53 protein-coding genes (2 of these 53 running past the window's edge) are annotated in these 57,671 nt (G+C 32.7%); 35 read left to right on the forward strand and 18 right to left on the reverse strand.

Going from position 1 to position 57,671, the window contains the following annotated elements; genetic code table 11:
• On the reverse strand, positions 1 to 295 hold the 5' portion of the coding sequence (locus E0Z07_RS13035; protein ID WP_006265219.1) for a GNAT family N-acetyltransferase. Its footprint begins 200 nt before the window's first position; 295 of the gene's 495 nt are visible here — the first part of the coding sequence; its start codon is at positions 293 to 295; its stop codon lies beyond the left edge, outside the window.
• Positions 296 to 475: 180 nt separating this feature from the next.
• Between E0Z07_RS13035 and aroC the strand changes: the two genes are divergently transcribed.
• Complete coding sequence (gene aroC / locus E0Z07_RS13040) at positions 476 to 1,543, forward strand: chorismate synthase (protein WP_006258970.1); 1,068 nt, start codon at positions 476 to 478, stop codon at positions 1,541 to 1,543.
• Between the two features lie 3 nt (positions 1,544 to 1,546).
• Here aroC and E0Z07_RS13045 read toward each other — a convergent pair whose 3' ends face one another.
• Genes E0Z07_RS13045 through hutI form a run of 4 tightly spaced genes read right to left on the reverse strand, consistent with a single transcriptional unit; the run spans position 1,547 to position 5,899 of the window.
• Positions 1,547 to 2,896, reverse strand: coding sequence for a HAMP domain-containing sensor histidine kinase (locus tag E0Z07_RS13045; protein ID WP_006265221.1), 1,350 nt, complete (start codon positions 2,894 to 2,896; stop codon positions 1,547 to 1,549).
• Position 2,897: 1 nt separating this feature from the next.
• A complete protein-coding gene (locus E0Z07_RS13050) occupies positions 2,898 to 3,572 on the reverse strand; it encodes a response regulator transcription factor (protein ID WP_006265222.1) in 675 nt (224 codons plus the stop codon).
• 2 nt (positions 3,573 to 3,574) lie between these two features.
• Positions 3,575 to 4,618: a formimidoylglutamase gene (locus tag E0Z07_RS13055; RefSeq protein ID WP_006263511.1), complete on the reverse strand. Its 1,044-nt coding sequence runs from the start codon at positions 4,616 to 4,618 to the stop codon at positions 3,575 to 3,577.
• Positions 4,619 to 4,657: 39 nt separating this feature from the next.
• Positions 4,658 to 5,899 carry an imidazolonepropionase gene (hutI, locus tag E0Z07_RS13060; protein ID WP_006263512.1) on the reverse strand — a complete coding sequence of 414 codons (1,242 nt, stop codon included), beginning with the start codon at positions 5,897 to 5,899 and terminating at the stop codon, positions 4,658 to 4,660.
• Between the two features lie 79 nt (positions 5,900 to 5,978).
• Here hutI and corA point away from each other — a divergent pair, with 79 nt between their 5' ends.
• Together corA and E0Z07_RS13070 are read left to right on the forward strand one after the other, a co-directional pair.
• Positions 5,979 to 7,064 (forward strand): magnesium/cobalt transporter CorA, encoded by a 1,086-nt coding sequence (corA, locus tag E0Z07_RS13065; protein WP_006263513.1) that lies wholly within the window; start codon positions 5,979 to 5,981, stop codon positions 7,062 to 7,064.
• Positions 7,065 to 8,346: 1,282 nt separating this feature from the next.
• Entirely contained in the window at positions 8,347 to 9,381 is a 1,035-nt protein-coding gene (locus E0Z07_RS13070) for an LLM class flavin-dependent oxidoreductase (RefSeq protein ID WP_006263514.1), read from the forward strand.
• A 64-nt stretch (positions 9,382 to 9,445) separates the two neighbouring features.
• Here the strand turns inward: E0Z07_RS13070 and pdxR are convergent, their stop codons facing one another.
• From pdxR to E0Z07_RS13085, 3 genes are all read right to left on the reverse strand, one after another.
• The gene (pdxR, locus tag E0Z07_RS13075) at positions 9,446 to 10,858 is read right to left on the reverse strand and encodes a MocR-like pyridoxine biosynthesis transcription factor PdxR (protein WP_006263515.1); all 1,413 of its coding nucleotides are present in this window, start codon (positions 10,856 to 10,858) and stop codon (positions 9,446 to 9,448) included.
• A 159-nt stretch (positions 10,859 to 11,017) separates the two neighbouring features.
• The gene (locus E0Z07_RS13080; RefSeq protein ID WP_225581547.1) at positions 11,018 to 11,443 is read right to left on the reverse strand and encodes a hypothetical protein; all 426 of its coding nucleotides are present in this window, start codon (positions 11,441 to 11,443) and stop codon (positions 11,018 to 11,020) included.
• A 154-nt stretch (positions 11,444 to 11,597) separates the two neighbouring features.
• Complete coding sequence (locus E0Z07_RS13085) at positions 11,598 to 11,843, reverse strand: hypothetical protein (protein ID WP_006258960.1); 246 nt, start codon at positions 11,841 to 11,843, stop codon at positions 11,598 to 11,600.
• Between the two features lie 409 nt (positions 11,844 to 12,252).
• Here E0Z07_RS13085 and E0Z07_RS13090 point away from each other — a divergent pair, with 409 nt between their 5' ends.
• Both E0Z07_RS13090 and E0Z07_RS13095 read left to right on the forward strand, forming a co-directional pair.
• Positions 12,253 to 12,990, forward strand: a complete 738-nt coding sequence (locus E0Z07_RS13090) for an OmpA family protein (protein WP_006265225.1) — start codon at positions 12,253 to 12,255, stop codon at positions 12,988 to 12,990.
• Positions 12,991 to 13,150: 160 nt separating this feature from the next.
• Complete coding sequence (locus E0Z07_RS13095; RefSeq protein ID WP_006261140.1) at positions 13,151 to 13,834, forward strand: phosphoribosylaminoimidazolesuccinocarboxamide synthase; 684 nt, start codon at positions 13,151 to 13,153, stop codon at positions 13,832 to 13,834.
• A 53-nt stretch (positions 13,835 to 13,887) separates the two neighbouring features.
• On the opposite strand, the gene E0Z07_RS13100 is transcribed toward E0Z07_RS13095, so the two are convergent.
• From E0Z07_RS13100 to E0Z07_RS13125, 6 genes are all read right to left on the reverse strand, one after another.
• Positions 13,888 to 14,127 carry a Sec-independent protein translocase subunit TatA/TatB gene (locus E0Z07_RS13100; protein ID WP_006261141.1) on the reverse strand — a complete coding sequence of 80 codons (240 nt, stop codon included), beginning with the start codon at positions 14,125 to 14,127 and terminating at the stop codon, positions 13,888 to 13,890.
• A 94-nt stretch (positions 14,128 to 14,221) separates the two neighbouring features.
• The gene (locus tag E0Z07_RS13105) at positions 14,222 to 15,301 is read right to left on the reverse strand and encodes an alanine racemase (protein ID WP_006263518.1); all 1,080 of its coding nucleotides are present in this window, start codon (positions 15,299 to 15,301) and stop codon (positions 14,222 to 14,224) included.
• Between the two features lie 4 nt (positions 15,302 to 15,305).
• The gene (locus E0Z07_RS13110; RefSeq protein WP_006263519.1) at positions 15,306 to 15,749 is read right to left on the reverse strand and encodes a GNAT family N-acetyltransferase; all 444 of its coding nucleotides are present in this window, start codon (positions 15,747 to 15,749) and stop codon (positions 15,306 to 15,308) included.
• An 803-nt stretch (positions 15,750 to 16,552) separates the two neighbouring features.
• Positions 16,553 to 17,671 (reverse strand): GNAT family N-acetyltransferase, encoded by a 1,119-nt coding sequence (locus E0Z07_RS13115; RefSeq protein WP_006258953.1) that lies wholly within the window; start codon positions 17,669 to 17,671, stop codon positions 16,553 to 16,555.
• Positions 17,672 to 17,758: 87 nt separating this feature from the next.
• Positions 17,759 to 18,427, reverse strand: coding sequence for a spermidine synthase (locus E0Z07_RS13120; RefSeq protein WP_006265226.1), 669 nt, complete (start codon positions 18,425 to 18,427; stop codon positions 17,759 to 17,761).
• Positions 18,428 to 18,514: 87 nt separating this feature from the next.
• Positions 18,515 to 19,027 (reverse strand): helix-turn-helix domain-containing protein, encoded by a 513-nt coding sequence (locus tag E0Z07_RS13125; protein ID WP_006265227.1) that lies wholly within the window; start codon positions 19,025 to 19,027, stop codon positions 18,515 to 18,517.
• A 304-nt stretch (positions 19,028 to 19,331) separates the two neighbouring features.
• Here E0Z07_RS13125 and E0Z07_RS13130 point away from each other — a divergent pair, with 304 nt between their 5' ends.
• From E0Z07_RS13130 to E0Z07_RS13180, 11 genes are all read left to right on the forward strand, one after another.
• Positions 19,332 to 20,483 carry a M14 family metallopeptidase gene (locus E0Z07_RS13130; protein WP_071307647.1) on the forward strand — a complete coding sequence of 384 codons (1,152 nt, stop codon included), beginning with the start codon at positions 19,332 to 19,334 and terminating at the stop codon, positions 20,481 to 20,483.
• Positions 20,484 to 20,571: 88 nt separating this feature from the next.
• Complete coding sequence (locus E0Z07_RS13135; protein WP_006258948.1) at positions 20,572 to 21,051, forward strand: Lrp/AsnC family transcriptional regulator; 480 nt, start codon at positions 20,572 to 20,574, stop codon at positions 21,049 to 21,051.
• 149 nt (positions 21,052 to 21,200) lie between these two features.
• On the forward strand, positions 21,201 to 22,205 hold the full coding sequence (locus E0Z07_RS13140) for a metal-dependent hydrolase (RefSeq protein ID WP_006258947.1): 1,005 nt from the start codon (positions 21,201 to 21,203) through the stop codon (positions 22,203 to 22,205).
• A 32-nt stretch (positions 22,206 to 22,237) separates the two neighbouring features.
• A complete protein-coding gene (locus E0Z07_RS13145; protein WP_006265228.1) occupies positions 22,238 to 23,194 on the forward strand; it encodes a hypothetical protein in 957 nt (318 codons plus the stop codon).
• Positions 23,195 to 23,313: 119 nt separating this feature from the next.
• On the forward strand, positions 23,314 to 24,603 hold the full coding sequence (gene kynU, locus E0Z07_RS13150) for a kynureninase (protein ID WP_006265229.1): 1,290 nt from the start codon (positions 23,314 to 23,316) through the stop codon (positions 24,601 to 24,603).
• 84 nt (positions 24,604 to 24,687) lie between these two features.
• Positions 24,688 to 25,254, forward strand: coding sequence for an LURP-one-related/scramblase family protein (locus E0Z07_RS13155; RefSeq protein WP_058699571.1), 567 nt, complete (start codon positions 24,688 to 24,690; stop codon positions 25,252 to 25,254).
• Between the two features lie 87 nt (positions 25,255 to 25,341).
• Complete coding sequence (locus E0Z07_RS13160) at positions 25,342 to 25,929, forward strand: hypothetical protein (protein WP_006265233.1); 588 nt, start codon at positions 25,342 to 25,344, stop codon at positions 25,927 to 25,929.
• 71 nt (positions 25,930 to 26,000) lie between these two features.
• A complete protein-coding gene (locus E0Z07_RS13165) occupies positions 26,001 to 26,648 on the forward strand; it encodes a DUF4240 domain-containing protein (protein WP_131540818.1) in 648 nt (215 codons plus the stop codon).
• A 216-nt stretch (positions 26,649 to 26,864) separates the two neighbouring features.
• Positions 26,865 to 27,563 carry a hypothetical protein gene (locus E0Z07_RS13170; protein WP_006265234.1) on the forward strand — a complete coding sequence of 233 codons (699 nt, stop codon included), beginning with the start codon at positions 26,865 to 26,867 and terminating at the stop codon, positions 27,561 to 27,563.
• Positions 27,511 to 28,122 (forward strand): SMI1/KNR4 family protein, encoded by a 612-nt coding sequence (locus E0Z07_RS13175; protein WP_006265235.1) that lies wholly within the window; start codon positions 27,511 to 27,513, stop codon positions 28,120 to 28,122. Before E0Z07_RS13170 ends, E0Z07_RS13175 begins: the two co-directional genes overlap by 53 nt.
• Positions 28,123 to 28,137: 15 nt before the next feature.
• Positions 28,138 to 28,671, forward strand: coding sequence for a DUF4303 domain-containing protein (locus E0Z07_RS13180; protein ID WP_006265236.1), 534 nt, complete (start codon positions 28,138 to 28,140; stop codon positions 28,669 to 28,671).
• 39 nt (positions 28,672 to 28,710) lie between these two features.
• Here E0Z07_RS13180 and E0Z07_RS13185 read toward each other — a convergent pair whose 3' ends face one another.
• Positions 28,711 to 29,940 (reverse strand): MFS transporter, encoded by a 1,230-nt coding sequence (locus E0Z07_RS13185; protein ID WP_006265237.1) that lies wholly within the window; start codon positions 29,938 to 29,940, stop codon positions 28,711 to 28,713.
• 349 nt (positions 29,941 to 30,289) lie between these two features.
• Between E0Z07_RS13185 and E0Z07_RS13190 the strand changes: the two genes are divergently transcribed.
• On the forward strand, positions 30,290 to 31,045 hold the full coding sequence (locus tag E0Z07_RS13190) for a hypothetical protein (protein WP_006265238.1): 756 nt from the start codon (positions 30,290 to 30,292) through the stop codon (positions 31,043 to 31,045).
• A gap of 78 nt (positions 31,046 to 31,123) precedes the next feature.
• On the opposite strand, the gene E0Z07_RS13195 is transcribed toward E0Z07_RS13190, so the two are convergent.
• Entirely contained in the window at positions 31,124 to 31,870 is a 747-nt protein-coding gene (locus E0Z07_RS13195) for a glutamine amidotransferase-related protein (protein WP_006263530.1), read from the reverse strand.
• A 325-nt stretch (positions 31,871 to 32,195) separates the two neighbouring features.
• Between E0Z07_RS13195 and E0Z07_RS13200 the strand changes: the two genes are divergently transcribed.
• Together E0Z07_RS13200 and E0Z07_RS13205 are read left to right on the forward strand one after the other, a co-directional pair.
• Positions 32,196 to 34,163: an OmpA family protein gene (locus E0Z07_RS13200; protein WP_039329475.1), complete on the forward strand. Its 1,968-nt coding sequence runs from the start codon at positions 32,196 to 32,198 to the stop codon at positions 34,161 to 34,163.
• A gap of 345 nt (positions 34,164 to 34,508) precedes the next feature.
• The gene (locus E0Z07_RS13205) at positions 34,509 to 34,982 is read left to right on the forward strand and encodes a hypothetical protein (protein WP_006258933.1); all 474 of its coding nucleotides are present in this window, start codon (positions 34,509 to 34,511) and stop codon (positions 34,980 to 34,982) included.
• A 708-nt stretch (positions 34,983 to 35,690) separates the two neighbouring features.
• Here E0Z07_RS13205 and E0Z07_RS13210 read toward each other — a convergent pair.
• Positions 35,691 to 36,677, reverse strand: a complete 987-nt coding sequence (locus E0Z07_RS13210; RefSeq protein ID WP_131540819.1) for a diaminopimelate dehydrogenase — start codon at positions 36,675 to 36,677, stop codon at positions 35,691 to 35,693.
• A 770-nt stretch (positions 36,678 to 37,447) separates the two neighbouring features.
• Between E0Z07_RS13210 and E0Z07_RS13215 the strand changes: the two genes are divergently transcribed.
• The 13 genes from E0Z07_RS13215 to sucD all read left to right on the forward strand — a co-directional run bounded on the left by E0Z07_RS13215 (position 37,448) and on the right by sucD (position 52,936).
• Complete coding sequence (locus tag E0Z07_RS13215; protein WP_131540820.1) at positions 37,448 to 38,371, forward strand: DUF6985 domain-containing protein; 924 nt, start codon at positions 37,448 to 37,450, stop codon at positions 38,369 to 38,371.
• Positions 38,372 to 38,569: 198 nt separating this feature from the next.
• A complete protein-coding gene (locus E0Z07_RS13220) occupies positions 38,570 to 40,114 on the forward strand; it encodes a hypothetical protein (RefSeq protein WP_131540821.1) in 1,545 nt (514 codons plus the stop codon).
• Between the two features lie 69 nt (positions 40,115 to 40,183).
• Positions 40,184 to 41,974: a cytochrome c peroxidase gene (locus E0Z07_RS13225; RefSeq protein ID WP_131540822.1), complete on the forward strand. Its 1,791-nt coding sequence runs from the start codon at positions 40,184 to 40,186 to the stop codon at positions 41,972 to 41,974.
• Positions 41,975 to 42,114: 140 nt separating this feature from the next.
• Positions 42,115 to 43,215: a DUF695 domain-containing protein gene (locus E0Z07_RS13230; protein WP_131540823.1), complete on the forward strand. Its 1,101-nt coding sequence runs from the start codon at positions 42,115 to 42,117 to the stop codon at positions 43,213 to 43,215.
• A gap of 222 nt (positions 43,216 to 43,437) precedes the next feature.
• On the forward strand, positions 43,438 to 44,205 hold the full coding sequence (gene yaaA, locus E0Z07_RS13235; RefSeq protein WP_006263534.1) for a peroxide stress protein YaaA: 768 nt from the start codon (positions 43,438 to 43,440) through the stop codon (positions 44,203 to 44,205).
• A 27-nt stretch (positions 44,206 to 44,232) separates the two neighbouring features.
• Positions 44,233 to 45,735, forward strand: coding sequence for a histidine ammonia-lyase (gene hutH / locus E0Z07_RS13240; protein ID WP_131540824.1), 1,503 nt, complete (start codon positions 44,233 to 44,235; stop codon positions 45,733 to 45,735).
• A gap of 112 nt (positions 45,736 to 45,847) precedes the next feature.
• Positions 45,848 to 47,086, forward strand: coding sequence for an HD domain-containing protein (locus E0Z07_RS13245; RefSeq protein ID WP_006258924.1), 1,239 nt, complete (start codon positions 45,848 to 45,850; stop codon positions 47,084 to 47,086).
• A 30-nt stretch (positions 47,087 to 47,116) separates the two neighbouring features.
• Positions 47,117 to 48,136 carry a UDP-3-O-(3-hydroxymyristoyl)glucosamine N-acyltransferase gene (lpxD, locus tag E0Z07_RS13250; protein WP_006258923.1) on the forward strand — a complete coding sequence of 340 codons (1,020 nt, stop codon included), beginning with the start codon at positions 47,117 to 47,119 and terminating at the stop codon, positions 48,134 to 48,136.
• 32 nt (positions 48,137 to 48,168) lie between these two features.
• Complete coding sequence (locus E0Z07_RS13255; protein WP_006258922.1) at positions 48,169 to 49,563, forward strand: bifunctional UDP-3-O-[3-hydroxymyristoyl] N-acetylglucosamine deacetylase/3-hydroxyacyl-ACP dehydratase; 1,395 nt, start codon at positions 48,169 to 48,171, stop codon at positions 49,561 to 49,563.
• A 4-nt stretch (positions 49,564 to 49,567) separates the two neighbouring features.
• Positions 49,568 to 50,353 (forward strand): acyl-ACP--UDP-N-acetylglucosamine O-acyltransferase, encoded by a 786-nt coding sequence (gene lpxA / locus E0Z07_RS13260; protein WP_006258921.1) that lies wholly within the window; start codon positions 49,568 to 49,570, stop codon positions 50,351 to 50,353.
• A 22-nt stretch (positions 50,354 to 50,375) separates the two neighbouring features.
• On the forward strand, positions 50,376 to 50,942 hold the full coding sequence (efp, locus tag E0Z07_RS13265; protein ID WP_006258920.1) for an elongation factor P: 567 nt from the start codon (positions 50,376 to 50,378) through the stop codon (positions 50,940 to 50,942).
• A 21-nt stretch (positions 50,943 to 50,963) separates the two neighbouring features.
• Entirely contained in the window at positions 50,964 to 51,899 is a 936-nt protein-coding gene (locus tag E0Z07_RS13270; protein WP_016649465.1) for a UDP-3-O-(3-hydroxymyristoyl)glucosamine N-acyltransferase, read from the forward strand.
• 164 nt (positions 51,900 to 52,063) lie between these two features.
• Positions 52,064 to 52,936: a succinate--CoA ligase subunit alpha gene (sucD, locus tag E0Z07_RS13275; protein WP_025124332.1), complete on the forward strand. Its 873-nt coding sequence runs from the start codon at positions 52,064 to 52,066 to the stop codon at positions 52,934 to 52,936.
• A 455-nt stretch (positions 52,937 to 53,391) separates the two neighbouring features.
• On the opposite strand, the gene E0Z07_RS13280 is transcribed toward sucD, so the two are convergent.
• On the reverse strand, positions 53,392 to 54,477 hold the full coding sequence (locus tag E0Z07_RS13280) for a lipase family protein (protein ID WP_006258917.1): 1,086 nt from the start codon (positions 54,475 to 54,477) through the stop codon (positions 53,392 to 53,394).
• Positions 54,478 to 54,601: 124 nt separating this feature from the next.
• Between E0Z07_RS13280 and E0Z07_RS13285 the strand changes: the two genes are divergently transcribed.
• The 3 genes from E0Z07_RS13285 to E0Z07_RS13295 form a co-directional block, all read left to right on the forward strand.
• Positions 54,602 to 55,243, forward strand: coding sequence for an HdeD family acid-resistance protein (locus tag E0Z07_RS13285; protein ID WP_225581548.1), 642 nt, complete (start codon positions 54,602 to 54,604; stop codon positions 55,241 to 55,243).
• 73 nt (positions 55,244 to 55,316) lie between these two features.
• A complete protein-coding gene (locus E0Z07_RS13290; RefSeq protein ID WP_006263536.1) occupies positions 55,317 to 55,889 on the forward strand; it encodes a hypothetical protein in 573 nt (190 codons plus the stop codon).
• Between the two features lie 202 nt (positions 55,890 to 56,091).
• Positions 56,092 to 57,671 carry the 5' portion of a glutamine synthetase III family protein gene (locus E0Z07_RS13295; protein ID WP_006258914.1) on the forward strand. It continues 607 nt past the right edge of the window, so 1,580 of the gene's 2,187 nt are visible here — the first part of the coding sequence; its start codon is at positions 56,092 to 56,094; its stop codon lies beyond the right edge, outside the window.

The following is a 57,671-nucleotide window of genomic DNA, read 5'->3' on the forward strand; positions in this document are numbered from 1 at the left end:
TCTTTTGTCCATATCCTTTTCCTCTATTGTTTCGATCACCTACTACTATACGAGCTAGTTTAGTAGCATTATCCTCCATTAAAATAATTTCACCTACTCCAATTGTAGTCTCATTATCACTATCAATTGCTTTAAAGAATAAAGAATTCTCGACTTTTAAGAATTGTTCGACTTGATCCTCTGTTAGAGGGTAAGTAAATGCAGTTCCTCCAAATTGAAGTAGTTCTTCTTCCGTAAAATTCCAATCTATAATTATTTGGGCATCCGTTTTGGTAAATGGTTTTAGTATAATCATTTGTTTTATTTTGAATTACAAATATATCGATATCTGCTTAAAAAAGGAAGTGGTTAGGGAATATAGAAGGACTTTGGGAGTAAATAAGGTAAGGTCTAGAAAGTAACTTTGTCAAAAAATATCTAGAATAACAAGGTGCAAAACTTAGAAAAGTGGTAAACTTGTATAAAATACATTAATATGGCAGGTAATACTTATGGCAATAGATTTAGAGTAACTACTTTCGGTGAATCTCATGGAGTAGCGATCGGTGGTATTATAGACGGTTGTCCAGCAGGGATAGAGTTAGATTTAGAACAAATTCAGTTGGAATTAGACAGACGTAAACCAGGTCAATCTAAGATAGTTACACAGCGAAAAGAAGCGGATGAAGTAAAGTTTCTTTCAGGAATATTTGAAGGGAAGACAACAGGTACTCCTATTGGTTTTGTAATTGAAAATACAAATTCAAAATCAAAGGATTATGATCATATCAAAGATATTTATCGTCCAAGCCATGCAGATTATGTATATGATGAAAAATATGGACATCGTGACCACAGAGGAGGTGGGCGTAGTTCTGCTCGTGAGACTGCCAGTAGAGTAGTAGCGGGAGCAATAGCAAAACAAGTATTAAAAGAAATAAAAATAACAGCTTATGTATCTTCAGTAGGAGATATTGCTGTTGAGAAAAAATACAGTGAATTAGATTTTAACGAGATAGAGAACAATCCTGTTCGTTGTGCTGATCCTATTAAAGCAGTAGAAATGGAGACTTTAATTAAGGAAGTAAAAAAAGATGGGGATTCTATAGGAGGAACTATTATATGCGTAGTACAGAACGTGCCTGTAGGATTAGGAGAACCTGTATTTGATCGACTTGATGCTGATTTGGCTAAAGCTATGCTTGGGATCAATGCTGTTAAAGGAGTAGAGTTTGGTCGTGGTTTTGAAGGGACAAAGATGAGAGGTAGTCAGCATAATGATTCTATCCTTCCTGATGGCTCTACAACAACCAATAATGCAGGAGGAATAGTAGGCGGTATAAGTAATGGAATGGATATTTACTTTAAAGTTGCTTTTAAACCAACTGCTACCTTAATGAAAGACCAGCAGTCTATCAATACCGCACATGAGGTGGTGACTGTACAAGGGAAAGGTAGACACGATGCTTGTGTATTACCACGTGCAGTGCCTATTGTGGAAGCTATGACCGCAATCACGCTTCTAGATTTTTATATCGAACAGTTTGGTTTCAAAAGAAAATAAACTTTAAAATGTTAAAGTAATAATTGTCCCTTGTTCTAACTGAGAAATAATGTCGAATTTAATGTGATGTTGTTCAAAGATGATAGTAGCAAGGGACAGTCCTATACCACTTCCTTTAATATCTCCGACATTTTTACCTCTGTAGAATGTTTGTTTTATAAAAGTAAGTTCTTCTTCTGAGATACCTTTTCCATGGTCTTTTACCTCTAGTTGTAGCCTATTGTTATGTAGAGACAGCTCTACTGAAACAGGTTTGCTATTAGAGTATTTTACAGCATTTTCGACAATATTGTATAATGCTAGATGGATTAGAGTTTCGTTACCTTTATACTCTAGTTTAGTGAAATCATCTACATTGATATTTATCTCTAAGGTAGTCTGTAGTTCTGTTAGCTTATCCTGTAATGCTTCATATATATTCCAGATTATCTCATCTATTCTGAATAGACTAGCGTCTTTATCCGTATTCTTTAGACCTGATAATAAAAGAAGATTACTTAAGATATTCTCTATCTTGTACACATTTTTTAAAGCCTCCTTGACTACTTGATTATATTCTTCAGGAGAACGTTCTTTCTGAGCAAAAACTTCTAGGTTACCACTGATAGCAGTAAGGGGAGTTTTAAACTCATGAGAGACATAGTTAATAAAGTTCTTTTGAATCAAGAATGTTTCAGATAGTCTGATTAGTAGGTTGTTATAAGTAGAGATTAATTCTTCTAATTCATCATTTGTTTTCGGTACTTCTATACCGTTTTCTAGATTAGAGTAGTTTACCTCATTTACCTGTTGCACAATATTCTTAAGGGGTTTATAGGCGATATTAGAGATGTATTTACTTAAAAAATAAATAGCTAGTAAACCTCCCACAAGTACAATGCATAGAATAAAAATAAGACTTTTCATCTGATTCAGAAAGTCAGCTGTAGACTCTCTCGTATATACTACGAAATCCCCTTGGTTATCAGGGTAATATATTCCGTAATAAAAAAAATCATTTGCTTTAAATCGATGTGATTTATCTGTTCTAGTTTTGCTTAAAATAGCGTTTGTCAGTACAGGATCATTAACTAGAGCTCCATAGGATAACTGATTACTAAAGTTATATACAGCTACATTTTTAGATTGAATGGTAGCTCTAAACTCCTCTTTTACAACAGAATGTTCTGTATGAGATAGTTCGTCTTGTTCTAAGTAATATATTGCAGATAGGAGGGTAGTATTCTTCAGATTACTAAACACAGACTCTTGTGTCTTAGAGAAGTAAGCTAAGAATATAATAAGTGATGCAATAAAAAATACTATGCCAAATACTATAGTACTGTAGGTGGTAAGACGAGTGCGTAAATTCATATCATTCTTGTAGCATATAGCCAGTTCCTTTTATGGTGTGTATTATTTTTCCTTTAGAATCATCTATTTTACTTCTTAGATAAGAAATATAGACATCTACTACATTGGTATTGGTATCAAATTGTATTCCCCATACTCGTTCTAGAATCTGCATCCTAGAGACTACGCGATCTTTATTTTCTAATAAGAAAAGTAATAATTTGTATTCTCTAGGTGACAGATCTATTGTTTTATCTCCTTGTGTGACTAGATGTTTTTCAGGGTCTAGTTTTAAATCACCACAGATATAGATATGGTCTTTTTTTTCGTAATTAAATTTAGTTCGTCTTGTTAAGGCATTAATTCTCGATAGTAATTCGCTAAAGTGAAAAGGCTTTGTTAAGTAGTCATCAGCACCACTGTCTAGAGCAGATATCTTATCAGTGGTTTCGCTTAGAGCGCTTAACATCAGTATAGGGGTATAGTTCTTTTTAAAACGAATCATTTTGGTTAACTGAATACCATCTATACCTGGAAGCATTATATCCATTAAGATAAGATCCCAATCAGCACTGAGAATAAGATCTCTAGCTTCTTCTCCAGAAGCAGCAAGTTGTACTTGCATACCATTTTCCTTTAAACCTTTGACGATAAAGTCACTGATGCGAGAATCGTCTTCTACAAGTAATATATTCAAGACTAAATTTTTTCTGTATTTGATTTGATAAAATCTGTTACTAAATAAGTGATTAACTTCCCTACAAGATGACTGTTCTGCTCGAAATCTAAAGAAGGAGCCCCTTCACAGATGTGAAGATATCCAACATTCTTAGATTTAGCAAAGTAGTGTATGAACTGTCTCAACCTCTCAGCAGAGAACCCTGTAGGCGTGATAGCACTACTAGCTACTAGTGGTACAGCATCTAAATCTATTTCGATACCATAAGTATTGTTTTCGATATGTCGTTGAGCAGTTAGTAATTCGGTGTCAAAAGATTTCTCTTTGCGAATGCGTATTTGCTCATAAGTATTATACTTAACGCGGTCTGCATGAAGTTTTATATCCCCAAAAACAGTCTTAGAAGTATAGTTCTCATGAAGACCGAAGATAAAATAGTTCTTTAAAAAACCTTCTTCGAATGCATAAGAAAACCCGTTACCACTATGTCTTCCTTCTAGTGGTCTAAAATCTGTATGCGCATCAAAGTTGATTACATTAATGGCTTTGCCCTTGGCTAAGGCAAGTCCTTTAATATTACCATAAGCATTATTATGTCCACCACCTATAACAATAGGTATTTTGCCTGCCTTTACAATTTTAGCGATGGTATGTGATACTTCTTTATCTATACGAGACACTAATTCGAAGAGTCTTTTGCGATCTTCTCTATTATTGGGGTCTAGTTGTTCTGCTTCTTTTTGTTCTTCACTGAAATCTAAATGGCCAATTAACGTAGTCCAACTTCCTTTACAGAATCTGTTGTGTTGAATATTTAAAAGGCTGTTTAAGAAATTTTGCCAAGCAGAAGAAGTACCTGTACGGCCTAGATTAGCTTTTACACCTATATCTTCAGGAATACCAATAATAGCATATTTAGCGTCTGTAGCGGTTAATTCATTATGCCAATTCTCTTCTGATTCTAAAGTGTGAACTCTTTCACCAAATTTGATTTCCCCACTTCTGAATTTGGTCAAGGCAACCAAATCAGTTTTCTTAAATAACACTAGTTTTTGTTTGTTCATAGCGATGTTGTTGTGATGCAATTGATACTAGGGTATCTTTTATTTTTGTATTTGTCCATTTAGAATTACCTGATCTATAAGGTTAGAACCAAAAGCATAAGGTAATTCATAAAATGAATTTAGTGGTTTTGTGATAATTAAACTAGCTTTTTTACCTTTTGTTATACTACCGTACTCTTGTTGTAGTCCCATTGCATAAGCTCCATTTATTGTAGCTGCATTAATCGCTTCTTCAGGAGTCATTTTCATTTTGATACATGCTGTAGCTACGACAAAGTTCATATTTCCAGACGGTGTAGTACCAGGATTAGAATCAGAAGCTAAAGCTAGTGGTAGACCTGCTTCTAACATCTTTCTAGCAGGAGTATAAGGAATAGAAATAAAGAAAGAACATGTAGGTAAGGCTACAGGCATTGTTTTGCTTCCTTTTAGAATTTCGATATCTTCGTCTGTTACTATTTCTAGATGATCTACTGATAGAGCACCGTTTTTTACACAAGTTTCGATTCCTCCAATAGCAGTAAACTGGTTAACATGTACTTTAGCAATAAGCCCGTGTTCTTGTCCTGCTTTAATGATACGCTCTGTCTCTTCACAAGAGAAATAACCTGTCTCTAAGAAAGCGTCTACATACTCAGCTAAGTTTTCTTTAGCAATAGCTGGAATCATTTCATTGACTATAAGGTCGATATATCCCTGGTGGTTATCTTTATATTCAGTAGGGAAGGCGTGAGCACCTAAGAAAGTAGCTTTAATGGCTATAGGGTAGTTTTCTTTTAGTTTTTTAATCACGCGTAGCATCTTAAGCTCAGCTTCTACTGTTAATCCGTATCCTGATTTTATTTCAACAGCTCCAGTACCTTGACTGATTACTTCTTCTAAACGTTTGCGCGATTGTTCATATAAATCTTCTTCTGAAGTTTCTTGTAGTTTTTTTGCAGAGTTTAAGATTCCACCTCCTCTGTTGAAGATTTCTTCATAACTAAGCCCATTGATGCGGTCTACGAACTCTAATTCTCTATTACCAGCATAGACTAAGTGTGTGTGACTATCTACCCATGTAGGTAAGATGGTTTTCCCAGTAGCATCTATTACTTGATCCATTTCACTTTCATTAGGACAAGTATCCATCGTACCATAATCCGCTATCAAGTCGTGTTCTATAATTAGATATGCATTGTCTAGCTTAGGTAAAGTTGCCATATCTGCACCAGATACTTTCTCTATAGCTTCATTTCTAACTTGTAGTATTTCTTTTATATTCTTAATTAGTGTTTTCATATTTGTTTGAGTTGTTTTTTTAGGCTTATAAATGAGATAAAAGTCTAAAAACTTTTATCTTTAAGCAAATTTACAAAATGTGAGACGAGTTAAATATAAGAAAACTAGAAAACTTCAACCAAATTCTCTAGAATATGCAGGTTCTTTTCCAGAGGTACCTATTTCTATGCAATTGTTTATCTACGATGAGAATACATTCGAGGAGTACAATGATTTAAGTTTGAAGGAAATAGAAGAGATATTATTAGCAGCATCTCCTAATGCTATAAAGTGGTTTAATCTACATGGACTACATGATATAGATTTATTAAAAGAAGTTGGAAGTTTTTTTCATATAGAATCTTATATCATGGCAGAGATTCTAAATTTCTCTAGAAGAACAAGAGTAGAGGAGTTAGATAATACACTGTTCTTTAGCGTTAAGGCCATTTTGCCGTCTTCTAATGAAGATATTCTAGTAGGGATAGAACAGATAAGCTTTATCCTCCAAGAGAATGTACTGTTGTCATTTCAAGAGAAAAGAGGAGCCTTCTTTAATTTGATCAGAGAGCGTATTAGAACCAAAACAGGACAAATAAGAAGAAAAGATTCAGGATATCTATTATATGGATTACTAGATTCTTTAATGGAGAGTTATTTTGTAACCTTAGACTTGATAGAAGATAATGTAGAACAGATTCTTTTAGAGGCTAGAACTAAATATCACAAGCAAATTCTGGTAAGTATAGAAGAATATACTCAACAACTACAAGAGGTAAAACGAGCTATTATACCGTTAAGAGAAGTGCTATACAACCTAAAAACACAGCATGATAAAAAGAATGTAGAGAGTCAAATCAGTAGAAATAGTATTGTTTTCTTTGACCGATTACAGTATAAAAGCTATGAAATGCTCGATCAGATAGATTATAATCTAAACAAACTAGATAGTGCTACCAACTATTATTTCTCTTCTCAGAGCAATCGAATGAATGAAATCATGAAGGTATTGACTATTGTATCTGTAGTCTTTATTCCGCTAACATTTATTGTTGGGGTGTATGGAATGAACTTTGAGAATATGCCAGAATTAAAAACAGAGAATGGTTATTTCTATACTTTATGGGTAATGTTAGGCTTGGTTGTTCTCATGATAAGTTATTTTAAATGGAGAAAATGGTTCTAATAAACTTCTTGTTATATTAGATTGACTGTAAAAGTCGAGAAGGAAAGTTTAACCCAGATTAAGCATTAGCCAAAGACTGCAAAGCAATTCTACTTCATATCTCTTTCATTTCTTCTAAAACCATACTACAGTATGCTTTTTTCTTAAATTCAGAGCTATTTTGTATAATTACTTTTCGTTTCTATGTTTATCGCTTAATCTGGGTTTAAAACAATATCTTTGTTTTATGATGGATAGCAAAGAAATATTAAACTAATCTTGATAGAGTATTTGGTAGAGCTTTCAATATTTTAAGAGTTGAAGAAAGAAATAGTTGTTTAGCTATTTCTTTCGAAGAAAAAGTGCTTACTTCCACTTTTTTCCATTTTCTTCCATTCTTTTCCAAATATTTCTCAATATTTCCAAAAAAGTCTATTTATTTCCATTTATTAAATCATAAATACCTCATTACCAGTATTTATGAGTTTTTGATACACCCATTTATTCGGAAGCTCTTCGGAAGAGTTCAGTATTTGTTCGGACTGAGGGGCAGTTTTCCGAAGAGCATCCAAAGACTGCCCAATAAACTCCCGAAGAACATGCACTTAGTTTTCTAATTTTTAATGATCTTTAAGGATATATTACTTATTGATAATCAAAGTAATTTTGCTGTTTTAGTAACGTTTAAAAATTACTATAGGATACAATAAAAAAAAGCTCTATCAACAACAATAGAGCTTTCATAATAGGAAACAACATTATAACTTAAATAGAACGTTATGTTCTATGATAGTTCTTATTTAGCATTCAGCTTTATTGAAAAATAATAAAATACTGAATGATAGTGTCTTAATCAGATAAGACGTAAGATTTACTTGTAATAAGTAAGGAGTATTAAAGAATCTAGTATTTATACTTCTAAAACTTATTATTATCAATCTTGTAGGACAAAAGTATAAAAAAAGCACAGTATAATTTCCTAATTTGACGCTAAAACTTACTAAAAGTGTCCTTTTTGCGAATAAAACTTTTTGATTGTTAATCTATATCTCTTACAACTTCAAATTATACTAAAAGAGATTAAGTTCTTTAATTAAATGTAGAAAACTGTAATACTTTTATGTTTGAATAAGCTGTTTTTTTAACTTAAAATGCCTTTTTGGTCATTTTCTTTGAATAATATTAAGCTTTTATACAGGGCTAGAGCATTATTGACAATATCTGGCTGTGCATATCTTAATATAGATTAAGTATAATCCATATTAATAGGAGTAATTTTATAGTATAATAAAAAATGATAAAGATGGAAATAGGAATTAGCATGTTTGGGGATTTAAAATTCGACAAACAAAACAATAGTTATCAGTCAAGTACACAACGTATAAATGAGATTATAGAAGAAGTTAAGTTAATGGATGAAGTAGGATTGGATGTTTTCGGTATAGGAGAACATCACCGTAAAGATTACGCAGTCTCTACTCCAGATATTATATTAGCTGGTGCAGCTACAGTAACTAAGAATATCAAGTTGACGAGTGCTGTTACTGTATTGAGCTCTAATGATCCTGTACGTGTATATCAATCGTTCTCTACTATAAACGCTATGTCTAATGGTAGAGCAGAGATTACAGTAGGACGTGGAAGTTTTATAGAGTCATTCCCTTTGTTTGGATATGATCTTAATGATTACAATGAGTTGTTTACAGAAAAACTTAATTTATTGTTGAATATCAATGCAATAGATGGTCCATTGACCTGGACAGGAAAACACAGAGCTTCTCTAAAAGAACAGCAGGTTTTCCCAAGAAGTGAACAGCCAATGGATGTATGGATTGCAGCAGGAGGAACACCAGAGTCTGTATTAAGAGCGGCTAAATTAGGATTGCCTCTTGTGTTCGCTATTATTGGTGGAATGCCAGAACAGTATAAACCATTCTTTGACTACTATAAACAAGAGTATATTAATGCGGGTCATGATATTAGTAAAATGCAGATCGCTACGCACTCACATGGATTAGTAGGAGTAGACGGAAATGCTTTAGCTAAAGATTATTTCCCTGTATATAAAGAACAGATGGATAGAATTGGGGCATCACGTGGATGGCAACCTTACACTTATGAGCAGTATGAAGGAGGAAGAAGTAGAGACGGTGCTTTATTCATAGGAGATGTGGATCAAGTAGTAGATAAGATTTTATATCATCAAGAGATGTTTGGGTTAACACGTTGGTTAATGCACAGTGATTTAGGAGCGCCTGATCACTTAACACAGATGAAAAATATAGAGCTATTAGGTACTAAAATTGCTCCTGCAGTTAAAAAAGCATTGCGTAAATAATACCAATGATTATAACAAAAATAAATTCCTTTAGTAAAGTCTTTACTAAAGGAATTTATTTTTGTTATAAATGTCTTTTTAAGCATAGTATAGCTTCTTCTATTTGTCGTTCTGACAATGATCCAAAACTAAACCGTATCCCTTGTAATTTATCACTATAGGAGAACCTTTCAGGTCCCATAAAAGCAATTTTATCTAGGTCTAGTTTCTTTTTGAGTTTGTCCCAATCTGTTTCTTTTTTAGGAACTAACCATATTGCTAACCCTCCATCAGCGATTGTATAATTTACTTGTTCTTTAAGGTTTTTATCTAGTAAATCGGCAGTTATATCTCTCTTGCTTTTATAGTAGTTATGTGCTTTTTTTAAATGTTTTCTTATGGTCCCGTCATCCATTAATTGTAAGATAGCTTGTTCCATGATATTATCACCTTGTACATCGATGATACTTCTTAGTTCACCTATTTTTTGAATCAGATCATTGTTAGTCGCTATATAACCGATACGTAGAGAAGGAGCTACGACTTTACTTAATGTTCCTATATATACGTAGTTTAGTACATTCGGAAGACTACTAATCGGCATAACGGGTCTATGTCCGTAATGAAATTCATAGTCGTAATCATCTTCTATAATAGTAAAGTTATACAAGTTAGAGAGCTCTATCAGCTTATATCTTCTCTGTAAACTAAGGGTTGCTGTAGTTGGATATTGGTGGTGAGGAGTAATATAAATAGCTTTAATTCTTTTGTTTTCTTTTAAAAGACTTTCGACTTGATTGATATCAATTCCTTGTTCATCTACATTAGCATATAACAATTTTGCTCCAGCATGCTCAAATGTGTGCCATGCTTTTCTATATCCAGGATGTTCTACTATAATATAGTCATCTTTCTTTAGTAGTACTTGAGCGATAAGGTACATTGCCATTTGACTTCCTCTAGAAATACATATTTCTTCGGCAGTTACTTGCATACCTCGCCAATGATTTAGCATTTTACTAATATGTTCTCTAAACTCAAATAATCCTAGAGGAGATGAGTATCCCATCATCTGCCACTTTCCTTTTCGCTTAAATATTTGGCGATAAGCTCTTGCTAATTCTTCAACAGGAGCAATAGAAGTATCAGGGTTTCCATCATCAACGGTGATATTGTATTGAATAGTTGATTTACTTTCTTTTTTTATAGGAATTTTATTGAGAGGAGTTATATTTATGTCAGCAAGTTTAGAGACGTAAGTTCCACTACGCGATTTGGACATAATCCAACCTTCACTTAATAAGACATCATAGGCTTCTATAACTGTATTTCTATTTACTCCTAAGATTTCTGCTAACTTTCTACTTCCTGGTAGGGCTTCTTCCTCTTTTAGTTGACCTGTTTTTATAGCTTCTATAATAGCGTCAGCTATTTGGAGATAGATAGCTTTTTTTTCAGTATTAATAATTTGAATTTGTAAGGGCCAAGGTCTAAGCATATTAATAAAGTGTATGAAATAAGTAAATGAATTTAAATCAATCTAAGGCTATTTAATACAAAATAGAGATTAGATATAAAATCAAATCAAAGGTACAATGAAAAAGAGAATTTTGTTTCTTTATTTATAAAAGAGAATGTAGTCCTTTAATCTAAGCTTTTAATTTTTCTTGTTTATTAATTTTATACATGAGGGTTGTTTTTCTAGACAAGAAGATCCGTCTGAGGAAGGGTAGCAGTTAGTATTGTCTTTAGGTGTAATACAATGGTTACTTCCATAGATAAGGTAATCGCCTTCTACACGTGGTATAGAAACTAAATGAGCAAGAGAAATAAGAGTATAATCCTTACTATTAGAAATAAAATAGTATAGATTATTATGCTTCAAGATAGTTAGTATAGGAGAAGTAATCTTTGAAAAATGAGGAGTAAAGTACTCTTCTATTTCAGCTTTAAGAGCTTTAGGTTTGATTAGGAATTGATAAGATTCATTACCTAAAGAATCTTTAATAATTCTAACAATATTTTTTTCTTGTAGAGTTTTCTTTTGATAGGCAGTGATTGTAGTCTTTTTATTCTGACCCAAACAGTAAAAAGAATATAGAAAAAAAATAAGTAAAAGTCTCATTATTAAAAATTGTATGTGTTTAATAATGAATGCACAAACACTATTCCAGTTTTAAGATAAGGTATGTGTAAAAGGTTAGTAAGGTGTGAAAATCTGTTATCTATAAAACAAGTTAAAACTGGATTAAAAAATATTTTATTCTCCTCTTTTTAAAGAGGAAGTAATTGTACCTATATTTATATATAGGAATGATGACAAAGCCTTTTTCTTTTAGTTTTTTCGATATAGAAGTCGGTAAATTCTTTATAATACATGAGTTCTTTCCTTTTATAGCAGATTCTTTTAGTTGATTTATTATTTTTTTGTATTGATCATTAAGAGCATTTTCTGCAATAATATTTAGTTCTTCCGCTGTCATTAGATTCTTAATTAAATATATTGTATCGCTGTAAAATTATACAAATGATTAAAATAATTCGCAAAAGGTGTTTTTTTTATATTATTTTCATTGATTGTAAGGGATTTTTTATTGAATTCATTATTTAGAAGTATAACTACTAATAATGTTTCTTTTTTGAAAGCGAAATCGATAACAATGACTTTGTAAATTAACAATAAGTGACAACTATGGTGTAATATTTGAGTTTTTTAATCTAAATTAGAATAAATAATGAAATTGTATTTTGTATATTTATTTATTGTTAGGTAAAAAGCAAAAACAAAACATATTGCTCTAAATAAAACAACTATAATGTTAAAAATTATAAAATAAAGTGTAGTTTTGTGTAAGGAGAATAATAATGTTTATTAGTCTATACTAGAATGATATGAAAAAATTACAATTAATAACTTTAGGACTTTCTTTATTTAGTTTTATTTCTGTATCTGCTCAGAAAATAGAGGGTAAGGTATTTGATAAAAAAACAAATAATCCGATAGGAGAAGGAGAAGTAACATTCTTTAATTCATCAGGAGATAGAATAGCTACAGTATATACTTCTGCAGATGGAGCTTATGTTTTCGAACCTAAAAGGATGACAGATATTCATAAGGTATCTACAGCTGCAAAGAATTATAGTAAAGCAGAGGTTCTTTTGAATCAAATGGATAATGGTGTAGTTGCTAATTTTGGATTAACAAGTGTAGTAAGTGAATCTCAAAATAGAGGTAATACAATAGCAAGTGGCGATTATAATACAACTAGAACTTCTAATGTAAACTATGATAGCTCTACATTGCCATCTTTTTATTACGATTTTAATAGTTCTTATTTAAATACAGATAATAAAGCATCAGTGGATGAGATAGTAGCTTATATGTATAATAATCCAGAAGCTAGAGTGAGAGTTCACGTTTATTTTGATACGAGAGGTAATGCTAAATATGATGAGTGGTTAGCTGATAGACGAGCAGATAGAGTTATTAATTATATGGTCATGAAAGGAATTTCTCCGTCTAGATTATTAAAATTAGTTGAAACTGTGTATCAGAATGTGCCTCCTAAAGAAGGTAGTTATAGAAGTGGAGGATCAGAAAGTAGAAGATGTGATTTCGACCTTATTTAAGGGATAAGTATAAATATAAAAGCTGGAAGTATTCATTACTTCCAGCTTTTTTTATGTTGTTTAGTTTTAGACATAGCTACTATAAATAAAGTTTCTGAAAAATCGTTGGAGTTGGGACATTTGTCTTATTTTTGAGCTTTAATAACAACACTAACACACAATGACATTAAAGTATCAAGGAAAGACTAAAGATGTATATAGTCTATCAAACAATCAAGTTCTTTTAAAGTTTAAAGACGATGTAACAGGAGAAGATGGTGTATTCGATCCAGGTGCAAATACAGTGGGATTAACTATCGATGGAGCAGGTAAGAGTGGATTGAAAATGACAAAACACTTCTTCGAAGTTTTAGCACAAAAGAGCGTTCCTACACATTATGTTTCGGCTGATATAGAAGATGTATCGATGATTGTAAAAGAAGCGATACCATTTGGTAAAGGATTAGAAGTAATCTGTCGTTACAGAGCAGTAGGAAGTTTCTTTAGAAGATATGGCGCTTATTGTACAGAAGGACAACAGCTAGATAGCTTCGTAGAGGTAACCATTAAAGATGACGAAAGAGCTGATCCAACTATTTCTGACGATGCATTAGAAATGTTAGGTATATTATCAAAAGAAGAATATGCAATTTTAAAATCTCGTACTAAAGAGATTTGTCAAATTATAAAGGATGAGTTAGCTACTAAGAATTTAGAGTTATATGATATCAAATTAGAGTTTGGAAGAGATAAAGCTACTAATGATATTATCTTAATAGACGAGATTTCTGGTGGTAATATGAGAGTGTATAAGGACAATGTCTACATTGCTCCATTAGATTTAGAAAAAGAGTTTTTAAAATAAGAGAAAATAAAAGAGGGATATTATTATAATATCCCTCTTTCTGCTTAAAACCTTTATTTAATAGGTTCATTTGTCGATTCAACATTGCTTTTTTGCTCTTGAATATTTTCATTTGCAATAGCATTAGTTGTATTTGTTTCTCTTGTAGCTTGTTTGAATTCTTTAATTCCTGTTCCAAGTCCCTTCATTAATTCTGGAATTTTCTTTCCACCAAAAAGTAATAAAGCTATTGCAACAACAACTATTAATTCAGAAGGAGCTACTCCGCCTAATGGGATAATTGTTGAAACCATATTGTAAAGATGTTTTGATTGAGGAAAACAAATGTAATTAAGAGAAATCTTAATCAATTTTTTTTAACATGATTTTAATTTGCGAATAAAGGAATTACTCTCTACCAATTACTCTTTTATCAACATAATTAGAATTCATAATTCTAAGAATCCCCATATAGCTCATATGAAATGAGATCGTGTCACCCACTTTTAAGTTTTCTGGGTTATCTCCTAGATCCATAACCATCATATCAGAACTAGATCCTACGAATTGCTGCTTAGCATTGATAGGGGTAATGTGGTCTTCTTCTATATCTAATAACCCTAAGTCTATAATCGCTCTATAATTCACACTATTTTCCCATTCTGGTGCTAACTCTACTTTCTCTCCTGTCATTTTCAATCCGATTTCTCCCTCAGGCATCATCGGCTTTTCATATAGCTCAATAATTTCTGCATGAAGCATAAAGATATTCTGTTCAAAATCAGGATAAGCTACATTGTCATAGGCATTGGTTCCCATAAATAAGGTTTCTCCAATTCTAAAGTGATTAATAGCTGTAGGGATAGTGTCATTTAATATTAAAGGAAGCGTTACAGATGCACCACCAGATAGATAGGGGATTGTCTTTTTAAATTTGAGTTCCAGTAGGTCTCTAAATAGCGTTAGCTGTATTAGTTTATCATTATTAGGTAATACGCCATACATGCAGGTAAGATTAGTGCCTAGTCCAATAATATCAATGTTAGGTAGTTCAAAGACTTGGCTGTAGAAGTCTATCAGTTCTTCTCTTAGAACACCTTCTCTTAGTTCGCCAAGTTCTACCATAATAACAATTTTATGTACAGTATTCTGACGTTTAGCTTCTTCAGAAAGAAGTTTGATCGTCTCTAGTTCTGTATTAAAACTGATATCTGCGTACTCAATAATTTCTTCAATACTACCATTAGGGGCAGGTTTAATATAAATGGTTTCAACTGTAGGATCAATTTGTTTGATCATTCTTAAGTTAGAAACTCTAGAATCACATATTTGTTGAGGGTTTAATGCTAAAACCTCTCTGAGGAAGGTCTCATCACCACAAAGTAATTTTCCTACAACAGCCCAGTGTATTCCTTTCTCCTGAAATAGAGCATCTAGCTTGTTGTAATTATGTTTTAATTTACTTTGATTTAATGTTATATAAGCCATCTTCCTATTTTGTTAATCTCATTTCTATGTATTTTTTCTCAAAGCCTTTTCGTTCATATAAGTTTTGAGCAGGATTATCTTTATCTACATGTAGTGCAATAGAACCGTGGGCCTCTTGTTTTAATCTATCTATTAATTGTCCTCCTAGACCTTGACCACGTACACTAGAGTCTATCGCGATATAAACAAGAATATGTTCAGGGATAAATCCTCCCATTAAGGTGTCTAGTAAGACTGTAATACCAACAATCTCTTGTTTTGGATTTTTGGCAACTAATACAAATCCACCTGGTTTGTTGTCATAAGAAAGAGCGTAGTGAATTGCTTTTTCTATATCTTGTTTCTCGTCTCCATATTGTTCTAAATGAAGGTATAGAAAATCAACATATTCTTTGATTTGTGATTCGTTTGTAGAGGTGTGTTTGTCTATTTTATGAATTGAAAGCATAAAAAAATGTTTATATGCTTATTTAGGCTTTACAGAAAAGATGAAGACAAAATAGAAAAGGTAAAAACCTTTGATTTGAAAGTAAAAAAATAGAAACGAATATTGTGTTTCTATGGAATATCTCTTTTAATAAAATAGCTAAATAAGCTTGATTAAATAAATTTGATTTTTGTAAAAATACAAAAAATATGATATTTTGACAAGTTTAAATGATATTTATTGAGAAAAAGTAATTTTTTTTGATTGTAATTGCACTTTGTTTTTATAAGTAAAAGTAGGGGCAATACCTTTATTATAAAGGGTTTAGTAATGATGTGATAAGAGAGATAAAAAGACAAAACCAAAGTATACTTACTATTAACCAAAATGTGATTAATAAGTAATTTTACTACAATTACCTAAGAAGTAAAATAAACAACAATATAAATAATGGTATGATAAAATATTCAAATATCGGATTTAAAAATTCTATTTTTTATTCGTATTTAGTGATAAACTAAAGGTGGTTTTGTTCTGACTTATTAGAGGATTGCTTGAGGGTTTCTTGCACCTTTCTTCGAGAAAAGCACCTTCTGGGCAAGGAAAGCCCAAGAAAACTCCTAGGAATCCCCTAAGAAGTGCAAGCAAAACGCTATTATCTTATTCATTAATACCGAAATTACAGCATTGTGTACTCATACTTCTATTTTTGATTTACCAAATAAGGATCATCTCAAAATAAAGTGTAAAGCCTTTTAATCCGGGTTTAACCCAAAATACGGATTAAAAAAAGGCTAATAGTGAGTTCTATTAACCTTGTATATTTATTGAATATCTAGTCGATATGTTTTGCGTTCTTTGTGAATCTCTGGATCTAGTTGTTTCCAGAGTTGTTGAATTTTATTGTTTTCAACCAATAGAGGATTAGTCTCGACAAATGTGATATTGTGTTTTGAAAAACACTTGTATATCTCTTCAAAAATTATTGCAGTTACTCCTTTATTTCTATATTCAGGATCTACACCAATTAAATAGAACTCTGCATGACTGTTTTTCTTAATTGCTTGTAGTAAATGCCAAAAACCAAAAGGGAAGAGTTTTCCATTAGCCTTTTGGAATGCTCTTGAGAATGAGGGCATTGTAATGGCAAAAGCAATCATTTTATTATTTTCATCCATAATACAAGAGATGTAGTCTGGATGAATAAACTGTAGGTATTTCTTTTTATAGTGCTCTACTTGAAAAGGCTCTATAGGTACAAAGCTTTGTAAGTCTGCATAAGTCTTGTTTAATAGAGCAAACATCTCATCAACATAAGGCATTAGTTCTTTAATCGTTTTGAACTCTAGTACTTTTACATTGTATCTCGTTTTTATAAGAGAAGACATTTTGTCTATTTTCGGTTTATCAAATTTAGAGATATCGAGTTTGTATTCAATCCATTCAGCCTCAGGTTTAAAACCAAGTTGTTGCATATGTTGTGGATAATACTCGAAGTTGTATAGTCCTATCATGGTTGCTATATAATCAAACCCTTTAGTAAGCATTCCTGCCTTATCCATATTAGAGAATCCCATAGGGCCTTCTATATATTCCATATTTTGGCTTTTACCGAATGCGATAACAGTGTCTATTAAAGCTTTTGTCACTTCAATATCATCAATCATTTCTAACCATCCGAAGCGCACTTTAGGCTTGTGTAAATCTTTTACTTCTGTCCAATTGATACAGCAAGCAACTCGTCCTACAATTTCATTGTTTTTATAAGCTAGGTAAAAGTGAACATCTACAGTTTTGAAGATATCGTTGTTTCTATCAAAACTTTTGATCTCTTCTTTAATCATAGAAGGAACCCAGTACTTATTGTCTTTATATAGTTTAAAAGGGAACTTAACGAATTCTTTAATTTCTTGATTCGTTTTAGCTTCTCTAATTTCAATCATTTTGTTTCGTTTTTTAAACTCAGGATTACAAAGATACTTATTTGTAATATTAGAAAAACAAGGTTTGTCTAATTAAAAGTACAGTTGTTATAGTAGTTTCTTGATAGTAAGGAGTTCGTTATACTTTTGTTGTTTAGGATAAGACCGAATAGAATAGTTTTCTTTAGGAAATAAAGTGTAAAAATGTTCATTACGAGTCTCATCTTCTTTTGTCAGTACTATGGTATTGAATAATATGAAACCTTTTGGGGTTAATAATTCTTGTAGCCTCTCAACAAAATAACGTTCAAATAAGAAGTCGGGCATTCTCGCATCTTGGAAGATATCTATGATGATTAGATCATACTGTTCTTTAGAACGCAAGACAAATTCAAAAGCATCTATGTTGTGAATAACGTGGTTAGTGTTGTACTTTTCGATATCAAAGTACTTTTTACCAATAAATAGAATAGCTTCATCTAGCTCAACACTATCAATAGCACTCTGGTATTTTACTTCATCTCTTAATGTCTTTAGAACTCCACCTGCTCCAAGACCAAGGATAAGCACCTTGTTCATTTTTTTGATTTTCTCAAAACCTATAAAACTAAGCCCATTCTTTAGTACCTTTTCTAGATTGCCGTAAGAGTAGTTGGTGTGTTTGGTGTCTACTACTAAGTGTCCGTCTATCCAAGTCACTTCTAATTGCTGACTAACTTTTGAGGGAATTCTCTTTTCTATAACTGGGGTAAAATAACTTAAGATTCTCTTTATCATTTTTTTTCTAGCTCAACTTTCCTTCAAAGATAAATCAAATATTAGATACCTAAAACGGCAATTTTTACTAGGTGATATGGATTAGAATTATCGCGGTTTAAATTGACTAAATGTTCCATCTTTATAAAAAATAATCACCTGTTCAATCTCTCCTTTATTAGATCCTAAAGCAAAATGAGGGAGAATATTTTCAGTACTATTTTCTTCTTTTTGGTCGTGAATAGAGGTGGTTTTTTCCGTTGTTATTTCTTCTTTTTTCTCTACAAAACTTGGAGCTAATTCTTCTTCTTTTTCAGCCGAAAAAAGATCAGTTGAGTAAGGAGTGGTCATTGGAGTAGAAGGAGGAGTTTGGATAATTTTAGTGATAGTAGTGGTATTGTCTTTCTCTAAATAGTTACCCGTTCCTTTGATTAACCATTCCAAACTTAGCTCAGGAAAAGCTTCATTTATTTTTAAAATAAAGTCTAAACTAGGTTTATTTCTACCTGACAAAAGGTGAGATAAACTTGACCTTTGAACACCAACTTTGTCTGCAAAAGAAGAGGCAGAGTAGTCATAGTTGTGAAGTATAAATTCAAGTCTGTTTACAAAGTTATCCATAGCATTTTGTTTATAGAAGTAAATAGTTATAGTGTTTACAAATGTAATATCGTTTATGATATTACAAATGTATACATATTTAGAATTGTAAACAATACTAAAGTTTGTGTTTAAGTGATAGTGCCTAATGAGCTGATAAAAAGAAGGTTGGGTATTGTTGTTTAATTTTGTAAACTTCTAAAGTGTTGCTGATGGTAGTTATGGTTTAAGTATGTTACTTTTGTAAACAAAGAGTTACTTTAAATTGTTTACAGATGTAAAAGATAAGTTATTTACATTTGTAACATCATATAATAATAGAGGGATGAACTATAACTTTTTAGTAGATAACTATACCAATAAATGTGTGTCAGGTAGATATGTGACAGCTGACATGATTGTTGATTTTTTAAATGACTTAAACCTAAACTTCAAGGTTGAGGAGAAAGGAAAATCAGTAGAAGGAAGATCGATAAAAACGATAACATGGGGTGTTGGTAGCACGCGTATTTTTATGTGGTCTCAGATGCACGGAAATGAATCTACAACAACAAAAGCAGTATTAGATTTTCTTCTTTTACTCCATCAAGAAAAAGAGAGTTTCATTAAAGAATGGTATGCTAAATTTACCTTTTATATAGTGCCTATTCTGAACCCTGATGGAGCACATTATTATACTCGAGTAAATGCAAATCAGGTAGACCTTAATAGAGACTCTATTGACCTTAGTCAACCAGAAAGTAAATTGCTTAGAACTTTATTAGAAGAGTATAAACCAGACTATGCATTTAACCTACATGATCAGCGAACAATATTTGGGGTAGGAGAGACTGGGAAACCTGCTACAGTTTCTTTTTTAGCTCCTTCTTATAATATGGAAAGAGAGATTAACGATAATCGCTTAAAAGCAATTAAATTAATCGTGTCAATGAACAAAGAACTTCAAAAGGTAATTCCAGGACAAGTAGGAAGGTTTGATGATGGGTTTAATATAAATTGTATTGGAGATTATTGTCAATCACTAGGTATACCAACCATATTATTTGAAGCAGGACATTATCCTGAGGATTATATAAGAGAAGAAAGCAGAAAGATTATATTTAGAAGCTTACTAGTGGTAGTTTCTGAGATATTTTCTTCAAATTATGAGAATAATACAGTAGATTCCTATTTTAGTATTCCAGAAAACAGTAAAAACTTCAATGATATAGCTATTGAATTTGTCAAACTTAAAGAAACTGACGAGGATTATATTGTGAAAATCCAATATTTAGAGCAATTAGAAGAAGATAATGTTAAACTTTATCCTATAATTGTTGATATTATTAAAAAAGAGAGTAAATTTGTCCATCATCGTATAAAAGAAAATCTCTTTTTTAAAGAAAGTATTGAAAATATTGATGAAGTACTAGATAAAAGATTAACTGAGGTTATTGATTTAAAGGCTGAAGAGGTTAATTATTTATTAAAAAAATAATAAAATTTATTTTTTTTTCAGAAAATCCAAATTTTATTTAGTATTATTGTACAGAATTATAGATTATAATAAGATAAATAATTGATTTATGAGTAAATTTCGTTTAGATGAAATCGATCACCAAATCCTAGATATGTTGATTGACAATACGAGAGTTCCTTTTACAGATATAGCAAAAAAACTATTAATCTCTGCAGGTACTGTTCACGTTCGTGTTAAGAAAATGGAAGATGCAGGAATTATCCAAGGTTCTTCTTTAACATTAGATTATGAAAAATTAGGATATGCTTTCATCGCATATATTGGAATCTTCTTACATAACACGTCACAAACTAAGTTTGTATTAGAGCGTATTAATGAAATTCCTTTCGTAACTGTAGCGCACGTAACTACAGGTAAGTTTAACGTGTTCTGCAAAATTAGAGCGAAAAACACACGTCATGCAAAAGAAGTTATTTACATGATTGATGATATCGAAGGAGTTTACAGAACTGAATCAATGATTTCTCTAGAAGAAAGCATCAATGATAAAAAACGTTTAATGCATACAATCTTTAAAGAACTTTAAGATTAGAATGTATATCACATATAAAAGAGAGTATCTACTAGATACTCTCTTTTTTTGTATTTATATGGGATAGAGAGTATAAAAATGTCAAGCTGTGATTAGGTTTATAGGGTATCTTTTCTTTTTATTTGTATTTTTGAAAAAAAACCATGGACTCATTAACACAAATCATACTAGGTGGTGCGGTTGGAAATGCTATTGTAGGTCGTAAGATAGGCAATAGGGCAATTCTTTATGGAGCAATAGCAGGTACTATACCTGATTTAGATATTTTGTCTGTTTTTTTTACTGATCCTATCACAGCTGTAGAAGTACATCGTGGGTTCACACATTCTATTCTATTTGCTTTTTTGGGAGCTATTTTGTTCGGTTATTTACTCTATTTTATAGAGAAAAAGAATAAAGTAACTTACGAAGAGGGGTTTTGGCTTTTCTTTTGGGGGTTCTTTACACATGCTCTCTTAGATATGTTTACCACATGGGGCACTAGGCTGTTTTGGCCTCTTGATTACTCTTTTGCATTCAAGTCTATCTTTGTGATAGATCCTTTATACACTTTACCGTTTGCATACTTTTTGGTGCGTTCAATGCGAGAGAAGTCAAATTTAGACAAAAGAATGTTTTATAATAGAATGGGGTTCTATGTAAGTTCATTCTATCTATTTATTACATTAATGCTTAAGGCATTCGCTTTTTACAGTTTTACCGACGCATTAGATCGCCAAGGAATTAAGTACACAGAAATGTCTGTAAAACCTACAGTGATGAATACTATCCTTTGGAATGCTATTGTAGAAACAAAAGATTCTTTTTTAATAGGAGAGTACTCTTTCTTTGATAAGTCTCCTATTACCTTTCAGGAGTTTCCTAAAAACCACACTCTTATAAAGTCTTTAGAGAGTCACCCACTAATTGTACGCTTAGTAAAGATTAGTGAAGGATATTATACTTTCTCTGAAAAGAAAGATGAAGTCTATTTCAATGATTTGCGCTTTGGTCTGTTGAAAAATGAAGGAGAAGAAGTGCAGTTTGCTTTTAGTTATAGATTCTACTTAGATGATAAAGGAGAGCTACAAGTAGAAGAAGTGAAAAAAGAGAGAAAAGATGGTTTTAAATTATTGAAAAAGCTATGGTTTAGACTCCAAGGAGTATAGCTAAATGATAAAAACTTATTATTCTTTTACCTATGTCAGCTTATCAAAAACATTTTATTCATATTATTTCAGAACAACTGCCGGAGGGAGTAAAGCTAGTTGATTTTATCTCTGAGCTAATTCATTTAGGTAAGGAAGCTTGTTATAGAAGAATCAGAGGAGAAGTGGAGTTTACCTTGACAGAGGTAGTTACGATAGCAAAAGCAATGAACATTAATCTTACTTCTTTAATTATTAGAGAAGGAGGAGATAAGATTACTTGTAACTTAAGAGTATTAAAGGAAGATTCTTTAGAACAAGTTTACATCAGGATGATAGAGGCTGAATTAAACGTTTTAGAGGGGTTTGAACAAAAAAGTAGACATACACTTCACATGGTGTGTAAAGAGCTTCCAGAGCTTTTGTATTTAGCTTCAGATAACCTGATGAAGTTGCGTTTAATGAAAATAGAATTAAACCAAGGGGTTTTAATACCGACAGCGTTTAAAAAAATTGAGATAACCTCAGCTATCAAAAGAATTCAACAACGATATTGGCAAGCTTTACAGGACTTTAAACTCACTGTGTACTTAGGCCCTGATATATTAAATACGTTGGTATACGATATCTTGTATTTTTATAAGATCAATACATTAACAGAAGAGGATAAAACGCTAATACAAAGTGAGCTTAATGATGTAATAGATCTACTTAGCTTGATAGGAAGCACAGGGAAGTATAAAAATAAAGATATAGAGCTTTATCTGTCTTATTTAGGCTTAGATATTTCTCATAACTATTTAAAATCTGATGGATTAGAAGCAAGTGTAGTACATCTAAGTAGTCCAAATAGTATTTTATCATTTGATCCTGCATTTAATAACGCACAAGAACATCGCATTAACATGATAAAACGGACTTCTACTTTGATTAGTTTGTCAGGAGAACCCGAGAAAGTAGCTTATCTAAACAAGCAGAGAGAGGTTTTAAAAAATATAAAGAGCAAGTAATTGCTCTTTTTTTGTGGGAATAGACATAGATGTTATTCTTTGTTTCGCTATTAGACACAGATTGAAAAGCTCTTTTTCTTTTATAGTTGTTATTTGCAGCTAATAAAAATGATGGATCAATGGCAAATAAAGATTTTAAACCAGGCATAGAGCAAGCGAAAGCACTTGATAAGGCAGATGTATTATATAGATTTAGAGAAAGATTCTTCCCTTTAGCAGATAATAAGATCTATATGGATGGTAATTCTCTAGGGTTAGCGTCTAAGGATGCAGAGCAAGCTTTGTTACAAGTGATGGAGGTCTGGAAGAACGAAGGTATTCTAATTTGGAACGTTGAGAATGGACATTATTTTAACTATGGTAAGAATCTAGGAAATAGAGTAGGTCGTTTGATTAATGCACAGGAGAATGAGGTAATGATTACAGCTAATACAACGCTTAATATACACCAGGTTATAGCGACATTCTGGAAACCTACTAAAGAACGTTATAAGATACTCGTAGATGATTTAAACTTCCCGACAGATAGATATGCTGTAGATAGTCAGATAGCATTAAAGGGGATGAAGGTGGAAGAAGTTTTAAAAGTAGTAGAGAGTAGAGATGGAGTGTTCATTGATGAGGACGCGGTGATAGAGGCGATGACCCCAGATGTAGCAGTGATTTTATTGCCTTCTGTATTGTACAGAAGTGCTCAACTCCTAGATATGCAACGCCTAACGAATGAAGCGCATAAACGCGGTATATACATTGGTTTTGACTTATGTCACTCTATTGGAGCAGTAGCACATGATTTTGACTTAATTAATCCAGATTTTGCTATCTGGTGCAATTATAAGTATCTATCAGCAGGTCCTGGTTCTACAGCAGGTCTTTATATCAATAAAAAACATTTTAATAAATCAGTGGGACTTGCAGGTTGGTTTGGAAATAAAGACGAAACACAATTCCAACTAAAGCATGAGTTCGAACAAGCTTCTGATATAACAGCCTTTCAGACAGGTACACCGAATATCTTCTCGATGGCTCCTCTGGAAGGAGTATTAAATATATATGAAGAAGCGGGAATGGAGCATATTAGAGCAAAGTCATTAAATTTGACAGCTTATATGATGTATCTCATCGATACCCGACTAAGACTGTATGGATATTCGTATAACAATGAAACAGAGGATTATAAGCGTGGAGGACATATAGCATTAGTCCATGAGGAAGCTTATAGAATTTGTTTAGCCTTAAAACATCATAATATTATTCCTGATTATAGAGAGCCTAATGTTATTCGTCTTGCTCCTATAGCATTGTATAATTCTTATCAGGAAGTCTATAAGTTAATCGAAGTATTAGAAGTAATTGGTCAAGAACAGCAATGGAATAATTTTAGCAATCAAAGAGCAATAGTTATTTAATTTAATATAAAGAAAGACGTTTCAATAGTATTTGGAGCGTCTTTTCTTTTTACTTTTACAATAGAATTAGAAATTGTTTACTGAATGATTATTGATATTAATCAACATAAAATCTCTATTGGGAGTCACTATGACATATTTATTGATGGAGAAAAGAAGTATTATGGAAAGCAAAAGCTTTTTAAGTTGTTTGCAGAAGTGAATTTGTTTGCAGAAACAACCAATGAACAAGCCTTTAAGGTCAAAAAGAAGTTCTTTCTGTTGTACCCTACCTATGTACTAACTGATAGTCAAGGAAGAGAAGCTATATTAGAGATGAAGTCCTATTGGAAGACTCATTATCAATGTACTTACCAACATAAAGTATATGATATCTATGCACATCGAGGGCGCAAGTGTTCTGTTTTTATAAATGGAAAGCAAGTAGCATGGTGGGATAAGCAGGCAGTGTCTTGGTTTGATGGAGATAATTATCAAATTATAGCGGATGATGATGTGAATGCAGAAGTGCTGATTGCTTGTTGTTTAGCTTATGATAATTATACCTATAAGTCTCAAGATAAAGGGATATTTAATTATGATTTAGGAAACTTGGTCTTTCAAAACAGAAGTTTTGATAAACAGTGGCAACCTAACAATAAAAATAAATAAAGCATTTTAGGATAAAAAGGCTCTCTAACACTAGTGTGGAGAGCCTTTTTATCTTTAGATTTATAGAGTCAAACACATAGATGAATAATGGTTATAGAAGTAGATCAATTGATAGATTACCATTTGATTAAGTACAAAGGGTTTATCAATAAAGAGAAAAGGTTTTATGCAGAACAGAATGCAGATAGCGATTTTGTAGATATTAATTTGTTTTTGACGAGTAGTGATATTCCTGTTTTTAATATTAGAAGAGGAGAAGGTACAGGTCTATTTAAGCCTGCAAAATATATTCTAACAGATCAGCATGGGAATACAGCGAGGTTAGAAATGCTCTCTTATTGGAAAACTCACTATCAATGTCATTATAACTATAAGGTATATGATATTTATGCTCATCGTGGACTAAAGTGCTCTATTTTTGAAAACAGGAAACAAATCGCTTGGTGGGATAAGGAAAGAATAAGTATTAGTTATGCTGATAATTATTTTATGATTGCCAATAATGATGTTAATCAAGAATTACTTATTGCTTTTTGTCTAGCGTATGATGATTATCATTTTGAACCAGCAGAATATAGAAGGCATTTCATAAGAGATAAAATAAAACTAAGTATAGGAAATATCTTTTTTGAGAAAAGAAAATTTGATAAAAACTGGAAGGCAAATAAATATTGAGTAAAATAAAATCCAATAGATAATATTATCTAAATTTATAAAGAGAACAAGAACCTTAAAAATATACAGAAATGAGTATTCTAAAAGCAACACAACAAGAACAAGATAACTTCTTTTGGAAGATTATAGATGAATCTAATGATGTAAAAGGTTTTGATTGGGAGGAATATGATCAAGATCAACACATCGATCAAATGATTGATTTATTAAGTAAAACAGACAAAGATCATTTAATCGTTTTTGAAAAAGTAATGCAACAACAATTACATAGATTGTACACTGCCGAAATAGCAGAGCTGTACATCGTATTGAATAATGATTTTGAGGTAGAAGATGATGTAATAGACTTTGATGATACGATTTCAGATGATGCATTTATCTATTTTAGATGTTGGTTATTACTTAAAGGTAAAGATTTCGTAGAAGAAATTAGTAGTGATATTCAGAACTTTGTAAATGGAGAATATAGTTTTGACATTGGAGAGTGTGATGCAGAAGAGTTACTTTATGTAGCAGACTTAGCTAATGAAGAGATGACGGGGGTAGAAGAGTCAGAAGAAATAAGAGATGCTATTTATGAATCTTTTCCAGACGTAGTGAACTATGATGATGTAGATGTGAAGATGAATAGAGAGGTAAAAGGAGGAACAGCATTACAAAAGACTTACCCAGAATTGGTAGAAGAAATATGTGATGTACGTTCTGACGTAGAAGAATAAAATAAAAGAAGTATAAAGCATATATGTTTTATACTTCTTTTTTTAACCCAAGTTATGTAATAGGCAAATAAATCAAGTAGTTATAAAAATAGATATGAATTAGTGAGCTAAGCATATTATTGTGTGGTTTTAGAGCTAATGAAAGAGTTATGAAGTAGAATTATTTTGTAGTATTTGGTTAATGCATAACCTGGGCTTAAATACTAAAAGGTAAATATGAAAGGAAAGACATTGTTTAGGAGTTTGTTGATAGCAGGTTTGTTATTTGTAGCTACAGAAGCACAAGCTCAAAAAATAGAGAAAAATTATAGAGAAGATTGGACTTACTCACATAATAGATATGATGCTCAGTTAGAAAAGTCCTTTTTTGGAGGTTTAGATTTCTCAGATAATAATAGAAATAAATTAGAATTTTCAAAAGAGTACCTAAACTTAGAATATAGCGGAATTCTGGAGGATGACGAGTTACAGCAGTTGTTCTTAATGGATTTAGTTAAGAAGTATAAGTATACTAATCGTTATACAGCAACTTATGAGGTGGATATGTTTGGAAAAGTGACGATAAAAGATAACCAAGGAAACTGGATTGAGTATGGTACAGATTTGTTTGGGAATAAAATTTTTGAAGACAAGAAAAGAGGGATTAAGTATTCTATTGGAAAAGATTTAATGGGTGACTATAACTATAAGTCTGGTAGAGAAAGCGCTAGTTTAAAGAAAGATATCTTTGATAAATGGAAGTATACAGATAGTTTTGGTAATAAATTAGAGATAGGACAAGAGACTTGGGTACGCTGGATTACACAGTTTAGAGATGAAGAAGGGATATTACTCTATTTGACAACACTTTTTTTTAGAACGAATGACAACATTATGTATAGAGAAGAAGGAAGATATCATCATTCCTTTTATTAGAATAGGTGATCCTTTATGGGAGGAGAATACTAGACTTATTATAGAGTCTTTAGCTGATAATTGGTCAAATGATTTAGTTGATCCTAAATCAGAAGAGGAAATACGACTATTAGAAGCAAGAATAGAAACAAGTTTACCAAATTCTTTAAAGGAATTCTATAAGGTATTTGGGTTAGCAGATATAGGCGAACAGTTACTCAGCTTTGACGAAATAGACTATATTGGTAAAATATGGGAACCTCACCCAGAATACGGTCCTAGCTTCACACAAGAGGACTTATCAGTGTTACCTTACTTAATTACTTTTAGTGATTATCTAGGTAATGGTAATATGTTCTGTTTTCATAAAGAGACTAAAGAAATCTATTATTTTGATCATGATAGTCAGCCTTATTTGACGAAGATGTTTAGTCATTTTGATGATTATTTAAAAGGGTGTTTGGTTTTTGCACAAGCAGATTTGTTTGGAGAGGTAGGCCAGGATCAAGTTGATCAATGGATAGAACAAATAGTTGATGAGCTGATAGGAGAAGACCTAGTTCGTAAATGGAGATATTAAAATAAAACAATTGGAATGATAGAAATAGCTAATTGGAAAACTTTCGAAAAACAGTATAACTTCGAAGAGTCTGTATATAATTATGTAAGAAAATCACTTGAACTAATCAGCCAATCTACTTTAAAAGAAGAAGTGTTTTGTTCTTTTGCTTTTAACTGTAGTGCATATAATGGATATGTGTTACTGAGTTTAGATACTGATATGCTGAATAGAGAGAGAAAGTATTATCCGCCAGATTGGACTTATGAAGTTGTAGAAGATTATGTTTTAGAGCTTAGAGATCTTGGCACTCTTCTTTATGAGCCTATAGAAGATGCATATCACAGCATTGTAAAGGATTTAGAAGATCAGTATAAGTTCGATGATTTTACTAATGGCTTTTTGACTAGTTTGAGAAGAGTAATGGTAAGGATAGAAAGAGAGAATCTACTATCACAGTATTTAAAAGTAACACCTGAGCTATGGACATTGGTTACTGAAATAGATGCCGATGAAGAGGAAGAAGAAAGCTTGTTACAAGAAGAGCGTACTCGCAGTATGGAAGTATAAAACTAAACAAGGGAAGTAACTTACTTCCCTTGTTTAGTTTTATAAAGTTCGTTTGCGTACTAACTTATTAACTCTACTCATTAAGATAATACTAATAGTAGATACAACAACAAGTACATAAGCTACGATATTGTAATTAACAAGTGGGCTGTTATCATGCTCTTGGTAGACAATTAGTCCCGCGATAGCAGCTGCAATACCTCCTGATATCTGTTGAAGTGAAGAAGTAATACTCATATAAGCTCCTCTGTCAGCTGTATCAGGCACAGCACTGTTTAAGGCTGCTGAAGGAACCATACGACTCATGATACCGATCATCATTAAGATATTTGTTCCAACTACTAGAGCAAAAGGGATTTGAGAAAAATTAGTATAGACCACACTAACTATCATTAACCAAATAGATGCAATGGTAAATAATTTGTATTTACTCACTCTATCACTTAAACGACCTATAAAAGGCATTAATGTTAATGAGGTAACTCCAGATATCATAAATAGGATAGGTAACTGATCTGGATGAACACCTAAGTTATTCACAGCAAATATAGTTCCGAATGGCATCATCATAAATCCTCCTACAGATAGCATGGTGATAGACATAAATCCTATTCTATAATCCTTGTTTTTCACAGTATTCCACAGATGCGTAAGTACCTTTTTTTGAGGTTGTAGACTTAAGTGATCCCTGACAGGTTTTAAATAGAACCCAATAGCGATAGCAATAAGTATTGACAACCCTACAATCATAAAGAAAGGAGCTTCCCAAAACCATTTGTTAGCAATATATAACCCTATAGGAATACCAAGTACCTGGCTTGCTCCAAATCCCATTTGTATAAACCCCATTACTCTTCCTCGTTGTTTTAGTGAAAAGATATCTGTGATAATAGCCATAGAGATAGAGCCTATTACTCCTCCAAATAGTCCTGTAAAGATGCGAGCAAATACGAGTGTCTCATAAGAGTTTGCTAAACCACAGAATAAGGTACCAACAATAAAACCGATGTAGAAGAACAATAATAGTTTCTTTCTATCAAACTTATCCGCAAAGCCTGCTGTGAGTAATCCTGCAGCTCCTGCGCTAAATGCATAAGCAGATACAGCTATGCCAAAATCCTGTGTAGACATAGACAAGCTTTTTAGTAAGAGATCTCCTAGTGGAGCCATAACCATAAAGTCTAAGATAACAGTGAATTGTGTGATGGCTAATATGAAAATAACGAATTTCTCGTATTTGGTAAACTTTTGATCTAGCGTCTGTGTCATAGTAATATATAGAGATATCTCTTTAATTTACATCTAAATAAATTGAAAAGAGTGAAATGCAAATATAAGTCATTATTCTTTTCTTTATCTTTAGCTAGTGAGTACTAAAATAATTAACTTTATTAGTTAGATATTTACTGTATATAGTATCTACTATATTACTTGTTTATAGTGTTTTTAATTCTCTACGATGAATAAGAATAGTTTTAGTATCTAAGTTTTATCAAGTAGTACAAATAGAGAACTTTAGTGACTTAATCGTGAAAGAGGTGTCCTAAGAGAATGTTCTTGTGGAGCATATATAAAAGTATATAATATATAAAAGAGGATAGACGTAATTAAAAAGGTGATGAGTATAAGTTTATATAAAAAAAAGTACAATGAACTTTCTAAAATGTTTAGAGAGAGTTATAGCATTAAGGACTTAGCGTCTGATTTATTTGATTTATTGTATGCATTGCAAGCAGATGAACAAACGAGTGAGAATTTATTGTTGCAGAGTCATATTTATGCATTATTAGAGTATTGGGAGACTGCATATAGATTGTTACTTGAAGTAGAAAGTAGTAAAACTCATAAAATCCAAGATAAGCTTTTTGTTTTTTCAGAGAAAGCAAAGACTCATAAAGATATTTTTGGTGTAAAAGATCTTCGAAAATTAAGAGAAAGAAAGACAATAGACCTTCTGTTTCCAGAAGATATCACCCTTGTAGAGGGGACTAATAATCAATATGGTATAAAAGAGAAGAGAGTAGTTATTTTTAATAAGTACTGTCCACTTGATCGGTTTTTGATTATTAGCTATATTCCTTTTGATAGCAGAGCACAGTCTAAGGTGGTAGATTATCTATATTGGCTTACAGACTTGCGTGAAGAGCTAATAGGATTCTATAATAGTGAGAATAACGCTTTCCTTCCTTTCTTAGACGGAAAAGCAGATGATGATTGGTATGATACCTTAGATGTATATAGTGTTACAATCTGTTTACATAATTTAGCACATATTACAGCGTCTATTGCAATAGGGGATGAGCTTATAGCTGATCATATTATAGATATAGAAATTTCTAATAAAGAATGTATTGAAATGAGTATAGATGGATAATAGAATATCTTGACTCTTTCTATGTATATGAAGCCTGTATGAGTTAGAAGTGTGTTCTAATAAATACAGGCTTCTTGTTTATAGATGATGAAGTGGTCTAACGTCAGATAGTTGTTTATATTCTTCTACTAACTTATCTAAGAATGTATATAAGGCTTGATTCATTGTAGTATAGTCGTATTTCATTAGTTGTTGAGCAGACTGTACAAAGCGATGATTAGCATATCTCACTAAGCTTTCTTGGTCATTAGCAATAATTAATTCTATTACTTCTGGTGTAAATTCCATATGACACTGCAATCCATACACTAGATTAGAATATTCTATTATTTGTCTAGGACATCCTTCGCTAGTAGCTAGTACTATAGCATCTGGTGTAAGTCCTGGCATATCATTGTGCCAGTGGCCTACTGGAAGTTCATTTTCTATATGTTTAAACTTTGGATGGGTCTTTCCTTCATCAGTAAGGTGAATAGGCCATACACCAAACTCTTTTTCTGGGCTGTGACTATAAGCGTTACACAGAGCTTCTCCTATAAGTTGTGCCCCTAGACAAACACCAATAACCGCTTTATGAGCAAGTATACACTTTAGTATCAATTCTTTTTCTTTTTGTGCATCAAAATAAGGGCATTCATCTGTTGTCGTAATAGGATCTTGAGGTCCTCCTAATACGATTAGTAAATCAATGTGTTCTGCTGAGGTAGGCAAAATATTGTTTTCATATAGTTTAGTCATACTTACACTATAATTATGATCTTTTACCCAATCTAAAAAGGCACCAGGCCCTTCATACTCCTCGTGAATTACAAAATGTATATGCATTATATCTATTGTTTGATTAGCAACAAAGGTAAATGCCTAGATAATGAAGGGGATAGTCCAGAATAATCAAAAGCTTCCTAGTCCAAGTAAATAAGGCGAAATTAGAAAGTATGGGGTATATGGTTGCTTATATTTTATTAAAATATACTAAATAGTTATGGTTTGTTTATTTTTGTTGTTTTTAAAATAATTTTAATATATAAATAGTTGTAAAGTAGTTGTTATGTGGTATTATTGTAGGCGTAACCTCTGTTTTGTTGTGTTTTTGACAATACTTAATGTAGTTTTGTATTAGGTGATTAACCCCACATTCCCAATCTAACGTATGAGAAAACAATTACTAAAAACAGGTTTATTAAGTATTGCTTTATTTGCGCTAAGTACTAGTGTACAAGCTCAGCGTGTAGCTGAGAAGAAAGCCGACAAAGAGTATGAAAAACTAGCTTATATAGATGCTATAAAAATCTATGAACGCATGGCTAAAAAAGGGTATATTAATGGAGATATATTAATGAAATTAGCTGATTCATATTATTTTAATGGGAAGCTACTTGATGCTAATAAATGGTATACAGAGCTGTTTAATGGAGAGTATGATGATAAGGATACAGTGAAGATTCCTTCAGAGTACTACTATCGCTATGCACAAACCTTAAAAGCTGCTGAACAATATGATGCTTCTAAGAAGGTAATGGAGCAGTTCGTTGTATTAGAAAAGGAAGACTCTAGGGCAAAATTATACCTAGCGAATAAGGACTATTTAAAAACAATAGAGGAAGGTACAGCTCGTTATGAATTGACACATACATCTATTAATACTCCTTATTCTGATTATGGAGCAGCAGTGATAGGAGATCAACTTATTTTTACTTCTGCACGTCCTTCTAGTGAATTATCAAGTAAGAAATTACACGAGTGGACGAATGAGAGTTTTACTACACTATACAGTAGTACGATCTTAGCAGATGGTAAGTTAGGAGAGCCTGTTGTTTACGCTCCTGAGTTGAGTTCTAAGGTTAATGATGCTACTGCTGTATTTACGAAGGATGGAAAGACCATGTTCTTTACTCGTAATAATTCTAATTTAAAAGGAAAGCGTAAAAACAATAAGAAAAACTCGTCTCTATTAAAGATATTTAGTGCTACTAAACAAGCTAATGGTACTTGGGGAGATATAAAAGAATTACCAATCAACTCAGATAACTTTAATACTGCGCACCCAGCGTTGACACCAGATAATGAATGGTTATATTTCTCTTCTGATAGAGAGGGAAGCGAAGGGCAGTCAGATATTTTTAGAGTAGCTTTATATCCTAATGATGTGTATGGAGGTGTAGAGAATATCGGGAAGAAAGTAAATACAGCAGGGCGTGAGACATTCCCATTTATTTCTTCTGATAATTATTTATTCTTTGCCTCTGATGGTCATCCAGGTTTAGGAGGATTAGATATCTTTTCGGCTAAGTTAGAGAAAAATGGGGTGATAGGAGAAGTAGTTAATTTAGGAGCGCCTATTAATAGTCCGTTTGATGATTTTTCTATTTATATCAATAGAGACACAAATGCAGGATATGTGAGTTCAAACCGACCAGAAGGGTTAGGAGGAGATGATATCTATTCTTTTATTCAGAAAGCATGTCTACAGCATATAATAGGTACTGTATATGATATTAAAACAAAGAAAGGTATTCCTAATGCAACTGTTGTGATATCAGATGGATTATATGAAAAGTCTAAAACCATTCAGACAGATGAGCAAGGTAAGTATAGTTCTGAGACATTAGATTGTAGTGAGAAGTATCGTATTAAGGCAGAAGCACCAGAGTATAGTACAGTAGAGTTAGTATTTGCTGCAGCTGATGTGGCAGGTGATAAAGAAGTGAATATCGGTTTAGATAAGGCATATGAGACAGTAGGTATAAACGATGATTTATTTAAGAAGCTAAAATTACAACCAATCTATTTTGACTTTGATCAATCATTTATCCGTAGAGATGCAGCGATAGAGCTGATGAAAGTAGTTGAGGTAATGAGAGAGTACCCAGCTATGATCATAGATGTGCGTTCACATACAGATAGTAGAGGAAATGACAATTATAATTTAGCCTTATCAGATAGACGTGTGAAAGCAACTATTAAATGGATGATTTCGCAAGGTATAGAACCAAGTCGTCTAACAGGTAGAGGATATGGAGAAAGTCAACTACAAAACAGATGTTCTAATGGAGTACCATGTAGTGAAGCTGATCATCAGCTAAACAGAAGAAGTGAATTTATCATTATAAAAATGTAACAAAAAAGAGGCGAGAGCCTCTTTTTTTAATTAGGAATTAGGAGTTAAGAATTAGGAGTTAAGAATTAGGAATTAGGAATTATCTGCCTTGCGGGCAATATGCACACACAGAGTATCAATGTAGAGATGCAATATTTTGCGTGTCACACAATACATACATACCATTTTCGTCTCCACACAGTAGTCATAAGTCATCTCCATAATCGTAGGGACTATTTCATACATCTGTACATCGTAACCACAAACTTTGTCTAGTTATAGAAATAGTCTTTTAATGTTTGAATACTATATATTTATCTAAATTATAAGTTTTAAAATTGTTATGCTGATTTTAAATATATTAAGATGAAAAAGATAGTACTTTTTATGAGTCTATTACTTATAATAGCTTGTAGTAGTGACGATGAATTTAGTCCAACAGTTGTTGATACTAATTATAGCATCATGTTAAAGGATATTAAAGGACATAATCTATTAGACCCTACGTATGAGGGATCCTTTTCTCATCAAAAAATAGTATTATATGAAGCAGATACAAATGGTCAAAACACATCTATTATTTATAGAAAAGGATCAGAAATAATAAAGTCTGTATCTATTGAAGGAAAGACGGAATATTATCTAGAAATACAAGGAGGTTCTTATATTGCACCTGATAGATATATTGTGTATTTATCTTTGCCAAATGGGGATTTAGATAAACTGGAAATGAAGTTTAAGAAGAAAGGTCATAGTACATTGAAATATGAAGTGTACTATAACTCTAAATTAATATGGCGTGAGGGAGATATTGATTTAGGGTTTGTTATCATTAAATAGATAAATATAAATAGTTGATAATTCTATCTTTTAGAATACCAACTATTTATATTATCGGTTTATAATTTCTCTATTTTCTGTGTTTTAAAGACGTATTTATCTCCCTACAGTAATCATAAGTATGTCATCATAAGATGAAATACTTCTCACACACTCTGCTTTTACTGACTTTCTTAGGAGGACATAGTATGAGTAAGTCCATTGTTTAATGTAGAGATGTCAATATTTTGCGTCTCCACACAATACATACACAACGTTTGTGGACGCGATATATGTACCCTATGCCGTAGGCAAAAGATGCCCTACGGACAATATGTACATACCGTACCACAATCATTATCCGCAATTGTAGGGATGTATTACATACATCCACATAAAACATCAAATGATGTTTTCCTACATGCAGGTATAACGTATTGGGTTATACAGAATATTTACGTCTCCATCAACGTATATCACGCCCTATTTTAATTAGGAATTACCTGCTCTGCGGGTAATAGGTACACACAGAGTATTAATGTAGAGACGTCAATATTTTGCGTGTCACACCATACATACACAATATGTGTAGATGTGTAGTGTGGTTACGGTGTGTAGACAGAAGATGTTCCGTCTGTACCTTATATTTGTTGTGTTCTTTTTGCAAAGACTTATCACATAATTATCCCCTAATGCCTGAAAGACAACAATTCTAAATTCCTAATTGAATTATAGTATTTCTCTTCTCAGATCTTCTGCAGACTTAGGAGATAATGCACCTAGAGGAATATCATATACAGTCATAGCACCAGTTTCTCCCTTTTGAGCTAATTTATATACAGCACGCGAGAAGGCTACTAATACACTAGCAGTAAACTCAGGGTTACTCTCAAGAGTTAGTCCAAATTCTATATTTTGTTTAGTGTCTGTACCTGTGATACCAGATCTAAACACTTTACCACCATGAGGCATAGCAGAGTGGTTTGCTTTAAGTTCTTCCTCAGATATAAAGTGTACTGTAGTGTTATAATCAGCGAAGTAGTTAGGCATTGTTTTGATAGTATGTTCTATGATAGAAGTATCAGCTCCATCTTCTGCTACTACATAACAGATACGCTCATGCTTCTCAGCTGTAGTTAACACAAGATTCTCACCTTGGCGAACTCTATCTAAAGCACTTTCTATAGGGATAGTATATTGTACACCACCTTTAACCCCAGAGATACGTCTAATCGCATCAGAGTGTCCTTGGCTTAGTCCTTTCCCCCAGAATGTATATGTTTCTCCTTGAGGTAAGATACTTTCTCCTAATAATCTAAGCATAGAGAACAGTCCTGGATCCCATCCCGTAGAGATAAGGCTCAACTTATTGTGATCTTTAGCTGCTTTGTTTACCGTATTAAAGAATTCAGGAATCTTAGCATGGGTGTCAAAGCTATCAACTGTATTAAACCACTGTGCGATATAAGGTACTTGTTCAGGTAGATCAGTAGAAGACCCACCACAGATAATCATTACATCGATGATATCTCTATATTCTGTGATTTGATCGATGTGTATTGCTTGAGCCTGAGTAGGAATGCTTTGAGGATCTCTTCTAGTGAAGACAGCTACTAATTCTAAATCAGTATTTTGACGAATAGCAAGTTCTACACCTTTTCCTAAGTTACCATAACCTACAATACCTATTTTGATAGGCTGATTAGAAGTATTCATATTTTTATTTTAAAAGTCTGTACAGTCCCTTTAGTTGTAGGGAGTTTCGTTTATAAGGGAGCTAATTTAGCTAAAACTTTAGACTTACTGTACACTAAATAGATTATCATTAGTTGTCCCCACGCATCTTTCCTTGGTTCATTATGAATAAAATAAGCTCTTTAAGTCATTTCCTTATTAGCTAGAAGGGATTTGATATGTAATCTCAAAAGGAGTTAAAGTTTTTTTGTATATTTGCAGAGTATTTTGCTTTAAATCAGAACCTTGTCTGAATACTTTTTAACTTGAAAGTATATAAATCAAAGCAAAAATGCTTCTTCGTTTAGCTTTAAAAAGTACTATATTTTTTAAGGCTAAAAACTCTCATTTAGCACTATCGGTTTAAAATTACTAAAAAACACTTGTCACTTTTTTCGAGTGTTTATGCGGTATTCATCGGTGTTTCTTCGGAAAAGCCCCCTTTTTTGCAATACTTTTCCGAACAACTTCCAAACCACGCCCGAACAAAGTGCTTTTTTTAGCTGTTAAACCCTTGGTGTTATTGGGGTTGGGCGTAGTTCGATAACTTCAGAACTAACATTTTGAGAATAAGTGTAGGTGCATTATGAGAACGGTAAAAAGTACTATTTGTGTTTCAATAGCAACCTAAGTATTGAGGGGAGTTATATAAATCAAATAATTTATAATCAAGATTGAGTGTTCAGCAATATGCTTTACGCACTAGATAAAATATAAATTCCCTAATTTTAGCCTTGAAAAATAAAAATAGTATGGAAGAGGCACAAGTGGTAATAGATCGTATATATAGTTATCTAGACAGGTATAGTTTAAAAACGAATACAGATACTGTAGAGGATTTGATTGCTTTTATAGAGGCGCAATGGAACTTAGCTGATGAAAGTAAGTATTGTATATATGATGCCTCTATCATTATAGGACGTATGACTACTGAATATATAAGATTAAGAGAGTTTGAGAAGATGATGTTTTGGCTTGATGAAGGTGATAAGCATAGTAATAAAGATAGAAATCCTGAGTATGTACGCAATTATTATAAAGGAGAGTGTTGTTTAGAGTGTGGAAATGAAGAAGCTGCTCTGCATTATTTAAATTTGTGTTATGCTGTAGAGCCAGAGTATATCTTTACAAGAGCTCCTTTTTGCTATGAGTTTTTTAATCAACATTTAGAAAATCCTGTACAGTTGTCAGAGCCTATTGAAGAGGATGAGGTAGAAATAGAGATGGAGTTAGAACTACCTTTGTGGAAAGCCTTTTTTAAGATGGAAGAAGCTATCCGATGTGAAGTATTACTAGATTATATAGAAGATGAGGTAGATGAGAAGGAAGCAACAGAATTAATGAATCGAATAGTAAAGGATGTTCAAGAGAATGAACAGACTATTCTAGAAGAGTTATTGAGTAAGCTAGTTTCTAAATACGAGAAGTGGCAAGTGCAGTATGGATATGAAGCAGAGGATAAAGAAACTTTTATGCCTGATATTGTAGATAAGAATCAGTTCGGAATGTTGATTACACCGATGACTATCTATATTATACCAGAATCATGGACAGAACCTCCTCATATAGGATATCTCTTTGATTGTTCATGGGATAGAGAACATGTATTAGGATTCATGACTTATGACCATAAGGTAGAGCATATTGGTGGAGCAGATAGTGCTTTTTGTTTGTAGAGGAGTTGAATTATGTAAATTAATACACACCCTTCAAGGTATATACCTTGAAGGGTTTTTTGTTGTTAATCTATATTTATCCAAAAGGATTAGGTTCTATCATTGTGAAAAGTTAATAAACAAAACAGATTGTTAGTCATAGCTTATTTTTTGTTTGATTTTTTAATTAATTATTAACATTTTGGTAATTGATGCGTAATGTTAAGGTTAACTAGTGAAGGTAGCTTTGCCTCAACAAAAAATGATAAACTAATGAAAATTAACTACAAATTACCAACTTGGATTTTAGGTCTAGTTATGACTGCGTCTGTAGTAGGGTGCCATGATGATAATAATTCAGGTAGTGGCGAAGGGGAAAACAATGGCGACAAAATTGTTTTAAAGAATCATTCAAAAACACCAGCTTTTGTTTACGCGATGCCTGGTTTTGAAAAGTTAGAGATTTTTTCTCTTATTTCGAGTGAAGATAAATTAAGTGAATCTCCTGATTTCGTGTTTGGAGGACAACCTGATGGGGCTGGTTTTATGAAAGATCCTAAAGGAGATGGATATTTGATGATTACAAATCATGAGATTATGAAATCTGTTTCTCGTGTTTATTTAGATAAAACATTTAAACCTGTTAAAGGAGAGTATATTGTAGATGGAATAGGAGGGATTACAAGGCTTTGTTCTGCTACTTTAGCAAAACCAGAGATACATGGTTTTGGACCTGTATTCTTGACAGCTGGAGAGTCGGGAGAAGAAAGTATGGTACACGCTATTGATCCTATGGGATCTACTGATCTTAAATCTAATCGAGATAGAGTATTGCCAGCGTTGGGTAAAGCAAGTATGGAGAATGCAGTTCCGCTTCCTTTGGATGTTTCTAATGGGAAAACGATTGTTTTAATTGGGGAAGATCAAGGGTATTCTTCTAATCATCAAAGTGCAGGGCAATTAATCATGTATGTTGGAAATAAAGGTGATCTTCAAGGAGGAAAATTATATGCATTAAAACGTAAGTCAGGAGGATATACTGAGATGGATATGAAAAAAGGAATGGAGTATGATGTAGAGTTTGTAGAGATACCAGGCGCTAAAGATATGACTGGAGCTCAGATTAATCAAAAGAATATGGAGCTAGGAGTTATTCGATTTTCTCGAGTAGAAGATGTTGATTATAGAAAAGGTGCAGGAAAAGGAAATGAAATTTACTTTACTGCAACAGGGCAAGCAAGCGGAGGTAATCCTGTAAATGGTTTTACGATGTGGGGAAGAGTATATAAACTAGTATTAGATAAAAACGGTATGATGACAGGTAAATTATCTGTTGCTGCAGAGGGAGATAGTGATCCTGGTAAGAATCTAATCAATCCTGATAACCTATGTGTGACTGAGAATTATGTATATATTCAAGAAGATGGAGATTCTTATTATGCCGATGCAAAACATGATTCTTACATCTGGCAATATAAAATAGCTGATGGTTCTTATAAACCATGGTTGAATATGAAGCACAATAGAGAAGATTCGGAGTGGCAAAAGAATTATAATCAATCTGGAAATCTTCAGAAATTTGGTTCTTGGGAGTTTGGAGCAATGGAAGATATCTCTGAGTTGATAGGTGTTCCAAATACTTTTTCTGTTAATATTCACTCGCATACTTGGCAAAAAAATGAATTTGTTGATGCAGATAAAGCGGGTGTGAACAAGAATAAAGAAGGAGGTCAGGTAGTGATTATTCGCAACGTAGAAAAATAGTTTAAGTTCTAATGTTTTGTAACCTCTAGTAGTATCTTATTTACTACTAGAGGTCTTTTTTTAGATTTTATGAAAACAATTAAATACACTTTTTTGATTGTTTTGGTTTGTTGTTTATTTAGTTGTTCCAACAAAACCAAAATATATGAAAATATTACTTATAATAACTATTTATTGACTCAAGTAGATAGTTTAGAAACGACAATAAATAATTTAGTAGATGCAGTAGAACAAGGTAGAGATAGTACTGTTGTTAGAAATGCGTTCGTAGAGAGTAGAAAGGCTTATAAAAAAATAGAGTGGGCAGTTGCCTATTTTTTACCTCATACAAGTAAATCAATTAATGGACCTGCACTAGATCAACTAGATTTAGATGAGAATAAATATGTACCTGCAGAAGGGTATCAGGTTGTAGAAGAATATCTATATCCTGTCTATGATCTAGAAAATTATGGCGAACTACTTATTGATACAAAGAGGTTAAAAAACTTTGTACTGAGTATACGCAAGAATTTTGAAGTAATTACCATTTCGGAAGATGTAGTTTTAGAGGCATTAAAGATGGAGTTGTTTCAGATTACAGCTTTAGGGATTACAGGTTTTGATACTCCAGCAAGTAAATTGTTATTTGTGGAAGCTGCCGCTAGTCTATCAGGAGTTAAACAAGTATTGGAGTTATCGAAGAATTGGCAGAATACAGCTTCTTATCCAGAAGTGAAATTATTATTAGATAAAGCTATAACTATCTGTCAAAAAAATCCTAACAAGGACAGTTTTGATTATCTAGATTTTATTACTTCGTATTTAGATCCCATAGCAAAAGGAATTGTAGGGATACAAAGGGACTTAGAGATTCCTTTTAAGGATGGTAATCAAGTGGTAAAAGGTAGTGTGAACTCACTTTTTGATAAGGATTTGATTAATTTAAATGCTTTTTTACCAGATTCTACTTACTATTTAACGCCAGCAAAGGTTGCTCTAGGTAAAGAATTGTTTTTTGATAAAAAGCTTTCTAAAGATAGTTTTAGAAGTTGTGCTGATTGTCATCATCCAGATAAGGCGTTTAGTGAGCCTTTTAAAACAGCATTAGACCTAAAAGGTCAACCACTTCTGCGCAATACGCCTTCTCTGAATTACTCAGCATATTATCACGGGCAGTTTTGGGATATGCGAAGTGTTACTTTAGAGAGTCAGTCTTCTGATGTAATCACAAATAAAGATGAGATGCATGGAGATTTAAAACAAATAGTAGCTCATCTTAACGAAGAAGAAAAATACAAAAAACAGTTTAAAACAGTATACCAAACGGAAAAGGAAATAGAAGTATGGCAATTAGAAAATGTGTTAGCTTCTTATATTCGTTCTCTTTCTGTTTTTAACTCTCGTTTTGATCAGTATATGACAGGTAATAAACAAGCTTTAACTTCTCGTGAAAAGAAAGGGTTCAATTTGTTTGTAGGTAAAGCACAATGTGCAACTTGTCATTTTATGCCGGTGTTTAATGGGACAGTTCCTCCGTTTTTTGTGAATTCGGAACAAGAAGTATTAGGAGTACCAGCAGATAAACAAGGTAAGGTCTTAGATGGTGATTTAGGGAGATATGTATTTAATACAGATCTACCACAATTAAAACATTCGTTTAAGACACCAACTGTTAGGAATATAGGAGAAAGCGGTCCTTATATGCATAATGGTGTGTATGAGACCTTAGAAGAAGTAATGGATTTTTACAATAAAGGAGGAGGATTAGGTATGGGACTGGAAGTAGAAAGCCAAACCTTACCAGAGGATCCTTTAGAATTAACAGAGAGTGAAATCTCAGATATAATTGTATTTATGAAGGCATTAAGTGACCAATAATAAAAGTTAAATTCGTTTTAAAGCTCATGGTGTAGAACAATACATTATGAGCTTTTTTAGTTATAGAAGTAGAGTAGAAGAGTTTCTTGTGATTTATTGAAAAAAGAGTACTTTTAGCACTCAAGTTTAAAAGAAATGTTATGGGTTTTTTTGATAAATTATTTGGGAAAGGCGTTAAGGAGGCAAATACTGTTGAATTAGAGACACAATATCAACAGTTTTGGGATTGGTTTATTGCTAATGAGTCAAAATTCTATAAGACAATAGAAAATCATGAACGTGTAGTGGAGGATTTTATTGACATTGTCAGTCCTAAGTTAAAGGATATTAATCCAGACTTTAATATGCTAACAGGGATGGGAAAAGATGGGATAGGAGAACTAATTATTTCTCCTGATGGTAGACTAAAGTCATTGCCTTTTGTAGATGATTTTATTGAAGCAGCTCCAGAGCATGAAAGATGGCGTTTTATCAGTTGTAAACCGAGTGTAAAAGGGATAGGGTTAAATATGAATGGTTTTTTACTAGATGAAGAGACAGTTTCATTTGTACCTATTCATGATGATGAGTACCCTGATTATATCCATTTACGTTTTATAATTAAAGAATGTACTCCTGAGAATGAAGAAGAAATAGGGAATGCTCTTTATATGTTTTTAGACAATTACCTAGGTGAGATTAAGACAATGACCATGATAGATTACTTAGAGGTAAAAGGAGAGGAAGGTGTTGAGGGAGAGTTGATTCCAGTGTCTAAGTTAAGCGATTATTTAAGTTATAGGGAAACGGAGTTTGTGGAGAAGTATGATAGCGTGATTCGCAATAGTGAGGAGGATACTTATTCTATCTTAGAGAGTAATACTAATAATGAGCCCTTAATAGTGGTAGTGAATACTAGTTTTTTAAACTGGGACCAGAAGATGTCTTACCCATGGGTAGTGAAGGTTTCTATGGCTTATAATGGACGTGAGGATGGGTTACCTAATAAACAAGATGTCACGACTATGGATGAGATAGAAGATCTAATTCTCGAATCAGGAATCTTGCATAGCGTGGCCAGAGAGACAGGTTCTGGAGAACGCACTTTATTCTTTGCGACAAAAGATTATAAAAGCGCTTCTAGGGAAGTATTTAAGACAATAGGTTTATTTACAGATCGCTTTGATATTGACTATACTATTTATAGAGATAAATATTGGATGGGTTTAGAAGTATATACAAGAGCGATTAATAATGGCTAGTGAATATAATATGATTTAGGTGATAGTTTTAATTTTTATTTAAAACATTTTAGTTATTATCTATTTAGTAATGAGAATAGTTAGTCCGGATATTGAGATTTATGTAGTTGGTAAAGCAGTCAGAAAAAGTGTTAAAACAAGGATAAAACCTAAAAACACAAGGGTAGCAAATATGAAAATCTAAATAGTTATCCTATATTTGGGATGCTAAAAAAAGAAATCATGAAAATTTTAATATCACCTGCTAAGAGTTTAGATTATACAACAGCGGTACCTGTAGAAAAAGCTACAAAAGCTTCATTCATCAAAGAATCAAAAGTAATCAATGAAGTTTTACAATCTAAAACTCCGATGGACTTAGAGGCTCTAATGAAGATATCTAACAATCTAGCAGAACTAAACTGGAAGAGAAATCAAGAGAGAGCTTTTGTAAAGAAAGCAGGAAAGGAAAAGGACTTTAGACAAGCAGTTTTTGCTTTTAATGGAGACGTATACGCTGGTTTAGACCCTTATAGTCTAACAGCAGAGAAAATAGAGATATTACAAGATAAATTAAGAATATTATCAGGTCTTTATGGCTTGTTAAAACCTTTAGATGAAATAGAACCGTATCGCTTAGAAATGGGAACTAAAATGGCTGTAGGAGCAAATGCAAACTTATATGAGTTTTGGAAACCAATTTTAGCAGAAGCTTTAAATAAAGAAATGAAACAAGGTGAGTTACTAATTAACTTAGCTAGTAATGAATATTTTAGTGCTATTGATAAAAAAGCGATTAAAGGAACTCTTGTTACTCCAGATTTTAAAGAATTGAGAGAGGGAAAACTGAAGACAATCAGTTTCTATGCTAAAAAAGCAAGAGGAATGATGGTGCGTTATATCATAGATAATAATGTCAATGATATAGAGGGTTTAAAAAAGTTTAATGTAGATGGGTATGCATGGAGTGAAGCTGATTCTAAGGGTAATAATTTAGTGTTTACAAGATAAAATTTTATATACCACCAATATACAAATATGGAATTAGTACATTATATTACTTCAGATGTATTTACAATCGAGAAGTTAAATGAGATTTTAACTCAAGGTCAAAAAATACAGCTTTCTGAAGAGGCAAGAGCGAATATTGTGAATTGTCGTATGTATTTAGACGATAGAATGGCTAAACAAGCAGATCCTATTTATGGGATTAATACAGGGTTTGGTTCATTGTGTAACGTCAAAATAGACAGTGATAACTTATCTCAATTGCAAGAAAACTTAATGATGTCTCACGCTTGTGGAACAGGAGAGATTGTTCCTGAAGAGATCGTTAAGATTATGTTGTTGTTAAAAGTGAAGTCTCTTAGTTACGGTAACTCAGGGGTTCAGTTAGAAACAGTAGAGAGATTAATTGATTTCTTTAATAATGATATTCTTCCTGTAGTTTATAACCAAGGGTCTTTAGGGGCTTCAGGGGATTTATCTCCACTAGCACACTTGACATTGCCATTAATCGGTGAAGGAGAAGTGTTCTGTGATGGATTTAGACAACCGGCCAATAAAGTGCTAGCTAATCACAATTGGCAGCCTATAAAATTAAAATCAAAAGAAGGATTAGCCTTGTTGAATGGAACTCAGTTTATGAGTGCTTATGGGTGCTATATTCTTTTGAAATCAAAGAAATTATCTTATTTAGCTGATGTTATAGGGGCTATTTCTTTAGAAGGTTTTGATGGTAGAATTGAACCGTTTAATGAATTAATTCATTATGTAAGACCTCATAAAGGGCAGATAGAGACAGCACAGTTCTTTAATGAAGTTTTAGAAGGGTCTGAATTGATTAGTCGTCCAAAAGAGCACGTTCAAGATCCATACTCATTCAGATGTATTCCACAGGTACATGGAGCATCAAAAGACGTTATCGATTATGTGAATCGCGTGTTTAAAACAGAGATTAACTCTGTAACAGATAACCCAAATGTGTTTTATAAAGACGATATTATCGTTTCTGGAGGTAATTTCCATGGACAACCATTGGCATTAGCGTTAGATTTCTTAGGAATTGCTTTAGCTGAATTGGGAAGTATATCAGAACGTAGAACTTATCAATTGATATCAGGACTTAGAGGTCTACCAGCATTCTTGGTTTCTAATCCAGGTTTAAACTCAGGGTTTATGATTCCTCAATATACAGCTGCGAGTATTGTAAGTCAGAACAAACAATTAGCAACTCCTGCGAGTGTGGATAGTATCGTGTCAAGTAATGGACAAGAAGACCACGTAAGTATGGGGGCTAATGGGGCTACGAAGACGCTACGCATAGTAGATAATTTAGAGCGCATTCTAGCTATAGAATTGATGAATGCAGCACAAGCATTAGAGTTCAGAAGACCTGCGAAATCAAGTGAGTTCATTGAATCTTTCTTGAAAATTTATAGAGAAGAGGTTTCTTTTGTAGATGTTGATCGCATTTTACATTATGATATAGAAAAGTCAATAGCATTCTTAAATTCATTTCAAATAGATTTAGAAGCTTAAGACTTATAAAATTATAGAAATATTAGGATTAACCGCATCTTTCTTTCTAAAAGGGGTGCGGTTTTTTTAATATATATGCTATATTTGTATACGTTTATAAAAATGATTCTCATTGGCCAACATTAATAAACTTAAAATCCTAAATGATCCTATTTATGGATTCATTTCTATACCAAATTCTTTGGTATATGACTTAATTGAACACCCTTATTTTCAACGATTGAGAAGAATCTCTCAAATGGGAGTGTCTTATCTAGTATACCCTGGTGCTCATCACACTCGTTTTCATCATGCTTTAGGCTGTATGCATTTAATGCAAAAAGCGGTACAAGTTTTGCGCTTTAAGAATGTAGAGATTTCTGAAGAAGAAGAAAATGCTTTGTATGTAGCTATTTTACTTCATGATATAGGGCATGGACCTTTCTCTCATGCGATGGAAGAAAGTATCGTAGAGGGAGTTCATCACGAAGAGATTTCAATCTTGTTTATGAATCGTTTAAATAAAGAGTTTGAAGGGAAGTTAGACTTAGCAATCAAGATATTTAAAGGTGAATATCACCGTAAGTTTATGTTACAATTGATCTCAGGTCAGTTAGACATGGATCGTATGGATTATCTAAAGAGAGATAGTTTCTATAGTGGAGTAGCAGAAGGTAATATTAACTCAGAGCGATTAATTCAGATGTTGAATGTAGTGAATGATGAGTTAGTCGTGGAAAAGAAGGGAATTTACTCTGTAGAGATGTTTTTGATCGCACGTAGATTAATGTATTGGCAAGCATATCTACACAAGACAAGTGTATGTGCAGAATTAATTTTAGTGCGTGTATTAAAACGAGCAAAAGAATTAACTCATAAAGGAGTAGAGTTATGGTGTAGTGAGTCTTTACAATTCTTTCTAAAGAATCAGATAGAAGAAGGAGATTTCGATCAAGTAGGGTTAGAGAAATTCGCTTTATTAGACGATTCAGATATTCTAGGAGCTCTTAAATCATGGCAATTCCATAATGATTTTATTTTGTCAGAATTGAGTAAAATGATTATTAATCGCGAGCTATTACGCATTGAATTTGTCTCAGATAAAGAGGAAACAAAGTTAAAGTTAAATAATATGCTTGATAAAGTATCTAAGAAATATTCTATTTCTAATGAGGCTTCAAAATACTTTGTATTTAAAGGTAAAATGGAGAATCAAGCGTATAGTAAAGATAAAGAGCCTATTATGATACTTAAAAAAGATGGGACAACAAAAGATGTGTTATCGGTATCAGATGAACTAAACCTTAAATCATTGACGAAAGTGGTGACAAAGTATTTTGTTTGTTATCCAAAAAACGTTTTTGAAAGTTAAATTTCAATTATATTTTATATTTTTGCCTCGATGAAAATAGCAGCAGAACAAATAGCGTCAGTATTAGAAGGAGAAATTGTAGGGAATCCTATGATAGAAGTAAGTACATTGGCTAAGATAGAGGAAGGAACAGCAGGTTCGATTTCTTTTTTAGCAAATCCTAAATACGTACACCATATATATACAACAAATGCCTCTGTGGTTATCGTAAATAAAACTTTCGAACCAGAGCATCCAATAACAGCAACTTTAATTAAAGTAGATGATGCGTATAAAGCATTCTCTAAATTATTAGAGTATTACAATCAAGTGAAATTAATGAAATCTGGAATCGAACAGCCTTCAGTTATATCAGAAGGAGTAGAGTACGGAGATGATTTATATTTAGGTAGTTTTGCCTATATTGGTAAAAATGTTAAAATAGGAAATAACGTAAAAATATACCCTAATACATTCGTAGGAGACAATGTACGTATTGGGGATAATACAGTTTTATTTGCAGGAGTTCGTATTTACTCAGAATCTGTAATAGGAGCTAATTGTACTTTTCATGCAGGAGTAATTATTGGATCTGATGGATTTGGTTTTGCACCTAATCCTGATGGGACATTTAATAAAGTTCCTCAGATAGGTAATGTTATCATTGAGGATAATGTAGAAATAGGTGCAGCGTCTACTATAGATAGAGCTACCTTAGGATCTACAATTATTCGCAAAGGAGTAAAGTTAGATAACCAAATTCAGATAGCTCACAATGTGGAGATAGGAGAGAATACAGTAATCGCTTCTCAAACAGGAGTGGCGGGATCTACAAAGATTGGAAAAAACTGTATGATCGGAGGGCAAGTAGGTATAGTAGGACATTTGACAATAGGTGATAATGTTCGTATTCAGGCTCAGTCAGGAGTAACTAAGAATTTAGAGAATGGTGCGGCAGTACAAGGTAGTCCAGCATTACCTCATAGTGATTTTTTAAAGTCATATAGTTACTTTAAAAACTTTTCTAAGATTGTTAGTGACATAGAGTCAATTAAAAAGAATATAAAATAAGAGCCTTTCAAAATATTTAAAGAGATTTAATTATGGTTAAACAAAAAACCATCCAAAGCGAAGTAACACTTAGTGGTGTAGGTTTACATACAGGTCAATTGGTGACAATGACTTTAAAACCTGCTCCAATCAATAATGGTTTTACTTTTGTACGTATGGATTTAGAGGGACATCCAATTATAGAAGCGGATGCTAATTATGTTGTGAATACACAACGTGGTACAAACCTTGAAAAAAAGGGAGTTAAAATACAAACAACAGAGCATGTTTTGGCAGCTTTTGTAGGATGTGATTTAGATAATGTTATCATTGAGTTAAATGCATCTGAGCCTCCTATTATGGATGGGTCTTCTAAATACTTTGTTGAAGCAGTTGAAAAAGCAGGTATCGTAGAACAAGACGCTGAACGTGAGGAGTACATCGTAAAAGAAGTTATTTCTTTTGTAGATGAACAAACGGGAAGTGAGATAATCGTTATGCCTTCTGATAGTTACCAAGTGACTGCAATGGTTGATTTTGGTACTAAAGTATTGGGTACACAGAATGCTACATTGAAATCAATGTCTGACTTTAAAGAAGAGATTTCTGAAGCACGTACTTTTAGTTTCTTACACGAGCTAGAAGCATTACTTGCTAACGGATTGATTAAAGGAGGAGATTTAAATAATGCTATTGTTTATGTAGATAAGGATATATCTCCAGAAACAATGGAACACCTTAAAAAAGCATTTGGCAAAGAAGAGATTGCTGTTAAGCCAAATGGGGTTTTAGATAACTTAACATTACATTATCCTAATGAAGCTGCACGTCACAAATTACTTGATGTGATCGGAGATTTAGCTTTAATAGGAACAAGAATAAGAGGTAAAGTTATTGCAAATAAACCAGGACATTCAGTGAATACTAATTTTGCTAAAAAAATGTCTAAGATTATTCGCAATGAAAAGCGTAACCAAGTTCCATCTTATGATTTACATGCAGAACCATTAATGGATGTAAATAAAATTATGGCTTTATTACCTCACAGACCTCCGTTTTTATTAGTTGATAAGATTCTGGAAATGTCTGATAAGCATGTAGTAGGACTTAAGAATGTAACGATGAATGAACCGTTCTTCGTAGGGCATTTCCCTGGAGCACCAGTTATGCCTGGAGTTCTTATCTGTGAAGCAATGGCTCAGTCAGGAGGTATCTTGATTCTGAGTACTGTACCAGATCCAGAGAACTATCTTACTTATTTTATGAAAATGGATAATGTGAAGTTTAAAAACAAAGTACACCCTGGTGATACTTTAGTGTTTAAATTAGAGCTTATTACACCGATAAGAAGAGGGATATGCCATATGCAAGGGTATGCGTATGCCAATGGAAAATTAGTAGCTGAGGCTGAATTAATGGCTCAGATTTCAAAAATAACAAATAACTAAGAATATGAATCAGCCTTTAGCATATGTACATCCTGGAGCTAAAATAGCTAGAAATGTTGTTATAGAACCTTTTACAACCATTCATAATAATGTTGAAATAGGGGAAGGAACATGGATAGGATCAAATGTTACTATCATGGAAGGAGCTCGCATCGGAAAGAATTGTAAGATTTTTCCTGGAGCAGTTATTTCAGCAGAACCACAAGATTTAAAATTCGAAGGAGAAGTTACAACAGTAGAGATAGGGGATAATACAACTATTAGAGAATGTGTAACAATCAATAGAGGAACAAAAGATAGATATAAAACTGTTATCGGTGATAACTGTTTAATTCAGGCGTATAGTCATATTGCACACGATTGTATCGTTGGTAATAACTGTATTTTTTCTAACTCTAGTACTTTAGCTGGACACGTTACTATAGGAGATTATGTTGTATTAGCAGGATTAGTTGCTGTACATCAATTCTGTACTATCGGATCACATTCATTTGTGACTGGAGGTACATTAGTACGTAAAGACGTTCCTCCTTATATTAAGGCAGCACGTGAACCTATTTCTTATGCTGGTATTAACTCAGTAGGATTGAGAAGAAGAGGATATTCTCCAGAAAAAATCAGAGAGATTCAAGAGATCTATCGTATTTTATATCAAAAGAACTATAATACAAGTCAAGCACTTGAAATTATAGAGGCAGATATGGAAGCAACTCCAGAAAGAGATGAAGTTTTAATGTTTATCCGTAATTCATCAAGAGGAATTATGAGAGGATATTCAGGAATATATTAGTAATACTAAATAAAATAAAAGAATGGCAACAACAGCTGATATTAGAAATGGTTTATGTATCCAATACAACAATGATATTTATAAAATTGTTGAGTTTTTACACGTTAAACCTGGAAAAGGGCCTGCATTTGTTAGAACTAAAATGAGAAGCGTTACTAATGGAAGAGTATTAGAGAATACTTTTTCTGCTGGTCACAAAATCGATACTGTAAGAGTAGAAACACATAAATTCCAATATTTATACCCAGAGGGAGATCAGTTCCACTTTATGAATGTTGAGACTTATGAGCAAATTACGCTTTTAAAAGACGTATTAGATGCTCCAGGCTTATTAAAAGAAGGAGAAACTGTAATGGTTCAAATTAATTCAGAGACTGAATTACCGTTAGCAGTAGATATGCCTGCTTCTGTAATTCTAGAAGTAACTTATACTGAGCCAGGAGTAAAAGGAAATACAGCTACAAATGCTACAAAACCTGCTACTGTTGAAACAGGTGCTATTGTCAATGTACCTTTATTTATCAACGAAGGTGATAAAATCAAGATTGATACATCAAACAGCGCTTATATGGAGCGTATCAAGGAGTAATCACTTTTTAGAAGAAGAGAGATGCGTTTTGCAAAAGTTCAAGATTTACAGACTATAGCAGAGATTATTGGATGTAAGTTTGTAGGTGATGCTAATTTTCCAGTTTATGGAATGAACGAAATTCACGTTGTACAAGAAGGTGAAATCGTTTTTGTGGATCATCCTAAATATTATGATAAAGCGTTAAACTCTAATGCGACAATCATTTTAATTAATAAAGATGTAGAGTGCCCAGAGGGTAAGGCTTTATTAATATCTGATGATCCGTTTAGAGATTTTAATAAATTATCTAAGTTCTTTAACCCGTTTAAACCAGCAACTGAGGTACAAGCTAAAGATGCTATTATCGGGGAAGGAACAATCATTCAACCTAATGTATTCATTGGTCATAATGTAGTGATTGGTAAAAATTGTGTTATTCACCCTAATGTAGTTTTATATGATGGAACTATTATAGGGAATAATGTAGTTATTCATGCTGGAGCTATACTAGGTGCTGATGCGTTCTACTATAAAAAGAGACCAGAAGGATTTGATCCATTAGTATCTTGTGGTAGAGTAGTTATCGAAGATAACGTAGGTATCGGTGCTGCATGTACTATAGATAGAGGTGTGACAGGAGATACTACTATTAAAGAGGGAGCTAAAATAGATAATCAAGTTCATATCGGACATGATACTGTGGTAGGTGTACGTTCTTTAATTGCGGCTCAATGTGGTATAGCTGGTTGTGTGGTCATAGAAGATGAAGTAACGCTATGGGGACAAGTAGGTACTACAAGTGGTATCACTATTGGAACTAAAGCTGTTGTTTTAGCTCAATCTGGAGTATCTAAATCGTTAGTTGGAGGTAAAGTTTATTTTGGGTATCCTGCAGAGGAATCAAGAGATAAATTAAAGCAATTAGCTAGTATTAAGAGAATACCAGAATTAGTAGAGAAAACTAAGCATTTATAGTATTTGACATTAGTGTCTGACATAAATCAGGTTTCTTGAGATTGAAAACAAAGAATGTTATTAATTAATCAATTAATCTTACTTATAAGGGGGTAAAAAGTTTTAATAGTAATTAGAATTGTTTATTTTTGTGTAAGTAAGTTTAAATAAATAAAAACAAGATCATGAGTGTTTTAGTAAATAAAGATTCAAAAATAATCGTTCAGGGATTTACTGGAAGTGAAGGTACATTCCACGCTTCACAAATGATTGAGTACGGAACAAACGTAGTAGGTGGTGTAACTCCAGGAAAAGGGGGAACTACTCACTTAGAGCGTCCAGTATTCAACACAGTTTCAGAAGCTGTAGAAAAAGCAGGTGCTGATACATCTATTATTTTCGTACCACCAGCATTTGCTGCTGACGCTATAATGGAAGCTGCTGATGCAGGGATCAAAGTTATTATCTGTATTACAGAAGGTATTCCAGTAGCGGAAATGATCAAAGCTTACGACTATATCAAAGGTAGAGATTGTAGATTAGTTGGACCTAACTGTCCAGGGGTTATTACTCCAGGTGAAGCTAAAGTTGGTATTATGCCAGGTTTCGTATTCAAAAAAGGTACAGTTGGAATCGTTTCTAAATCAGGAACTTTAACTTATGAGGCTGCTGATCAAGTTGTAAAACAAGGTTTAGGTATTACAACAGCTATCGGAATTGGTGGAGACCCAATCATTGGAACAACTACTAAAGAAGCTGTACAATTATTAATGGCTGATCCAGAAACTGAAGCAATCATTATGATTGGTGAGATTGGTGGTCAATTAGAAGCTGATGCTGCTCGTTGGATTAAAGAAAATGGTAATAAAAAACCTGTTATCGGATTCATCGCTGGAGAGACTGCTCCTAAAGGAAGAACAATGGGACACGCTGGTGCTATCGTAGGTGGAGCTGATGATACAGCTGCTGCTAAGAAACGTATCATGAGCGAATGTGGAATCCATGTTGTTGATTCTCCTGCTGAGATCGGTAAAAAAGTAAAAGAAGTTTTAGGATAATTCTATTCTAAAATAAAACAAATAAGGAAGGCCTATACATCATGTATAGGCCTTTTTGTTTAAAAATATTTTTGCTGTCTTTTCAATATTCTTGATTACTCATCAGCTTTTTTTAAATATCGCTTTTATAAGAGATCTTCTGTTTAGTATATTTAGGTTTGATATCATAATTTATACTTAATTGAAGGTTAAAAATTAAGTGTGTTATTAATGAATAATTTATTAGCTTGTGTTTAATAATGGAAATTAACAGAATAAAAAAATAATCCATTTTAATGATAGGAGTATTTGTGCTAATAAAAATCTTATGTATATTGTAATGCACTTACAAAATAAGTAATAGTTATGTCTTTTTACTAGTAAGTATTGATTTAGAACCCTAACCAAACTATAACTATAGCAATTGAAAAATTGTTTTATTTCAAAAAGAGACTCTTTATTAAGAGTCTCTTTTTTTATTCTTTATCTAATAAGTATAAGTAAGCAGGAGGTAAGTGGTGTGACATTATATTTTCAGGTTTATGAAACTTGATTTGATATTCTGTATCCTTGAGTCCATCTAATATAATTGGGTTACTACATCTCGCATAGTTACTATTTAGAACATATTTAGGCTCTACTAATTCTGGTAATTGTTTTTGAATTAGGTTAAAGACAAAGGAACCTAGATATTTGTTATATTTCTTGACACTTTTTTCGGTAGGCTTTTTTATACCATTAAAAATACTAGTAGCAACCATTCTCTTAGGCCAAGTTACTTTTTTTAATGCTTTTTTTACCTCGTGATCTGCTAAAGGGCTAATTTCGTTAAAGTCTCTAAAAGTCTGTGTTGTTGGTGGAAGTTCAGGAACCCAGTCTTGGGTATTAATAACAGAGTAACTCCAACTTTTAGCTAGTTTCTCATATTGATAACTAAAGTAAAGATTTCCAGGTTTAGGAGGAGCAATTGCATAAGTCTTAAACTGTAAATCTTTAGGTAATTTTCCTTCTAGTTGTTGATTCATTAGATTAGCTGTTATTAGATAAGCTATAGCAGCACCTTGACTATGTCCAGAGATAATAAAATCTTTATGATTTTTCTGGACTAGACTATCTAACTTAGGTTTAATATCTTCCATTAAATATAGAGATGCTATAGTCCATCCTGCATGAACAGTTGCTCGTTCATCTTGAGATAGTTTGTAACTAACTTTTTTAGTATTATCTAATTGTATTTCTCCTGATGAAGGAATCATAGCTGCATAGTAATTAGCTAACCAACTGGCTCCCTTGTTTACAGATCCTCTAATAACTATTTCTACAGTATTTGTTTTATCATTGTGGTATAATGCCCACATATTGGTTAACCCCATTTCTGGTGATCTATACGTATTCTTATAACCAGTAAGATTATAAAGTGAATCTGTGGGGAAAGCTTTGTGTATATCAGTAGCTAGTTGTAAGCTATTGTATATTTCTTGTTTATCAGCTATAGGCTTTAAGTTTTGTGCAAAACTGATAGAAGTAGAACAAAGTAAAAGGAGATAAATTCTTTTTATCATAGAAAAGGACTTTACTAGTGTTATTTAGTTAAATATTTACACGATTCAAATCAAAGTTACACTTTTAAATTTTTGAATGCCGTTAAAAATGTATAAATTAGATGTAAACTTTAAAAAAAGAGATATGGCTAATTCATTTGTAAAAACTGTAAAAGATCGAATTAAGAACTGGTATATACCTGTAATCATTGGTATACTTTTTATAATAGGAGGAATATATATGTTTAGTACTCCTATTACAGCATATGCTTCACTAACTATTATCTTTAGTTGTATGTTTTTAATTGCTGGTATTTCAGAGATTATCTTTGCTTTTTCTAATCATGATCAACTTGATGGTTGGGGATGGTTGCTTTTTTCAGGAATTATAGATGTGGTATTAGGTGTTATTTTAATTGGAACGCCTACGTTATCGGCAGTAGTTCTTCCTATTTATGTTGGTTTTGGATTAATGTTTAGATCTATTAGAGGAATGGGAACAGCTTTTGACCTTAAAAACTACGGTGTAAAATCATGGACTAGCTTATTTGTTTTTGCTTTACTTGGGTTAGTATTTTCATTCTGTATGTTATGGAATCTTGAGTTTGGTGCATTTACCATTGTATATTGGACAGCATTCTCATTCATATTATTAGGAGTTTACAGTTTATTGTTTGGTTTCTTCTTGAGAAGGATAAAAAAATATTCAGGAAAGGTTGATCAAGAGCTGTTAGAGCAATATGAAAGGATTCAAGAAGAAGTTCGAAAGAGATTACACGATAAATAAGTATAATTATTTGATAAAGTTTATTGGGTGTTGTAAAAAATGCATATTTTGCAAGTAATAAATAAAAGAGATTATGAAAAAAATTGCAATGCTATTTGCCTTTGTAGCTACATCACTATTAGTTGGGTGTGAAGGGTCTACTGGACCACAAGGGCCTCCAGGACCAACTATGTATCCTTATGTAGAAGAAATTAAATTAAGTTTTACAAAAGACTTGACTAGTACTATTCAAGGACAACTTATTAAACATCCAAACGGATTTGTAGATGGTGACTTGGTGTTCGTGTTTATAGCTGATAGATTTAGTAATGATGGTAAGCCTCTTTTTTCACCTTTACCTACCAGATACTTTGTAGATGTAGATAAAGTAGAAAAAGAACTTGAATATAGTTATAATTATTCTCCATATGATACAGAAATCGTTGCAAGAGCTAATGCTCCTCTAGGTTTTTTTAATGGAGATGGAGATAAACATGAAGGCTTTATAAAGAATATGATTTTTAGAATAGTATACATTCCTGGAAGTACACCTGTAATAGGTACTAAGTCTGATAATAGTAAAGAAAGTGAGAAGACTAGTTTATCATACGAAGAAGTTGTACGCAAGTATAACTTAGAAGATGTAAAAGTAGTTAAGAAGTACTAGATAATAATATTTAAAAGGTAGAGGCGCTAAGTTTCTACCTTTTTTTGTTTCTATAGGTAAAAATATAAGGGGGGGGGAGTGCTCTTGAATATACTTTTTTAAAAAATATTACAAAAATATAGGGGGTGTGTTTTGTTTTTAATGACTTTTATTTAAATTTGTACTCATAAAACAGGGGGTGTCCCTTCAAAAACTATTAATTATGTCAACATTTCGTTTTCGAGCAATTGAAAAAGCAGCATCTAGAGAAGCTGTAAAGGTAGAAGAACTGGGTAGAAAATCATTGATCTTTGGTGATCACGTATTTAATGACAAGTCAATGCGACAATTTTTAACTCCAGAAGCTTATCAGGCTGTTAAGAATGCACAACTAGGAATTAAAATAGATCGTCGATTAGCTGAGTACATTGCATTGGGAATGAAAGAATGGGCGCTATCGAAAGGAGTAAGTCACTATACGCACTGGTTTCAACCACTGACAGGAACGACAGCAGAGAAGCATGATGCTTTCTTTGAGACGTCTTTTGATGGTGATCCTGTTGAAAAATTTAATGGTAGTCAATTAGTACAACAAGAGTCAGATGCATCAAGTTTTCCTAACGGAGGAATTAGAAATACATTTGAAGCAAGAGGGTACACAGCTTGGGATCCTACATCTCCTGCCTTTATCTTTGGTTCTACATTATGTATTCCTACTGTATTTATCTCTTATACTGGTGAGGCTTTAGATAATAAAACTCCTTTATTAAAAGCGCTTAATGCAATAGATGATGCTGCAACTGAAGTAGCTAAATTCTTTGATAAAAATGTAAAGAAAGTAACGACTACTTTAGGGTGGGAGCAAGAGTACTTTTTAGTAGATAGTGCTTTAGCTGCTTCTAGACCTGATATTCTTACTACAGGTAGAACATTATTAGGGCATACAGCTGCTAAAGGACAACAATTAGATGACCACTATTTCGGTTCTATTCCAACTAGAGTACTGAATTATATGCATGATTTAGAGAATCACTGTATCTTATTAGGTATTCCTGTTAAGACTAGACATAATGAAGTAGCTCCTAATCAGTTTGAATTAGCACCTATATTTGAAGAGGCTAACTTAGCAGTGGATCACAACTCTTTATTAATGGATGTAATGAAAAAGGTAGCTGAGAAGCATCACTTTAAAGTATTATTCCATGAGAAACCATTTAAAGGAGTTAATGGTTCTGGTAAACACAATAACTGGTCATTGGCTACTGATACTGGTGTGAACTTGTTGAGTCCTAGTAAAACACCTAAGAGCAACTTACAGTTCCTAACCTTCTTTATCAATACGATTAAAGCTGTAAACGATAATGAAGAGCTTTTAAGATCAGCTATTGCTTCTGCAAGTAATGATCACCGTCTTGGAGCGAATGAAGCACCACCGGCAATTATGTCTGTATTTATTGGACAACAATTGACTAAGGTTCTTAATGAATTGAAAGAGGTGACGGATGGTAAACTTTCTCCAGAAGAAAAAACAGACCTTAAGTTAAATGTAGTTGGAAAAATTCCAGATGTATTATTAGATAATACAGATAGAAATAGAACTTCTCCATTCGCTTTTACAGGTAATAAATGGGAATTTAGAGCAGTAGGATCTACAGCTAACTGTGCTGGACCTATGACTGTATTAAATACGATAGTAGCTAAACAGTTAAGAGACTTTAAAAATGAAGTGGATGCACTAGTAGAAAAAGACGGATTAAAAAGAGACGAGGCAATCTTCAATGTATTAAGAGAGTATATTAAAGA

The sequence above is a fragment of the Myroides odoratimimus genome (genome assembly GCF_004337635.1).
GTDB classification, from domain to species: Bacteria; Bacteroidota; Bacteroidia; order Flavobacteriales; family Flavobacteriaceae; genus Flavobacterium; species Flavobacterium odoratimimum.

What these genes read in the sequence shown, in the direction of transcription:
- efp (WP_006258920.1), top strand. Translation starts at nt 50,376, where the DNA reads ATGGCAACAACAGCTGATATTAGAAATGGTTTATGTATCCAATACAAC.
- E0Z07_RS13160 (WP_006265233.1), top strand. Translation starts at nt 25,342, where the DNA reads ATGGTTATAGAAGTAGATCAATTGATAGATTACCATTTGATTAAGTAC.
- E0Z07_RS13135 (WP_006258948.1), top strand. Translation starts at nt 20,572, where the DNA reads ATGAGTAAATTTCGTTTAGATGAAATCGATCACCAAATCCTAGATATG.
- E0Z07_RS13155 (WP_058699571.1), top strand. Translation starts at nt 24,688, where the DNA reads ATGATTATTGATATTAATCAACATAAAATCTCTATTGGGAGTCACTAT.
- hutI (WP_006263512.1), bottom strand. Translation starts at nt 5,899, where the DNA reads ATGAAAACACTAATTAAGAATATAAAAGAAATACTACAAGTTAGAAAT.
- E0Z07_RS13205 (WP_006258933.1), top strand. Translation starts at nt 34,509, where the DNA reads ATGAAAAAGATAGTACTTTTTATGAGTCTATTACTTATAATAGCTTGT.
- sucD (WP_025124332.1), top strand. Translation starts at nt 52,064, where the DNA reads ATGAGTGTTTTAGTAAATAAAGATTCAAAAATAATCGTTCAGGGATTT.
- E0Z07_RS13045 (WP_006265221.1), bottom strand. Translation starts at nt 2,896, where the DNA reads ATGAATTTACGCACTCGTCTTACCACCTACAGTACTATAGTATTTGGC.
- E0Z07_RS13125 (WP_006265227.1), bottom strand. Translation starts at nt 19,027, where the DNA reads ATGGATAACTTTGTAAACAGACTTGAATTTATACTTCACAACTATGAC.
- E0Z07_RS13175 (WP_006265235.1), top strand. Translation starts at nt 27,511, where the DNA reads ATGACAACATTATGTATAGAGAAGAAGGAAGATATCATCATTCCTTTT.
- E0Z07_RS13270 (WP_016649465.1), top strand. Translation starts at nt 50,964, where the DNA reads ATGCGTTTTGCAAAAGTTCAAGATTTACAGACTATAGCAGAGATTATT.
- E0Z07_RS13055 (WP_006263511.1), bottom strand. Translation starts at nt 4,618, where the DNA reads ATGAACAAACAAAAACTAGTGTTATTTAAGAAAACTGATTTGGTTGCC.
- E0Z07_RS13195 (WP_006263530.1), bottom strand. Translation starts at nt 31,870, where the DNA reads ATGCATATACATTTTGTAATTCACGAGGAGTATGAAGGGCCTGGTGCC.
- lpxA (WP_006258921.1), top strand. Translation starts at nt 49,568, where the DNA reads ATGAATCAGCCTTTAGCATATGTACATCCTGGAGCTAAAATAGCTAGA.
- E0Z07_RS13100 (WP_006261141.1), bottom strand. Translation starts at nt 14,127, where the DNA reads ATGGTTTCAACAATTATCCCATTAGGCGGAGTAGCTCCTTCTGAATTA.
- aroC (WP_006258970.1), top strand. Translation starts at nt 476, where the DNA reads ATGGCAGGTAATACTTATGGCAATAGATTTAGAGTAACTACTTTCGGT.
- E0Z07_RS13180 (WP_006265236.1), top strand. Translation starts at nt 28,138, where the DNA reads ATGATAGAAATAGCTAATTGGAAAACTTTCGAAAAACAGTATAACTTC.
- E0Z07_RS13230 (WP_131540823.1), top strand. Translation starts at nt 42,115, where the DNA reads ATGGGTTTTTTTGATAAATTATTTGGGAAAGGCGTTAAGGAGGCAAAT.
- E0Z07_RS13095 (WP_006261140.1), top strand. Translation starts at nt 13,151, where the DNA reads ATGACATTAAAGTATCAAGGAAAGACTAAAGATGTATATAGTCTATCA.
- E0Z07_RS13170 (WP_006265234.1), top strand. Translation starts at nt 26,865, where the DNA reads ATGAAAGGAAAGACATTGTTTAGGAGTTTGTTGATAGCAGGTTTGTTA.
- E0Z07_RS13290 (WP_006263536.1), top strand. Translation starts at nt 55,317, where the DNA reads ATGAAAAAAATTGCAATGCTATTTGCCTTTGTAGCTACATCACTATTA.
- E0Z07_RS13200 (WP_039329475.1), top strand. Translation starts at nt 32,196, where the DNA reads ATGAGAAAACAATTACTAAAAACAGGTTTATTAAGTATTGCTTTATTT.
- E0Z07_RS13280 (WP_006258917.1), bottom strand. Translation starts at nt 54,477, where the DNA reads ATGATAAAAAGAATTTATCTCCTTTTACTTTGTTCTACTTCTATCAGT.
- E0Z07_RS13225 (WP_131540822.1), top strand. Translation starts at nt 40,184, where the DNA reads ATGAAAACAATTAAATACACTTTTTTGATTGTTTTGGTTTGTTGTTTA.
- E0Z07_RS13285 (WP_225581548.1), top strand. Translation starts at nt 54,602, where the DNA reads ATGGCTAATTCATTTGTAAAAACTGTAAAAGATCGAATTAAGAACTGG.
- E0Z07_RS13215 (WP_131540820.1), top strand. Translation starts at nt 37,448, where the DNA reads ATGGAAGAGGCACAAGTGGTAATAGATCGTATATATAGTTATCTAGAC.
- E0Z07_RS13120 (WP_006265226.1), bottom strand. Translation starts at nt 18,427, where the DNA reads ATGATAAAGAGAATCTTAAGTTATTTTACCCCAGTTATAGAAAAGAGA.
- E0Z07_RS13190 (WP_006265238.1), top strand. Translation starts at nt 30,290, where the DNA reads ATGAGTATAAGTTTATATAAAAAAAAGTACAATGAACTTTCTAAAATG.
- yaaA (WP_006263534.1), top strand. Translation starts at nt 43,438, where the DNA reads ATGAAAATTTTAATATCACCTGCTAAGAGTTTAGATTATACAACAGCG.
- E0Z07_RS13220 (WP_131540821.1), top strand. Translation starts at nt 38,570, where the DNA reads ATGTTAAGGTTAACTAGTGAAGGTAGCTTTGCCTCAACAAAAAATGAT.
- E0Z07_RS13185 (WP_006265237.1), bottom strand. Translation starts at nt 29,940, where the DNA reads ATGACACAGACGCTAGATCAAAAGTTTACCAAATACGAGAAATTCGTT.
- E0Z07_RS13085 (WP_006258960.1), bottom strand. Translation starts at nt 11,843, where the DNA reads ATGACAGCGGAAGAACTAAATATTATTGCAGAAAATGCTCTTAATGAT.
- E0Z07_RS13210 (WP_131540819.1), bottom strand. Translation starts at nt 36,677, where the DNA reads ATGAATACTTCTAATCAGCCTATCAAAATAGGTATTGTAGGTTATGGT.
- E0Z07_RS13110 (WP_006263519.1), bottom strand. Translation starts at nt 15,749, where the DNA reads ATGCTTTCAATTCATAAAATAGACAAACACACCTCTACAAACGAATCA.
- E0Z07_RS13115 (WP_006258953.1), bottom strand. Translation starts at nt 17,671, where the DNA reads ATGATTGAAATTAGAGAAGCTAAAACGAATCAAGAAATTAAAGAATTC.
- E0Z07_RS13140 (WP_006258947.1), top strand. Translation starts at nt 21,201, where the DNA reads ATGGACTCATTAACACAAATCATACTAGGTGGTGCGGTTGGAAATGCT.
- kynU (WP_006265229.1), top strand. Translation starts at nt 23,314, where the DNA reads ATGGCAAATAAAGATTTTAAACCAGGCATAGAGCAAGCGAAAGCACTT.
- hutH (WP_131540824.1), top strand. Translation starts at nt 44,233, where the DNA reads ATGGAATTAGTACATTATATTACTTCAGATGTATTTACAATCGAGAAG.
- E0Z07_RS13070 (WP_006263514.1), top strand. Translation starts at nt 8,347, where the DNA reads ATGGAAATAGGAATTAGCATGTTTGGGGATTTAAAATTCGACAAACAA.
- E0Z07_RS13165 (WP_131540818.1), top strand. Translation starts at nt 26,001, where the DNA reads ATGAGTATTCTAAAAGCAACACAACAAGAACAAGATAACTTCTTTTGG.
- E0Z07_RS13130 (WP_071307647.1), top strand. Translation starts at nt 19,332, where the DNA reads ATGAACTATAACTTTTTAGTAGATAACTATACCAATAAATGTGTGTCA.
- pdxR (WP_006263515.1), bottom strand. Translation starts at nt 10,858, where the DNA reads ATGCTTAGACCTTGGCCCTTACAAATTCAAATTATTAATACTGAAAAA.
- E0Z07_RS13255 (WP_006258922.1), top strand. Translation starts at nt 48,169, where the DNA reads ATGGTTAAACAAAAAACCATCCAAAGCGAAGTAACACTTAGTGGTGTA.
- lpxD (WP_006258923.1), top strand. Translation starts at nt 47,117, where the DNA reads ATGAAAATAGCAGCAGAACAAATAGCGTCAGTATTAGAAGGAGAAATT.
- E0Z07_RS13145 (WP_006265228.1), top strand. Translation starts at nt 22,238, where the DNA reads ATGTCAGCTTATCAAAAACATTTTATTCATATTATTTCAGAACAACTG.
- E0Z07_RS13105 (WP_006263518.1), bottom strand. Translation starts at nt 15,301, where the DNA reads ATGGCTTATATAACATTAAATCAAAGTAAATTAAAACATAATTACAAC.
- E0Z07_RS13090 (WP_006265225.1), top strand. Translation starts at nt 12,253, where the DNA reads ATGAAAAAATTACAATTAATAACTTTAGGACTTTCTTTATTTAGTTTT.